The following is a 41,266-nucleotide window of genomic DNA, read 5'->3' on the forward strand; positions in this document are numbered from 1 at the left end:
GTGCAGCAGATCACCGCCGATCGGATGATCTCTGCCGTCGGCGTTCAGGGCAATATCGAAAATCTTGGCCTCGAAGCGCTCGGAATCAAGACCGACCGCGGCTGCGTCGTCGCCGACGGTTACGGCAAGACCAATGTCGCCGGCATCTATGCGATCGGCGACGTTGCCGGCCCGCCGATGCTGGCGCACAAGGCCGAGCATGAGGGCGTCGTCTGCGTCGAGAAGATCGCTGGCCTGCCGAACGTTCATCCCACAGACAAGGGCAAGGTCCCGGGCTGCACCTATTGCAACCCGCAGGTCGCCTCCGTCGGTCTCACCGAAGCCAAGGCCAAGGAACTCGGCCGCGACATCCGCGTCGGCCGCTTCTCCTTCGCGGCCAACGGCAAGGCGATCGCGCTCGGTGAAGACCAGGGCATGGTCAAGGTGATCTTCGACAAGAAGACCGGCGAGCTGCTCGGCGCCCATATGGTCGGCGCCGAAGTCACCGAGCTCATCCAGGGTTTTGTCGTCGCGATGAACCTCGAGACGACCGAGGAAGAGCTGATGCACACGATCTTCCCGCATCCCACAGTTTCCGAAACGATGAAGGAAGCGGTGCTCGATGCCTATGGCCGCGTGCTGAACGCCTGAGGCGCGACACCAAACGCAGCAGGACCATGCGTTAAACACACAGCAAGGCGCTTTTCAGCGACAGGAGGGATTCACAAATGGCACGCATTACGCTCAGGCAGTTGCTGGATCATGCAGCGGAGGAGGGTTACGGCGTCCCCGCCTTCAATATCAATAATATGGAACAGGCGCTCGCCATCATGGAAGCTGCGGATGCGGCTCATGCTCCTGTCATCATGCAGGCATCGCGCGGCGCGCGCGCCTACGCCAACGACATCATGCTTAAGCATATGATGGACGCCGTCGTGGAAATCTACCCTCACATTCCCATCTGCGTGCATCTCGACCATGGCAACGATCCAGCCAGCTGCATGACGGCGATACAGGCAGGCTTCACCTCGGTCATGATGGACGGCTCGCTGAAAGCCGATGCGAAGACACCCGCCGACTGGGATTACAATGTCGACGTGACCAAGAAAGTAACCGAAATGGCCCATCTCGGTGGCATTTCCGTCGAAGGCGAACTCGGTGTGCTCGGCTCTCTCGAAACCGGCATGGGAGAGGCCGAGGATGGGCATGGCGCTGAAGGCAAGCTATCGCATGACCAGCTGCTGACCAATCCGGACGAGGCGGTGAAATTCGTGCGGGAAACTCGAGTCGATGCACTGGCGATCGCCATGGGGACCTCGCACGGCGCCTATAAGTTCACGCGCAAGCCTGATGGTTCGGTGCTGGCGATGAGCGTCATCGAAGAGATCCACCGCAAGCTGCCGAACATGCATCTGGTCATGCATGGGTCGTCGTCGGTTCCGGTCGAGCTGCAGGAGATCATCAACAAGTACGGCGGCCAGATGAAGCCCACCTGGGGTGTGCCGATCGAAGAGATCCAGCGCGGCATCAAGCATGGAGTGCGCAAGATCAACATCGACACCGATGGCCGGATGGCGATGACCGGGCAGATCCGCCGGATCCTGCAGGAAGATCCGAGCGAATTCGATCCGCGCAAATATCTGAAGCCGGCAATGACCGCGCTCACCAAGCTTTGCAAAGAGCGCTTCGAACAGTTCGGCACCGCCGGTATGGCGCAACGGATTACGGCTCTTCCGGTTTCGGCGATGGCGAAGCGCTATGCGTCCGGTACGCTCGATCCGTTTTTCTCTTGATTGTCATTACGGGACAAGGGGAATCCGCGGAACTTATGTTCTCACACAATAAAAATTGTCTGAAATTATAATATATCCTCACATCTTGTCCCGGCCGAATGAACATTTCCATGCCGATGGCGCGATTTGTAACACCGAAAGGTAAATTTAAGCTGTTCGTGCGATTGTGCATTAGTTCGGAGCAGCGAGTGCTTTTGGGAGGGGCGAAATGGACAGGATTCTTGCGCGGTTCAGGATTCAGACCAAAGTTATAATACTGGTTCTGCCGCTGTTGATGACGATCGTCGCGGTTGGCGCCACGGGATTTTACGCGACAGGGGTCTTGGAAGCGCGACTCAACACGTCGAATGACGTGGTCCGGCTGCTCTCAGGATTTAAGGCCGTTTATGCCGGCATTACGACGTTTCTTCGTCAGCCCGATGATGCGACATTCAAGCAAGCCTCCAATACAACTGCAGCACAGATCGACGAACTCGACCATATGGTCGAAAAGATTCCGGACGCCCAGGCTGCTGGCGAATTGCGGAAAGCGCAGCAAGCTACGCGCACGATCCTGCAGCACATCAACGAGATATGGACACTTCGACAGGACCGTTCGCGGCTGACGAACAACATTGCCACGCAACTCAACGCGCTGAATTCCCTCCAAATGGAACTTGGCAAGCACGCCTTCAAAATCGTCGCCCAAGCTGCTCAGCTTGATAATAAAAGAAAATCACGGCTTTCCGAGACGCTGGCGCTTCAATCGATTCTTAACAGCTGCGAAAATCTCAAGGCTCGACTGCGGTCGGCGGATGGCTGGTCTTTGCGTCCGGAAGGAAAAGCCGTGCGAGCATCGTTGGAAGACCTCGCACACAAACTCTCGAAATCCGACCATCTTCTCAATTCATTAGGTGTGCGAGACGGATCATTGACAGCCGAGCGGATTTTGGCGTTCCTCAACCAAATTGGGAACCAGGGAGCAGGGGGACAGCCTGAGGAGCTGGCCATCGCAAATGACTTGGCTGGTTTATCGGAAAGATTGCAGACGCAAAGTGTGGCAGCCGTCGATCAGGCCGCTGCGGATCTGAATGGTTCGAGCAGTGGCTCACTTGACGCCGACAAGGTCACGAAAAAGCTCCGTTCGATTGTGAGCAACAGCAGCGACGTAAAAATCGCCTTCGCCAGCATCCTGGGTGAACCGACTGAGGATAACGTCAAGGCGGTGGAGCGAACCCTTTTTGTCTATACGGGCGAGGTAAGCTTGCTGACCGAGTTGGTGGCAATCGATCCCTACTTCGGCGAGATCCCGGGAAAGGTGGAGGAAATCGCCGATGAGTTGCGCGACAGCGCCGCCGGACTGGAAGCCAATCGGGCAAGTGGCGAGGAGCAGTACCGCCACGCGACTGATAAAATCAACGAGATCTGGGGGCTGATGGACGCATTTGCGGACGCTCAGCGGCACATGGCATCGACCGAGCGGTCGTTGACGAATTCGGTCTCCTTGACATCGATGGCGATTGGATTTCTCGTCGCGATAGCATCAGGCGCTGCATTGGTGATCACGCTCAAGCGGCCGATCGGCTCAATCACAGACATCATGCGGCGTTTGGCCGGCGGTTCGTTGGACATTGCGATCGACGGAGACCGGCGAAAAGACGAAATCGGCGAGATGGCGCGTGCACTTGCAGTGTTCAAGGAAAACGCCGTTCAGAAGATTGCCATACAGGCGCATACGGAAGAACTCCATCGACTGGCCGAGTCTGAGCGGGACACAAACGAACGCGAACGATCCTCCACCCAGAAAAACATTGAATTGGCAGTAACGTCACTTGCGGACGGTCTCAGGAATCTGGCGGGCAGAGATCTGCGGAAAACCCTCGAGGTCCCATTTGCCGGGGATCTGGATACTCTCAGACGGGACTTCAACAGCACCGTCAGCGACCTCAGCTCGACCATGCTGGACGTCCGTGCGACGTCAGCCGAAATTCACACCAATGGCCGGCTCCTGGCGGATGTCTCAGAAGAACTCTCTCGTAGAAATGAACAGCAAGCCGGTTCGATCGAACAGACCGCGGCGGCGATCGAAGAGATCACCATAACTGTCGCGGAGGCCTCAAAGCGTGCAGCGAGTGCCGCCGACATCACACAGCGCGTCAAGCTCGAGGCCGATGGCTCGCTGGTTATCGTGGGAAATGCCATCGGTGCGATGTCCCGGATCAAGGAGGCATCCGATCGCATAACGAGCATCGTCACCGTGATCGACGGAATAGCATTCCAAACAAATCTTCTTGCGTTAAACGCTGGAGTTGAGGCCGCCCGAGCTGGAGAAGCAGGAAAGGGATTTGCTGTCGTCGCGCATGAGGTCAGAGAACTTGCCCAACGCGCCGCTGTGGCAGCGAAAGAAATCGGAACTCTTATCCATCATTCGACGACCGAGGTTGACGCGGGCGTGGACTTTGTCCATCAAGCCGGCCATGCCTTGGACGATATCGCGCTTAAGATCGGCGAGGTTTCCCGGGATGTCGGTCAGTTGGCACTCTCGAGCCAAAGCCAGGCAAAGAGCCTCAACGAGATAAACGACGCCGTTAGCACCCTGGAAAGAGTGACCCAGCTCAACGCCGCAATGGCCGAGGAGGCGGGCGCGGCCACTCGCCGGCTTGCGGAACAGGTCGACGACCTCGTCCAGTTGGTCGGGTCCTTTGCACTGAATGAACCTCCGTTAGATGATACCGAAAAGGCAGCCTAGCCGGGGTTGGCCGCCTCTCCATGGCGGCTCACCTCACAGCTCGGCGCCCTCAGACAAGGATACTTCCTCTGTTGAAACTCGATCCAAATAAGCAATTCTCGGCCTTCCTTTTCGATATGGACGGGACAATTCTGACTTCCATAGCAGCTGCCGAGCGAGTTTGGGGTGCTTGGGCGCAACGGCAAGGCCTGGATCCAGTAACGTTCTTGCCGACAATGCATGGACAAAGAGCGATCGACACCATTCATCGACTGAATCTTCCAGGCGTGGATCCGGAAATTGAAGCTTCAAAGATCACTCAAGCAGAGATCGAGGATGTTCAAGGCGTCTTCGCAATCGCCGGAGCGGCAGACTTCTTGGCTGCTCTACCTGTCGACCGCTGGGCGATTGTTACGTCTGCGTCAAAGAAGCTCGCTCAGAGGCGCCTTGAGGCCGCAGGGCTGCCCATCCCACGCGTTATCGTCACTGGCGAAGATGTCGCGCTCGGAAAACCGGATCCTCAGTGCTTTATACTGGGGGCAAAACGGCTTGGGGTCTCGGCTGCAACTTGCCTTGTTTTTGAGGATGTTGAGGCAGGAATCAAAGCCGGACGCACGGCGGGAGCGCATGTAGTGGTTGTCACCGCCGCCGGGCATGATTTCGAGTGTACCAGCAACCCAACAATAAATGACTATACAAATATCGTACCGGTGGTGTCTGCAGACGGGCTGCTATCAATCAAACCCGCCTATCCATAGTGGCAGGTCGGCATGGCTGAACTGCCGAAATAGTTCCATAATTCCCATTAGCCGCAAAGTTAGAATGTCCTGTTTCTGCAAAGTTAGAATGTCACACTCTCCCCGCTTTTTGATGACGGCGGAGATTGCGGATGGGATTGATTGCGATGAGCGAGCGTGACCTGCAGCGGATCGAGGTTTTGTCGAAGGTTGCCGACGGGCGGATGACGATGGTGTTGGCGTCGCATGTGCTTGCTCTCAGCGAGCGCCAGGTGCGGCGGCTGTTGGATCGCATCAGAACGACCGGTGCGGCATCGATCCGCCACAAGGCGATCGGCCGACCATCGAACAATCGGATCAGCACTATGCGGATTTCGGTCCGACGGTGGCCGCCGAGAGGCTTGCCGAACGCGATGGATTGTGTGTGTCGCGCGAGACATTGCGCAGCTGGATGTCGGATGCCGGCCTTTGGCTGTCGCGCAAGCAGCGGCGGACGTTTCATCAGCCGCGGTTGCGGCGCGAAGCCTATGGCGAGCTGGTGCAGATCGGGCGTGGTGCGCCGACGCCGCATCTCCTCGACAAGGCGGCCCGCGAAGTGTTCGGGTTGTCCGTCAAGGAATTGACGCTGGAGCGGCGGTTGCTGGAAGCCAAGCGCCTTTTGATGTTCACCGTCCGTTCGGTGGAAGACATCGGGCGAGAGATCGGCTTCGAGGATCCGGCCTATTTTTCCCGCTTCTTCCGTAAACGCACCGGCGAGGCGCCCGCCACCTGGCGCCGGCGCCATCTGAGGCCTGAGATAAGCCCGGCCGCCGAGTGAGCATGCGCCCTCTGGACGCAAAGCTGCTTCGATCCCGCCGACGCCGCAATCTCGGCCCCAGCCTTAAGTCCCTTCCGCGCACGCCAGTTCGTTGCACAGCGCAGAAACCGTTGGCCCGGATGGCAGTGATGATCTCCTAAATCTCGCTACCGGATCGCGCCGAACGTCAGCACCGTCCGGAAAACCGGAAGGACCGAACATGAGGCTGGCCACCCGATGCCCACTTGAAGTGATCCCGATCAGCGGAATGGCGTTTTCTCCACGATCAACAAGCTGGACAAATCGGTGATTGACTGCGATCGCGAAACACCAGAGCGCCCCGGCGTAGATGTGATTGTCTGTGCAAGCCCCTCTCTGACCGTTCGAGATCGCAAAGCTCCTTTTGAGGCATGTCAATGCGCGCCTCCCGGCAGGCTTCAAAATGCCAGCATCAGGTCCCGATCCTCATTCGGAGTAAATCATGAAACGGCATATCTTTCTTCCGCTCCTCACCTATCCGGATGCGACTTCGGAATTCATCATCTCCAATGCCGTTGCACTCGCGCACCACATGCAGGCAACACTGACCGTCTGTGCCGTGGAGATCACTATTCCCAATGTCTCCACGCGCTGTCGTCGCTGATCATCGATGCGGCGAAGATGGCGCGTGATGCGCAGGCGCTGAGCCGCAAGCGCGCCTCGGCACTGACCCGGCTGGCAGTCGACGAGGCAAAGGCGGCTTCTGTCGATGCGCGCACGCGGCAGATCAAGATTGAAGAGCCTTTCGTCGTCGAAGCGCTCGCGCAAGCGGCGCGCGCCTACGATCTCGTGCTTTTGGAATCGACCGGGATCTCGCGTCCGGTCGTCGAAGCGGTTCTGTTCGGGTCCGGGCGGCCGCTCATCCTTTATCCCTCGGCGCCTTTCGGCGGCCGGATAGATCATGTTGCCATCGCTTGGGATGGCAGCCGCGCAGCCGCTCGGGCAGCCCATGACGCCTCCATTTTCCTGGAGAAGGCTTCCAAGGTCTTCGTACTTTCCGTCATCGACGAAAAGCCGTTGGCAGATGAAACGGCCGACGATCTCGTCGAGAACCTGCTGAAGAGCGGGGTGCCGGCAGAGACGACACGAGTGCGCGCGCGTGGTGAACCGGTCGGCGAGGTGCTACAAAGCAAAGCCTTCGAAGTGCGGGCCGATCTTTTGGTGATGGGCGGCTTCGGCCATTCTCGCCTGCGCGAATTCGTGCTCGGCGGCGCCACCCTATCAATACTGACGAGCATCACCCTGCCTGTCCTGTTGTCACATTGAGAGCGTGCGGGCGATGTTCAAATCGGCTTCGGAGCAACAAGCTCCGGGATTATATCGTCGATGCCGCCTCGGCCCGCGGTAGCCGCCGCAAGTCTTCAAGCCTTCATGGCGCCAGTGGCAGTCGTCGCGTCATCAATGGACGCCCCGCTTCGCGCTTCTGGAACAGCACACGCATCGCGGATCATGGCATATTTGACCTGCGTAACCCTCAGATCGCGGTACCAATCGATAAGTTCTCCCCACGGATCTCTGATCTTGGAGAGCCCGGAAATGAAGGCGACGACGGTTCCGATCTCCGTCTTGCCGGTGACGACATAATAGCTGCCGAGCGCGAAGATGCCGGCGTAACCCAGCTGCGTCATCAGGTTCATCATGAAATTCATCGTGAACTTGATCTTGTAGATGCTCATGTTCAGGGAAAAGAGCCTCTCCACCCGGGCGCCCTGGGCATCGAGCGCATCATTCGTTGCCACATGCCGAACCATGCTTTGGCTGACATGACGCATGACGGTGATCTTGGTTTCGACCCGGCGGTTGATCGCCGTTTGCATCAGTGGCACGAAACCGACCTGCGGAAGAAAGACGACGGCGACGGCAAGCGCCATCAGGGGCTGCAGGAAGATCATGTAGCCGCCGACCGCTATAAGGATGCCGGCCTGCAGCAGCGGCTCCGAGATGCTGGTGCCGACGAAACCGCCGACCGGTTCGGCCTCGGCAATGATGATCGAGAGCTGCACGCCTTCGGCAACGGCATCGATGGGAGCCCCGCTCGAGGGTTCCGAGGCGGCAAGCGCCGACTTGCGCAGCCAGCGGACCGCGACCTCGCCAACCCAGCCACGGTAGATGTTCAACAGCAATTTGGTCAGACCTTCCAGAAGGACAAGGCCGAGATAAGCAAGGACGAGGATCAGGATGGTCTGGTAGGGGGTCGCATCTGTGGCGGCGTTGATGATGCGCCTCTGGACTTCCAGCGGCGCGGTGGCGGCGAGAAAGAGAACAACAGAAAGAGCCGCGATCGCGATCTGGTGATGGCGGCCCATCAGGAACACGAAACCGAACAGACTTTTCGGCATTTCAGCGTCCCGGCCTCGTGTTTGCGCTTCGAAGATATTCGGCAGCGCCTCGGCTCTGCCGCCACGGCGACCTCACCGAACCGGAACGGCCGGCACCATTGCGAATGACGGGCGAGGGATGTCCCATGGTTTGTCTCCCTGAAGTTTCAAGCCTGTCTGGCCTCTGCGTCCGGTGGCGGAAGCGCTATGCCGTAGTAGGGATCGACCCAGACGAGGAGATCCCTGACCGACGTGACGCCCGGCACATTCTCGGCCGCGATTTTTGCGGCAAGACGCTCGCGTTCATCGAAAATCGTGCCAGTCAGTTCGGCAACGCCGTTGGCGACATGGCAGTGGATGAAGCCATTGCGGCTCCAGCTCTGCTTTGCCAGTTCGGCCTCGATCGCCGCCTGGACCTCTGCATCGCTGGTGGAAGCCGAGGTGGGCGGCAGGGCCTGCGAGAGTGCCCGCAGCACGTCGGAGCGGGCGAGTATGCCGATGAGCCTGCCATCGGCCACGACGGGAAGGCGCTTGATATCCTGGCGCTCCATCAATCTGACCGCATCGGAAATGGCGGCTGTCGGCGCAATTGCGCTGACCGGCGAGGTCATCACTTCCTCGACCCGTCGCCCATGGGTACGAACATATTCGTCGGCAATCTTTCCGGGGCTGGCCAGCCACTCGAGGAGCCATGGGCGTTTACGCTCGGTGTTCAATTCGCTGCGGCGCAGGAAATCGCCTTCGCTGACGATGCCGACGAGCGTTCCGTTGGCGTCGACGACCGGCAGGCCGCTGATCCTGTTGTCGAGCATCAGTTTGGCGGCTTCCGCAATGGAAGAGGACGTCGCTACGGTGATCGCCGGCGCAGTCATGATGGTTTGAACGAGCATTTTCGACTCCATGACGAAGTGGACACCGCATCACGTCTATGAGCGCGGTGTACCGAAATCTTTGAACGGGCCGGCCGTTACCCGAGCCGACGGAACCAAGGTAGCGCGCTGCAGGCGGACCGCTTTGATCGGCGTCAAATATGGCCTTGCAATCGGTGCAGGTTTTGGAATGAACTCTCCGCGGAAATACAGGTGCTGCTGACTGATGCCGCACGCCGAATGTGCTCCCCGGGGCTCACTTTCCGGCCTCTTCTTGATTTGGCTCAAACATTCTCCTCCGCAGGAGGAGCATTCTCAAGGCTCAACGGGTCTGCGACGCCTGCATGGCGCCGGCGTGGCCTTTTTAGCGCACGCCGAAGATGGCTTGCCGGCGCGTTCTGCACATCGGTCTCGGGCAGGAGAAATACCGCATGCTGATACGGGGTTGGCGTGGCGCAAAAACATGGATGCTGCCCCTGGTCACATTGGCGCTGGTCGCCGGTGGGCTCGCCAGATTGGCTGGGCAACCGCATGTTGCCACGCAATTGTGGACGACGGGAACGGCGGTTGTCCTTGCTGCCCTCCTGATCGATGTAGGGATCAGCCTTCACAAGAAAGAATTCGGCCTCGATCTCATCGCGGCGCTGGCGATGGGCGGAGCCATTATTTTCGGCGAGTATTTTGCCGGAATTATTGTTGCGCTCATGTTTACCAGCGGGCAGTTCCTGGAGAACTTTGCCCAAAACCGGGCGGGCCGGGAGATGACGGCGCTGCTCGGCAGGGTGCCGAACACCGCAGCCCGTTATGAATGCGGCCGCATCCAGGACGTCGCCTTGTCGGCCATCGTGCCCGGCGATCGCATTCTTGTCCGCCGCGGTGAAGTTGTTCCCGTCGATGGCATCGTTGCCGGGAATGCCGCTGTGCTCGATGAATCCGCCCTGACGGGCGAGGCGCTGCCGGTGCGGCGAAAATCCGGGCAGGCGGTGATGAGCGGCTCAACGAATGCCGGCGATGCTTTCGACCTGCAGGCGACGCGTGCCGCGGCGGGCAGCACCTACGCGGGAGTCATCCGGCTGGTCAAGGCGGCACAGGAGAACAAAGCGCCGATGGTGCGGCTGGCCGCCCGGTTCGGCATGCTATTCCTGGCTCTGACCTTGGCGATCGCGATATCCGCCTGGGCATTCACCGGAGATGCGACGCGGGCCCTGGCCGTCATTGTCGTGGCGACACCTTGTCCGCTGATACTGGCCGTGCCGGTCGCCATCGTGTCCGGCATCTCCCGCTGTGCGAAGAAAGGCATCCTGGTGAAGGATGGCGGCGCTCTTGAAGCGCTTGCGGCCGCAAGGACCGCTCTCCTCGATAAGACGGGAACGTTGACCGACGGCCGTGCGCGGCTGATTGAGATAAAGGCGCGCGGCGATCTCGACGCACTCGAGGTCCTCAGACTGGCGGCGTCGCTGGATCAGAGCTCTCCCCATGTGGTGGCGCAGGCTCTCGTGACCGCGGCCCGCGGGCGAGGGCTCGTGCTCGACACGCCCTCGGATGTGCGCGAGGCTCCCGGCTCCGGGTTGACGGGCCGCGTCGGCGGGCATGACGTTCTGGCCGGCGGATGGAACTTCGCGAGTGCGAAGCTTCAAAATTCGGACTTTCGTGAAGAAATCAAAAACTGGATACGGCGCGACGGAACGGTCGCGGTCATCGTCGCAATCGACGGCGCGCTGGCCGGAGCCATTCTGCTGGCTGACCAAATTCGTCCGGAAGCCGGTTATGTGCTGCGGCATCTGCGGGACGCCGGCATCGCGCGCATTGTCCTTGCGACCGGCGACCGCGCCGACCTCGCTGAAGATGTCGCCGCCTTTGTCGGGGTCGATGAGGTCATCAGCGAAATGAAGCCCGAAGATAAGACGATCGCCGTGCAGAAGGAGCAAGCAAGAAGCCGCCCAGTCCTGATGATCGGTGACGGCGTCAACGATGCGCCGGCGCTTGCGGCCGCCGACGTCGGCATTGCCATGGGTGCGCGGGGGGCCGCTGCCTCATCCGAAGCAGCGGATGTCGTGATCCTGGTCGACCGGCTGGACCGGCTGGTCGACGCCATCCACGTCGCGCGACGGTCGCGCAGGATTGCGCTGCAGAGCGTCTATGCCGGCATGGCCCTCTCGATGGCAGGTATGGTCGCGGCCGCACTTGGTCATCTGACACCGGTGGAAGGAGCGCTTTTTCAGGAAGCGATCGACGTCGTCACCATCATGAATGCGCTACGCGCCCTTGGCCCGCCTTTGTCGTTTGGTACCGCATCCGCTCGACTGAGCAACGAAGACCTGCTGCAATTGGAGGCGGAACATGCGGCTCTGGCTGATGTCATCGACGACATCCGCATCACAGCGGATCGCATACATCGCCTCCCCAGCGAGCAGACAAAAAACGAACTCGAAAAGCTAGATCGCGAACTCCGTGAGCGCCTGCTTCCACACGAGAAACAGGATGAGAAGGTTTATGCGCGACTGCGCCAGCACAGGGCAGCACCCGACGTTCTGGCCGGCATGAGCCGGACTCACATGGAGATCCAACGGCAGATCCATAACCTCAGCGATGTGTGCAAGGCGTTTGCCGCCGAGGTGCCGACAGATGCGCAGCTCTATGAGGTCCAGCGACTGCTGCACGGCCTGGAGGCTATCACGCGCCTTCATTTTGCGCAGGAAGAAGAAATCTACCGCTCGCTGGAAGCCGGTTGAACAATCTTGCCACAGTCGATACGGAGCGGCGAAAGTTCGGCTCATTCCGCCATGCCGCTTGCGAAAGTTCGTTTCCCCGAATCGTCAGAGACCGTGTCTGCCAATAACGGCAAGCGCTTCGTCGGCTATCACCTGCTCCTCGTCGGTCGGAATGACGAAGGCAGTTATCGCGCTGTCCCGAGCACTGATGACCGTCGCGTTCGCCTTGTTGGCAGGCTCGCTGAGGTCGAGGCCCATCCACGCGAGATGACGTGCCACGCCCTTCCGGACTTCCGGCTGATGCTCTCCGATACCGGCGGTGAAGACGATGGCGTCGACGCCGCCGAGCGACACCGTCAGCCTGCCTATCTCGCCGGCGATCTTGAAACAGAAGAGGTCCAACGCTTCCCGCGCCGCCGGGTGGAAATCGTCGACGAGCACCCGCACGTCTCCACTCACGCCGGAGACGCCGAGCAGGCCGCATCTGTGGTAGAGGAAATCTTCGAGCCGGTCGGCGTCATGGAATTCGTTGCGGAGAAGATGGATCAGGGCGCCCGCATCGATCGATCCCGGGCGGGTGGCCATGGGTACCCCGTCGAGCGTGGAAAAGCCCATGCTGGTATCGATGCTGACGCCGTCCACCATCCCGCAAAGGCTCGCACCGCTTCCCAGATGCGCGCATACGACCCTGCCGCTGCCGACATCGGGAGCGATTTTTTTGAGCTTTTCAGAAACGGACTTGTAGGAAAGTCCATGGAACCCATACCTGCGGATTCCCGCTTCATGCATTTCGCGCGGAATCGCGAAACGTGCGGCAAGACGATATAGAGATGTGTGAAACGCGGTGTCGAACGACGCGGTCTGTGGCACATCAGCATATGTCGCCCGAACAGCGCGGATCACCTTCAGAGCCGGGGGCAGGTGCAGAGGCGCCAGTGGCACCAGATCCTCGATCCGTGCCTGAATATTCAAATCCAAGAAAACAGGCCCGGTGAAGGTCAAACCCCCATGAACAATGCGATGCCCGACCACCGTCGGCGCTGAACCTTGCGGCAGGAGCCGGGAGAGGACCTCGGCAATCAAAGCCGGACCGACTTCCTGGATATCTGGCAAGTCGGCGTCATGAGGCTCACCGGCGATCTCGCAGTCGAGGCGGCTCTTTTTATCAACAGTCGCCGCACCTCTGGCCAGCGGCCGGGCAGCGCCACCGGCACCAATCTCGAAGACGCCGATCTTCAAGCTTGAGGATCCGATATTGAAGGTAACTGCAATTCTGCTCATGGGACCTCCCGCAGATCTTTGCTAACCCGCCTGCCTCTCGTTTTCCGCCTCTTGCAAGGCCGCCTTCAACAATTGAAGCGCGAATTCCTTCGCGGATCTTTCGTCATCCGCACATAGCTTCAAAGGGGCGCATTTTACCTTCAGGTTTCGAAGGAGCTTCTGGCGAAGTCTAGAGACAAGATGCGAGTCCCGCTTGGCGAGAAGCTCCTGCAAGCAGGTGACGGCAACCACTTCGAACATCAGAAGCCTGCCTTCGACTTCGCCTTGTGAAGGGATAGGGAACCGTTCGCCGCCTCGTCTGAAGTCTCGTTCCGTCGACAGCATCTAGCACCTCCCATCTTCGTTCTCATCGGTTCCAGCATCCCGCACCCCGCTCAAGCCTGCGCAGAATGACGGCGCGGCTCTTGCTGTCGGCTACATCCTTTAGACAGGCTATACCGCCAAAATCGACATCGCTTTGACGAAGGTCAAGGAACGGGCCGCCAGGCTGGTTATCCTTCTGACACCAATCAGAGAGGTATATCGACATGACAATCAGGACGGTATTAAGCATCCTCGGCGTCAACCAGTTCGAGGAAGATCTGAAAACCGCAATCGACTTTTGCGGCGCTCAGGGCGCGCATCTGAATGCGCTCGTAATCGCACTGGGAGCGTCTCCGATTATCGGGGACTATAATGCCATCTCGCCCGTCTGGATCGAGGAGCGGCAGCGCGAGATCGATGCGCTTTCCCACAAGACTGAAGAGATCAAGGAAATTCTCGGCCGAAGCGATATCTCCTACGAGGTTCAGGACGTCTATACCGAATTCGCTTTGGCAGACGAGGATATCGCCGAAAGGGCTCTCTATGCCGATGTGGTCCTGATCGGACGGCAGGCGGCCCGCGACGAAGAGCTTCGCAAACGCATCATCGACGGTGCTCTGTTCCGAACGCCCACTCCGATCCTCATCAACCGCGGAACGCGAGCAATGAATTCATCATCGAGATCGGTTCTTCTCGCATGGGATTCGAGCGATGAAGCTTCCCGGGCCGCTCGCCAGTCGCTTGACCTGCTCAAGCAGGCCGACACCGTCTACGTAACCATGGTGGATCCGGTGGCAAGGGCAGGCGTGAACGGGGAAGAGCCAGGCGCAGACATTGCCGCCTATCTCGCGCGTCACGGCGTCAAGGTCCAGGTGGACCGCGTCGCCAGCGGCGGACAGCCGGCAGATGAGGTCCTGCGGCAGCACGCGGTCGACGTATCCGCCGATCTCATCGTCATGGGCGCCTACAATCATCCCCGCTGGCAGCAAACGATCTTTGGCGGGGTGACCCGCAGCATGATCGAGGAAAGCAAGATGCCGATATTCATGGCCCATTGAAATTGCCGGGCCTTACGTTTCGACACGTTCGGCTGCGAGACCGCCCTATAGGGATCGGCCTTCTCCGGAGCGGCGTGTCCGGGTCCTGTCCTTGTGCATGTCGTCCAAAAGCCTGTGCAATTGGATGACATGCATCATCAATCCTCTTCTGGCGGGATCAGACGATCCACTTGGCATCTGACCTCGTGACGAAGGCATCAGGGCTCCTGCCGCTGCTGAGCCCCGGCCGCTGGAAAAATTGATCTCGAGCGTGGCGCCAAACATCGCGCGCTGCATCATGTGCAGTTTTACGCTCTCGGCATCTCCCGGCTCCAGCCTTTAGTCACTTCTGAAAACAACGCGGCCCGATAAAGCGTGGACAAAAATTCCGAAGAATACGTGCGGCGACTCGGCCAGGACCGGAAGCTCTTTCGGCTTGAGCGAACCAACTTCCCACCAATCCGAGTGCTTCTGCAACAGCTCCCATGCGTGCAGACGTTGGCTCCTCCCGACATCGGCATCGGGAAACTCCTCGAACTTTCCCTCGACAATGACGCTCGCCCAGCCGCCGCCCACCCGCTGATCCACTTGCAGGCAAACCTTATCGTTTTCTCGCATCCATTCCAGCTTGCGGCCAGGCATCGAGAAACAATAGGCCACGCCATTTTCGTATGAAAAATAGATCGGCACGACATATGGCTGGCTGTCTTTGCAGCAGGCCAGATGCCCAAAACGCGCCTCTTCCAGGGCCGAATAGCACTCGGCCTGCGTGTATTCGCGTAATCCCAATGACATGACGCGCTCCTTTCGCTCATGTTTGCGATGTCATGATAGGCCGATGCCCGTTTCACGCATTGATGAATCGCAAACGCCCCGGCAAGTGCCGTTGCCCCGCACGCCTCTTCATCGAGCGTGCCACAATCCCGTCGCTTTCGGTCGCGGACGACAAGCTTGTCAGCGAATGGGCGTGCCCCGCCATCGGGGCACACTACCCGACAGCGTCATTCACGCGATCTCTGCAGGCAGTCTGCGATGTCACTCGCTAGACCGCCAGGTGAGCACATGCCACGCAAAAGGGTGTGTAGGGGAGAGCATTCAGCCGTTTCGTCTCGATTGGGCGGAGACATCTGACACAACGACCGAACGTTTCGCGCTTAAGGCGCTCGAGAGCAGCGTCGATCGATGCGATCTGTTCACGCGCTTCCCGTCTCATTTCCGTCAGCACCTGATCGTTCTCGACCTGCGTGATACGATCCTCGCTATCTGGATCCAGCGCAGCACCGAGATCGGCGTCAATCGCCGATAGCCGGCGTTGCAAGTCCGTCTTCAAGACTTTCAGTTTGTTTTCCATCTCTTCGTTCGTCATTGACATCCTCCTGGCCGCCGTTTGCTGGCCGTTGCCCGACCGACAGCCGGTCGTCGAGTGCGCGACACGCTTGGTGCGGTCCGTCAGAGGCACGACGCCGCTGTCGCCGGCCAGATATGGGCGGCATCGGCGCTCGGCTTGAATCGGAGCGCGTCGAGATGTGCCTTCGAAGCTCAATATCGCTCACGACGAACCTCTTTCAGGTGAGACGTCATGATGGTGCCGTCTTGAGCGACTATCGTTGATTTCCGTCAAGCATCGCTGAAATCTCCTTGGGTCAAAGGGGCACCGCCTGTCGAGAGCCCTAAATAACCCTGTGGACATGACGTTAATCAGGAGACGCCGCCTTCCGGCAGTCCTCCAATGCCGTGATAAACCGGGAGTGACAGACGTAATCCCGAATAGGATCCGTTCTCTCTGAGAAACTCTGCCTGACCAGTTCCTCGTCACGGAGGAAATGGCTGGTCTGGGTATGGCGGTTTTGAAACGTCAGTCGAGCCTGGCGGTGAAGACGTAGCCGACGCCGCGCACGGCCTTGATGAATTGCGGCTTCTTCGGATCGGTTTCGATCTTGCGGCGCAGGCGGACGATCTGAGCGTCGATCGTCCGGTCGAAGGCTTCGAGATTTCGTCCCCGAGTGAGATCCATCAGCACATCGCGCGTGAGGACCCGGCCGGCATGCCGCACGAAGGTCGCCAGCATGTCGAATTCGCCGGTCGTCAACTCGACCTCCGCGCCATCGGGGTCGAGAAGCTGACGACGGCTGAGATTGAGCTTCCAATCCTCGAAGCCGACGATCTCCTCGCTCGCGGCTTCGGCATTGCGCGGCGAAGATTGCCGGCGGCGCAGGATCGACTTGAGGCGGGCATGGACTTCCCGGAGATGGAAAGGCTTGGCGATGTAGTCGTCGGCGCCGACCTCCAGGCCGACGATTCGGTCGACGACATCGTCCCGGCCGGTCAGCATCATGATCGGGACATCCGAGGTGGCCCTAATTTCACGGGCAAGATCGAGACCATCAGTGCCGCCGGGAAGGACGAGATCGAGGAGGATGGCATCGAAAGTCTGCTGGCGCAGGCGTACCCGCATCTCGGTCCCGTCGGAGGCGGCGGAGACTGAGTAGCCCTCGCCCTCGAAATAGCGCGTCAACATCTGGCGAATGCGCGGGTCGTCGTCAACGACGAGAAGATGCGCGCCATTCTGAGCTGTTGCCATCGTCCATCCGTCAAGCCGTTGCTCGTTACAGATCGTGTCCAATGGCATCGTCTTTAACACGCTCGCTGTCCCGATGTCATCAGCAGCCGGTCGGTTGTCCTCATCGGGATCGGGAGGGAATGATGCCGAAAAGCGAGCGGCGTTTCATGGTCTACTGCTTCGATTCAGATCCGGATTCCGGCCTCAAATCAGCAGAAGGCGGGGTGCTGCCGGCGCTTCGGCCGCCAAGCCGGATGTTTCCCAGGCGTGGCACCACCTGCGGACGTCGTTTGCGGTGATCAGAATCGTATCCCCGTCCATCCCCTCCGATGCGAGGCAGCTTGCCGCAATTTCACAGAACGTGTCGATGTGCTGAAGAAGGCGCACTTCGGTGGCACGAGGTGGCGAGGCTATAGACAGCAATGCGCGTCGCGAGACGACAACGGTCTTTTTGTCGGCGCCGAAACGCACCTCGATGCGCCCGGACTTATCCCTCGCGTTCAGGCTCGCTGCAATGACATCGTACGGCATTCTATTGCTCCGCTCATAGGCTGGTCGCGGTTGCTTCCAGATTTTCTTCAACGTTACGACGCCAGCGCAAAGACACTTTGACCTGGATCAATGCGATGCCGGTATATCCGCGTGGCCACGGCGGCGCGTGCCGGTCATTGTCTCGCGACGGGGCGGCAGCGCGTTGGGTCAGGCAAAGATGGCGACGGGATCGGCACCGAACATCGCGCTGTGACCTCCTGCGAATAGGAGCCACGCTGTCAGGCTTGCAGTCACGAGGACCGCGAGCAACATCGGCATGTCGATCATCGGCTGCTCTCCTTTGAAACAGGCGGCAAGCGGCCAGATCGAAGTATATTCCGCCAGATCAGTCCACGTGCTGCCAAGGCGCCGTTTCGCTCTTTTTTCGATCATCGGAATCGCGGCCAATGCAAACCCGGCAAACCCTCCGAAACAGCAATAGGGAGCGCAGATCGCCGTTTGCGGCGATATGGCCGCCTGCCCAGACGGCAAATCCCCAAAGGACGGGATGTCTGGTGATTTTGGTGATGGAGCCGAGTGTGGGCGATGGGTTCAGCGTGATAGAAAGAGGGTTGGCGCTCAAAAGTCCCGCGATGACGAGGAAGATGCCCAGGGGTGCGAGTACAAAAGTGACCGCGGCATGCCATGGCTGCAACTCCCACAGGGGCATGTAATCCATTGCGAGCGCCGAGGAGAAAACCCAGATCAGCGCCCGAATGGAAACTGTAGAATAGCCGACGAAATAGATCGGCCGACCGACGCGGTGAATGATCCCGGAGCGAATGACCGGTACGGCCGGGACGGAGTGAAGCGCTACGAAAAGCGCAAAGGCGGCAAGGAACTCTATCAAGCTCATTCTCCCGGTTTTGCAGGCAATTCCCGATCGGTATCAATCCCGTATGCCATCGGCGAGATTGAGGAGCTTTTGCGGATCGGTCACCGTCAGCTTCTGGCGGCCGCCCTCCACCATTCCCTTCGCCTCCCATGCACTGAGAATTCTCGAGACCGTGTGCAGCGTCGTTCCGGTCATTTCGGCGATATCCTGGCGCGATATCGGGAAATCGATGCGGATGCCCGTTTCAACCGGCCGGCCAGCCTGTTTGGAAAGCCTGAGGACGGCGTGGGCCACCCGCTTTTCCACTTCCTCTGTCGACATTTCCCGGATGCGCGTGTGCGCTTCCTCCAATCTTTGGCCTATCGTCTGCATCGCGGTCACGGCAAGGCGCGGGTTCTGTTCGACGAACCGCGGCCACATGTCCGTCGGCCAGGCAATGACGAGGCTCTCGGCCGCCGCAACGGCTGTTCCCGGGTAATCCTCCCGGCGGAGCGCCATTGCAAAGCCGAACAGGTCGCCGGGATGAACCATCCGAACGATGATCTGCTGTCCGTCCTGCGTCACTTGCGTCACCTTGAGACGGCCGTGCAGGAGAAGGAAGAACGACTTTGCCCGAGCGCCTTGCTCGAAAACCGCGTCTCCCGGGACGATACGGCGCGGCGACGCGTGCTGCAGCATCGAATCGAGATCCGCATCGGTCATGCGCTCGAAGAGCGGCAATGATTTCAAAATCGTCCGGTCAATTTTCATCGTCATCCTGCTCTGCCCTGGGCATTCGTCGCCGGTGCGAACATTTCCGCCATTGCTCTTTGCGCAAAGTCTTTCACGCTTTCCAGAAAACCCGGCCTGCGAATGAGGCGGAAACCGAGATTGTCGGGCGGACTTCCGACCGAGCATCCGCCGCCCTTGGGATTTCGCACGAAACTGCTCATCGGGGCGCGGTGTTTGCCTGCTGCTATCATGATGCCGCAATTCCTGGGGTCCGGCTCCGCCGCAGGATCGTTTCTATCGAGATCGATCCGTTTGTTGCAGGTCGAAGTCCACTCCCAGACGTTGCCGGCGAAATCGACCAGTCCGGTTTGGCTGATTCCGAACGTGCCCTGCGGCTGCGGCCGTGGGTCGATCGCTGCAGCCCTGCGGGCTTCGCGTTCGTAGTCCGCAAGCCAGCGGTTTGCCGGGTTCTTGTCGTTGGGATCGATTCCGAGAGCATCGTCGGGAAAACGATCGGCCGCGGCATAGGCCAGCTCGAAATCGCTCGGCAGCCGCCATTCGGCGCCGGTGCGTTCCGACAGCCAGGCCGCGTAGCGGACCGCATCGTCATAGCTCACGCCGGTCGCGGGAAGTTTCTCCTGCGACAGCGTGTCATATCGCTGTTCGGCCGGCTCGCAACGGGCATCGGCCACGCAGCGGTTATAGTCGCGAAGCGTGGTCTGATATTTCATGATTTCGAGCGTCGTGGTCACTTCCCTATCCAGCTTGGGCGCATCGACGGCCAGGCCGTTGCGGAAATATTCGGTGGCGTCGCGGTAGGCGAAGCCATGCGGCGCGATCACGACGGTCTGCGGGGCGGCAACGGCCCCGTCGGGGCTTGCCGTCACGAGCAATCCCGATTGCACTGCGACAGCCACAGAAAGTGCCACGAGCAGCGCAAGAGGAATTGCGATCGATATGCCTGAAACTGGTTCGATGGCTGCAATGCGGGCCATGGTTTTACGCAGATAGCGCCCCCAAAATGAGATTGGTGCGCGGGCCACCCCTGACCCGCGCACCGCCCCCTCCGCCAGGTCAGCTTGCCGACGGTGCCCGGACCGAGGTCATGAGATCGTCGTCCCATTCGCCGGTCACCTTAAAGTGGGCCGCTGCCCCCAGCTCGAAGGCCTCGATAAGGTTATGGTTCACGTAGGCATAAATGCCTGGCTGAGCGAAGGTATAGAGGGCGGCACCTGCCGTGCCGCCGGGGATGAACCAGGTTTCCTGGTCCGTGTCGGGCGGGTTGAGGAATTTGCCGGTTGCCCAGACATATTCGCCATGTCCGCCGATCAGATGCGGCCGGGTATCCCGGTTGGCCTGCGAATGAACGATCAGGACGGTTTCTCCGACCTTGGCCGTCATCGCATTGTCACCGGTCAGGGCTCCGACCGCGCCGTTGAAGACGATGTGGGTAGGCGTCAGCGTTTTCATCACGGCTACCGTATCTTCATAGGCCTCTCCGGGGCTGTCGTAGGTCTTGAACTTGCCGGTTTCGTCGCGCGGCACGTAGAAGTCCTGTTCGCCGACGTAGTAGACCTTGTCGTAGACGAGCGGCTTGCCCTTGCCGTCCTTGAGACCTTCGCGCGGCAGCACCATGATCGCGCCGTTCATGCCCGATGTGACGTGCCACGGAACCATGCCGGGAGGGGCGCAGTGATAGACGAAGACGCCGGCCTTGGTCGCCTTGAAGCGAAGAACGGTGCTCTCGCCGGGATTGACGACCGTCAGCGCCCCGCCGCCCAGCCCGCCGGTGGCGGCATGGAAGTCGATGTTGTGCTGCATCGCATTGGTGTCGGGATTTACCAGCGTGAGCTCGACATAGTCGTCCTGATGGACCACCATCAAGGGACCGGGAACCGATCCATCGAAGGTCATGGCGTTGATCTCGGTGCCCTCCTTGTCCAGGATCATCTTCTTTTCCTGGATGGTAAGCGTGAACTCCTTGATCTTCGGCCCGTCCGCGGTCTTCTGCTCGTGAGCATGAACGAAAGGCGGCTTGACGAGCTCGACCTTCTCGCGGGGAAGCTTCGATATGTCGACCTTGCTCGGCTTGACGGTCTTCAGCGCTTCCGCTGCGGCGACCTCTTCATCGGCATGGGCCACCGTGCTGGATACGATGATTGGCGTCAGCGCTCCGGCAACAGCAGCACCCGTCAGCATCGTGCGCCGGGTCATTTGCAGAGTATTCGTCATTGCTAATCTCCTGTAGTCGAAGACCGGGCGGACGCCGCCCTGTCGAGGGGGAGAGTAGAACAAAGCCGAAGGAAATCTTTGACGTGGCGCAAACTGGTTGTTTGTGCCGGCGCAAAGTTCAAAAGATCTTCTTTGCGTAATCTCAACGACTGCCGTCTTCCATCCGGGCATTTCTGCATGATCAAAATGGAGATCTTGATCATGCAGACTATAAAGGACGTGGAGACCAGGGCGCCGCGGGGAATGAGCCGCTCCGGAATGGTCTTGTTCTCCTACGGCTTTCGGCTTTTCTTTCTGGCGGCAGCATTATGGGCGATCGTCAGTATCGGCCTCTGGGTGGCGTTCCTGAACGACGGCGTCGCCGTGGCGAGCGATTACGGTACGCTCTACTGGCATGCTCACGAGATGCTCTTCGGTTTCGCCCCGGCTGTCCTGGCAGGCTTCCTCCTGACCGCAATCCCGAACTGGACCGACCGCTTTCCCATTTCTGGGCACCCGCTGGCCGCACTCTTTGCGGTGTGGTGCATCGGCCGGATCGTCATGCTGTTCAGTGGCAGTATCGGTTTGATGGCCGCCGTCGCGATCGACAGCCTCTTTCTCCCGCTCATGCTGGCCTTATCGGCGCGAGAGGTAATTGCGGGAAGGAAATGGAAGGACCTGAAGATCATCGCGGGGCTGGCGGTTCTGTCGGCGGCCAATGTCTTCTTTCATCTCGAGGTGATCGGAGACGCCAATCCGGCGCTTGCCATCCGTCTCGGCCTCGGCGCCTATGTCCTGCTCGTCACGGTCGTCGGAGGGCGCATCCTGCCGAGCTTTACCAGAAACTGGATCAATCAGCGCGGCCGCACGGATTTTCCCGTCGCCTACAACCGCTTCGACGCGGCGACGATCGTCGTTGGCGCCATTTCTCTCGCTGCCTGGGCGATTGCGCCTGAATCCGTCGCGACCGGCTTTTCCGCCGCCGTTGCTGCAATCATGAACGGAACACGGCTCTTCCGCTGGCGGGGATGGACGACCTGGCCGGAGCCCATCCTCTTCGTGCTTCACATCGCTTATGGTTTCGTACCTCTCGGATTTGCTGCTGTCGTCTTCGGGCCGATGGGGCTGCCCCAGGTCGCCGTTCTTCATCTCTTTGCGATCGGCGCCATGTCCACGATGATGCTGGCGGTCATGACGCGAGCAAGCCGAGGTCATACGGGGCGGAAATTGAAGTCGAGCCAGGTGACGAATGCATCCTACATCCTGCTTGCCGCCGCTGCGCTGCTTCGGCCGATAGCGGAGCTGATGCCTGCTTTCACGACCCAGATACTGATGGCGTCCGCGGCCGGCTGGACGGTTGCCTTCGGGCTGTTCGCGCTCGAACATGCGCCGTTCCTGTGCCGGGACCGCAAACCTCTGGCCGCGCGCAAGCCATGAGGGAGAGCGCCGCCCCGTTTTCCGGTGGCGGCGCTCCTATTCACACGCTCGGCAATCGTCCGATCATTTCCGGCGACCAGGCCGGCTCATAGACCATGTCGACGACGGCGGCCGAAACGCCTTCGATCTCTTCCGCCCTGGCCTTCACCGCCTCGGCGATGAAGGCGGAGGCTGGACAGAAGCGGGTCGTCGTCGTCATTTCTATTCTGAGCGCGCCATCATCCGAAATCTCGATGCCGTATATAAGCCCGAGCGTCACGATATCCGTCCCGAGTTCTGGGTCTTCGATCCCGCGCAATGCCGCCAGGATCGTTGGTTTGGAGACCTTAAGCGCGGACATCGGAAACATTCGCCGGCGTTGTCCTGACCATGATCCTGTAGATCTTGCCGCTGGCATCGAAATCTCCGATCCACTCATGGCCTCGCGCCTTGAGCTCGTTGAACAGGAAGACGGGCTCACGGTTCAGGAGTGCGAACAACACCTCACCGCTCTCCATCGATTCCAGGCGTGAAAGGATGCGTTCCATCGGTTCAGGCGGGGCGAGGTCGGTCAGATCGAGGTTCCACGTCGGTTCCGGCCAGATCGCCTCCGCGGTTGCAGCTGCCGGCATGGGACCGCTGCCCGGTTTCTCCTGCGGAACGAAATCGATCTCCCAGTCGTCGTCGGCCAGACGTTTGGTGAGATGCGAATAGCCGTGCCGCTCCAGCTGGCGGATCAAGGGGATGGGTTCGAATATGGCGTGAAGCCGCACGCCCTCGCCAGGGTCGAGGTTTGCGAAAGTATCCATAATGAGCTGGAACGGCATCCCGCCGTCGCGCAGGATCTGTCTGACGTCGAGTTCACGAAGCTGAACCATGGGCGTTACCTCTGTGGTTTGGCGGCGGTAAAGAGCGCCGGCGGTTGAAAGGGTGCGCTCTTGGCGGCCGGATCGACATTCGCCAGAGTGCGGGCAAGCGCGAGCTCGATCGCGAGAGCTGCGGTGGAAAAAGTCTGGGCTATCGCGGCAAGATGAAAAGCTGCATCCGATCCGAGCGCGATCGCGGCGGCCGCCGCAATGACGGCGAGGTAAAAGATGCAGAGCCAGGCCGTCGCCCGGCGTCCGTTTATCAGCTCGGCCAGGCGCGGCGTCGGCCGGCGTCCGAGCAGCGGTCCGAAGGCTTCGATCCAGGTGAGGAAAGGAACAATCTTCAGGAGCTGCGACAGACCGAACCCGGTCAACCAGCCGAAGACGAACAGGTAGCCTATGGCGGTGAAAACCTCGGGCGCGGCATCCGATGCCAGGGCGATGGCCAACATCGGCACCGAAAGTCCCAGCAGAACGAATGCCGGCAAGGATCCAGCCATGTTGAGCTCGAGGCTCTTCCGGCGCCGCGCGCGGTAGGTGGAAAACAGGTCGGCAAGGTAGGCCGCGACCGGCAGCTGGAAGAGCAGCGATCCGAACAGGAAGAGGCGGCGCCCCAGGACGGGTGCAAATATCGTCGAGACCATCGCCACGGCAAGTGTGCCCGTCGCAAGCAATCCCGTGGCGCGAATGAATGGCGACCTCTTCATGTCGTCGGAAAGCAAAAACATCGGCAGCAGCTTATAGCTGGCGCCGATCGCGGCGAAGCTCATCCAGCCGGCGAGGCCGAAGCTCGCATGGAACGGCACGGCATTCGTGACGAAGGCGATAATGCCTGTGGCCTCCGTCAGCCCGGAAACCGTGACGGCGAACAGTGCTCCCAATGCCAAGGTCACGGCAAGGCATGCCATGCCGATCATGACGAGCGGTGAGGCGGCGTGAGCCGCCCTGCCGCGCCACAGACCGGAAAGCAGCACGAATCCGATCGACAACAGCGATGCCGGCAGCACCGATGATGCTGCGACCATGACCGGGCCTGCCGCCTCGGACCCGGTATCGATCAGATGGAAGCCGAAGAGGAGAAGTCCGAGCCCGGCGACGGAACCCGCAAGGCAGGGCAGGTCGAGCCGCCCGGTCGGCAGGCTGAGGCCTGTCAGAACCGGGGTAAACTGCAGAAGCGCCCCGATCATGAGGAGGCCGAGCCAACCGATCGTGATGCAATGGACGATAATCAGCGCATGGGGTTCGGCGACATTCGACGACGGCGCCCAGGCTCCGGCCGCAAGCAGGCCTTCGGCCAGAAGCAGGAAGAAGAGCGCCGCGCCGAAATATGACATCGTCCAACGCGACAGTGTTGCTCCCACCGGCATCATCGCGCTGCCCCGAACTCAGTGGCTGCCGCAGCAGCAGTCGCAACCGGAATCCTGGCGGGTGATCTGTACGCGCCAGACGTCAGGCCCCTGTTCCAGATATTCCCAGAGGAATTTTCCCGGAAATGCGGTTTCAAGCTGGTAATGCAGGGGCCGGGGCTCATGATCGCTGGTGATCAGCATGGCGTCGCCGGGGGTCAGTGCGCTGAGCGTGCCAAAAATCCGGGGATGCCGCTCGATAGGATGTATCGTCCTGACATCGATGTGGGGAGCTTCGGCGTGGATGGTTTGCGCATCGGTCATCTGGCTGTTTCCTTTTGCCGCGTCTTGCAGACTGGCGGGATCGCGTCTCGTCCCGCGCCAGAACGAGACGGTAAAGGGCTTTGCGGAAAGCCACTTTGACGGCGGACAAATATCCGGATGATTCCCGGTCAAGCATCCTCATTGATTTGGGACAAGGAAGACTGCGCGGCCGAAGGTCATAAAGCATCCTGATTTTGATAGAGGATGCGACAATGTCCGACAATTTGGTCGCCAAATATGGCGATGCGCGACTCCCGCGTTACACGAGCTACCCGACGGCCCCGGCCTTTTCAGCCGCCGTGGGGCCGGATGAATATGTCAAAGGCCTCGCGAATATCGGAAAAGCCGGCCCGGTTTCCGTCTATCTTCACGTGCCCTTCTGTCGTTCGATGTGCTGGTATTGCGGCTGCCACACGACCATCACCCGGCAGGACGCCCCCGTTGTCGAATATCTCGACGTGATGAGCCAGGAGATCGAGCTCGTCTCCTTTGCAGCCGGAAACGACGTGCCCGTCAAGAACGTTCATTTCGGCGGCGGCACGCCGACGATCATGAAGCCGCAGGAATTTACGGCACTGATGGCGAAGCTCAGGAGCGCCTTCGCCTTCGAGGCGGATGCCAGCGTTGCGGTCGAAATCGATCCGCGCACCTTGGCCGCGTCCATGATCGAAGTGCTGGGCGAAAACGGCGTCGACCGCGCGAGCCTCGGCGTCCAGAGCTTCGACCCGATCGTGCAGGCCGCCATCAATCGGATGCAATCCTTCGAACAGACGGAGGCTGCGGTCGCCGGGCTGCGGTCTGCAGGGGTTACCAGCATCAATTTCGACCTGATATACGGCCTCCCCAAGCAGACCGTGCAATCCTGCGTCGAAACTGTCCGGCTCGCCGCGCAGTTGCGTCCGGAACGTTTCGCCGTTTTCGGCTATGCCCATATACCTGCCTTCAAGAAGCATCAGCGCCTCATCGACGAAGCATCGCTTCCGGATGCCAGGCAGCGCAACGAACAGGCCGAAGCCATCGCCCAGGAGCTTGAAAAAGCCGGATATGAGCGCATCGGGCTCGATCACTTCGCGCTGCCGGAGGATCAGTTGGCGGTCGCCGCGCGCGAGGGGGAAATGAGGCGGAATTTCCAGGGCTACACCACCGACGATTGCGATAGCCTCATCGGCCTCGGCGCTTCGGCGATCGGGCGATTGCCGACCGGGTATATGCAGAACCACGTGCCGCTGGGTCTCTATGCGGAGCGTGTCGCGTCCGGCGTGCTGCCGACGGCCAAGGGATATCTTCTGACCGAAGAGGACAAGCTTCGGGGCAGAATCATCGAGCGACTGATGTGCGATTTCGAAGTCGATTTGGGAAGCCTGAGCAGAGAGTTGGGTTTCGACACCGGCTTCCTCGTCGAGCGTAACGAACGTCTCGGCGAACTCGTGGCCGATGGCGTCGTGACGATCCGCGACAACAGGATCGTCGTCTCCCAGGACGCACGCTTCATGGTCCGTGCCGTTGCGGCGGCATTCGACGCCTATTTCGGCTCGCTCGGACGCACGCACAGCAAGGCCGCCTGATCGGCAGAGCTGGCGGTATCGCGCCATCTCTTTGATCGATCGCAAAGAGCGTGCCGGTCATCCAGCCTAGGGTTCTGCCGAGAGGAGATCCTGATGACCGACGCGCAGATGGGGCTATCGATAGCCACTCCCGTGATCACAGTGTTCGCAATCGCCCTTTATCAGATGGGCGTTCTGCAGCGAACGGGCGCCGTCGCCGCGATTCTCGCGACAATAGCGATCGCCGTCGGTCAATTCTTGCAGAGGTAATATGATGAAAAACCCGATCCCGACCGATTTCGCAGAACTCGAAAGCTGCTACGGCCAGCTCATGGCATGGTGCGACGTGCTCCAGGCAATCGCCGACTTCCTGCCTTGCCATATCGACGAAAGCCTCTGCGGCCGTATCTCAAGCGGACTGATCCCGCTCCTGCTGACGACGCATGAACTCGAAGAGCGCCTTATTTCGTCGGGACTGGGCTTGATCATGGAAGCGAGTGACAAGGCCGATGCGGCCGAACGCCGGCGGGCAGGACGTATGTTTGATCGCGGCGCCGCTCAAGACGTCGCCGTTACGCTGGAAACCCTAGGCGAGGGGCGCTGCCGGCTCTCCTGGGAGGCCGTGGGATACCAGCTGCGTTCGTTTTTCTGCTCGATGCGTGGGCATATCAGATCGGAACGCGAGATCATCAGATTGATGCAGCGGGCGGTGGAGGCTGAACGGGCGCGGGACTTGACGGATGCGATCGAGCAAACCGAAGCGGCTTGAACAATGCCGTCGTCTGCAGGCTCTGGTCTCTGCCTGCCGCACATGAATGATCTCGCCGACAGCAAACAGACAGCTTCCGGTCTCTATCCAGTCGCTTGCCGCCTTATGGAAGGCACAAGCAAAGGATCGAACCATGAAAATGAAACTGACCGTCGCCCTTGTCATCCTGGCCACAACTCCAGCCTTGGCACTCGCCAGCCCAAGCTGCACCAAGGAGCCGAAGTCCAAATGGATGCCGGAGAAAGCCATGAAGGAAAAGATCGATGCGCTGGGCTACAAGGTGAAAACCTTCGAGATCACCGGAAGCTGCTATGAAATCTACGGCAAGGACAAGGACGGCAATCGCGCCGAGGTCTATTTCAATCCGGTATCGGGCGAAATCGTCCAGAAAGGCGACTGATCATGACGCCCGTTCAGTTGCAGGAGCAGGAGGGCCTTCGGCCCTCCGAGACCGTAAACGATACCGTCAAGGTCTGGGACCCGATGGTCAGGCTGTTTCACTGGACTGTCGTTGCCGCCTGCATCCTCAACCTTTTTGTTTTGGGGGAAGGAAAATATTGGCATCGTTTGACCGGATATGTCGTCGCCGCTGCCATCGCCATGCGGATCATCTGGGGCTTCGTCGGAACCAGACATGCGCGGTTCGGTGATTTCTTCCCAACGCCCGGCAAAGTCAGGGAGCAGATCCTCGGCATGATCAACGGCAGGGAGCAGCGCTACATCGGCCACAATCCCGTGGCATCGATCATGATGCTGAGCCTTATGACGCTTCTTGCGATGACCGCGGCAACCGGCTGGATGACGACACTCGATGCCTTCTGGGGCGACAAGTGGCTTGAGGAGGTGCACGGTGCTCTCGCCAACAGCATTATGATCCTGGCCTTCATCCATGCTGGGGCGGCATTGGTTGAGAGCTGGAGACATAGGGAGAATCTTGTCTGGTCCATGGTGACGGGTCGAAAGAGAGCATGAGGATACTTCTCATTGAGGACAGTGCCCGGCTTCGCGAACTTCTTTGCGAAGCCATCCGCGAGGCCGGTTGGCGCATCGACGCCTTTGCGACGGCGAATGAAGGCCGCCTTGCGCTTGAGGGCGCTGGCTATGATCTCCTTCTTCTCGATCTCGGCCTGCCCGACGAGGACGGTCTCTCCGTGCTGAAGTCCCTGCGCGCCGCCAAGCAGCAGATCCCGGTGCTTGTGCTGACGGCGCGGGGAGCCGTCGACGAGCGCATCGCCGGGCTGGATGCCGGGGCGGACGACTATCTGATCAAACCCTTCAACAATGGCGAACTTATCGCGCGAATTCGCGCCCTGATGCGGCGCTCGCCGGTGACAACAATGCCGACATTGGAATTTGCTGACGTCAGGTTCGAAATGGCGTCCCGCCAGGTTACCTGCAACGGCACCGAGATGGCGCTCGCCCCCTCGGAAAAGTCGCTGCTCGAACTGCTGATGCGCAATGGCGGGAAGGTGGTTTCCAAGCGCAAGATGGAACACGCTTTCTCCGAGTTCGGCGACGAGCGCAGCAGCAATGCCGTCGAGCTGGCGGTCTCCCGACTTCGCCGGAAATTGGAGGGACATCCCGCCGATGCCGTCATCGAAACCGTGAGAGGTGTCGGTTACATGCTGCGCGAGGAACGTGATTGATTCGGTCGAATCCCACGCTGACGGCCATTCTGACGCGAAGGATCGCGTTTTTCGCCATGGTCGCGATGTTGGTCCAACTGGGCGTCATCTTTTCCGACTACTATTGGAATGTAGGCGAGCTTTCCCGCCTGTATGTCGAGCAGGAGACCGAGCGGCTTGCCTCGGGCGTGGGGGATAGGGACGGCGCAGTTACCTACCAGCTGCCCGAAACCATCAGCCGGCGCTACGCACATTCGCAAACAGGTTATGTCGCCCGCATTCGGAACGACCGGGGCGATCTGATTTTCGAATCCTGCGACGATGCCTGCGAAAGCCGATTTCTGCCCGCGGAGGTCAACCCGCCGGATTTCTGGCTTCGGACCGTCAAGCCTGGAAAACCTCTCACGCTGGTCGGAGGGCGAGCCTTCAAGATCGGCGAGCACCGGATTCTCGTTGATGTCGCCACGGTGGGCGATCCTGAGAATCTCGCCTCCGGCGTCTTCTGGAACGAGATTCTCGAGCATATGATCGTGCCGATGAGCATCCTGCTCGGGCTTGTTCTCGGGGCGACTTTGTGGTCGGTGCGCCGCGCTCTGACGCCCGTGAAGGCCGCGGCCGATGCTGCCGAACTCATCGATCCGATGGATTCCAGATCTCATCTGCCGTTCGAGGGAATGCCGCGAGAAATCGCTCACCTCGCTGTGGCCGTAAATCGGGCGTTTCAGCGTGTCGGTGACCTCATGAATTCACAGAGGATATTGACATCCGGCATTGCACATGAGGTCCGCACACCGCTTGCGGCCATCAAACTCGAGCTCGGCCGTATCGACCATCCGAGGGCGCGGAGAGCCGAAGGAGATCTCGACGACCTCATGCATTTCGTCGCTCAGCTGACTGCGCTGGCGCGGCTGGACACGTTCGATCACAGCGCGTTCGAAGAGGTCGATCTCGTCGCCCTCACGACAGGTGTTGCAGAGCAGCTTGCGCCTTGGGTTTACGAAAACAAACATTCGCTCGAGGTGTTCGCCGATGCCGAGACGGCAAGTGTCAGCGCCGCGCCGGCCCTCCTCAAAGATGCCCTTCGCAACCTGATCGAGAACGCGGTTCGCCATACGCCGGATTCGACGCAGATCATCGTCAGGGTGGGAGAATACGGCATTCACGTCGAGGATAAGCGGGACGTTCGACAAGAGGATCCCCCTCACCAAACCCGGAATACGGACAGTCTTGGAATAGGGCTGAAGATCGTGGAGCGTATCGCGGAACTACACAATGGATCGTTGCGGCGCTCCACTTCGTCTTATGGTCACGTCTTCGACCTCCTGCTACCGGGCGGGCAAGCCAAGACAGGGCTGTGATAGGTCGGCCGTCAGTCCGACAGTCCACCTTCGAGATGCACTGCATGGAAATCATCCACGAGCACTTCGAGATCGGCGAGCCAGCCCTTCGGATCCCGTACCGGGCACCCCTCCACCTCCCACCCGCCTTCCGGAGCTTTGGTGAGTTCGAACTTGATAGGCTCGATCGCCGACCCCGGATTTCTCAGGCTAAGAACGACCTGCCTGGGATCGAGGGCATCGAAATCGGGACCCATGATTGCGACGTGAACCTTCCTCGTGCCACTCGCCTCGGCTCCAAGCTCCAGTTGAGCCATCGCTTTTTCGGAATGCAGATGGATCGATAGAACCTGCGAAACCTCGGCGGCCTCTACCTGTCCCGGACCGGCAAAGCGCCAGAGGCCCGCCGTGCCGATGATCGCGACGGCAAGGAAGATTTCGAAGAGGATGCTTCGGCGTAGCCTTTCCCTCGCAACCGGATTTCCGGCCAATGTCGGCGCTGTGAGCCAGAAGCGATTGTAGACGGCCACCATGCAAAGACAGGCCACGAGCACGACCTTGACCGTAAGGATCCGGCCGTAGAGCGACGACAGGATCTGGATGAGCGCCGGAAGCTCTAGTATGGCAAGCACGACCCCGGCAAGGATCATGACGAGGAACGGGATCGGGATCATCCGCGAGAAGCTGCTCAGCGGGCGCAGGTTCGGCGATGTCCGGCCAAGCTTCCAGAGCGGCGGGAGGCTTCCCGCCCAGAACAGCAGCGTCGCGCTGTGGAGAAATATGGCGGTTCTCGCTAGCCAGCGCGGGTCCGCCGCGCTGCAGTGTCCGCTGAAGGTAAAAGCGCTCGCCGCCAATATCAGGGCGACGACGGCAAGAACGCGCCCGGTGGTTTTGCGGCGGGCGAGGGGGAGCGCGATCGTCAGCAGCGACAGGAAGAACAGGCTGGCGCAAATTGCGGCATTGCCCTGCACGGCGATCTCGAGCGGTGCCGCGCCGGCAAAGACCAGACCGCTTCCCGCTTCGTCCAGCCCCTGCAGGTAAAGCCCCGCCGCCAGCAACGCGGCTCCCGGCAGCATGACGGTCGCGGCCCTCGCTGTTGGGTTGTTACGGGCGCCCAACCAACGATCGAACAGCGCGCCGCCAACCACGAAGGCCAGGAATAGAACCGTGGCGGTGTGCACGAGCCACATGGCGATCGGCAAAGAGAGACCGGAGCCCTCGCCAACCGTAACCGGCGGCTTTGCAGAAGGCGTGCCGATTTCGAACACCAGAGTGCCGCCGACAGGGTGGCCGTCTTCGGACTCGACGCGGTAGCTCACCATCACTGTGCCGCGGATGTTCGGATCGGAGAAGCGCAATCGGACATCCGCACCCGATGTGTCGGCGTCCAAGGCCTGGTTCGTGCCGTTGCCGTCGATTGCCGTAGCCCGGATGAGCCTGACCGGCTCGTTGAAATGCAGTTCGATTTCGTCCGGCACGCGGTCCAGCGTCTCGCCGGCCGCCGGAGTCGAGCTTTTCAAAGCGGCGTGGGCAAGCGCGCCTGTCGGCACCAGCATGCCCATCGCGATGATGGCTGCAACAAGAGCCGCCTGAAGACGACGCGTCACCCGTTTTCCTGTTTTCGAGGGCCACATGGTCGACGGCTCCCGCCGGTTCACGAACGCGGTTGTTCGACCACGTCGAAGTAGGGAGCCGGGGTTTCGTAATCGTCGGGCGACTTGCCGGAGGCCGGAACTTCAATCCAGCGCTCGACGGCGCCTTCCGTGCATTCCTGCACGACAGGAACGTAAATGCGGGTGCCGGGTGGAATCTCCTTCGCGACCGTCGCGCGGAAAACGAACTCGTCATATTCGTCGTCGGCGAGGGTGCCGCCGGACCATCTGATTTCGCTGACGCCTTCCCTCACGGGCTTGCCGTAGAGATCGTAGCTTTTCTCGTAGGCGGCGTTGATCTTCTCGACCGACCAGCCCGATTTCGGCATCGGTTTGGCCGACAGCAAACCCTCCGCGATCTTCACGCGGATTTCGATCGTCGCCTTGCCCTCACAGCCATGGCCGACGCGAAGAACTGCCTTGTATGCCGTGCCTGACGGCGCCCGGCCCTGCTCGAGGGTGATGTGGGCACTGGCCGCGCCTGCTGCGCAAACCGCTGCGGCGAAAGCAATTGCCATGGACTTCAACATGATGGCTCTCCACCGTGCGGGATGGCGCGCAAGCGCGGCCATCCGCACCGGTCGGTTGACTACTGGGTGATCTGGGCGAGGTCGGCATCCAACCGCTTGCGCACCATATTCGGCACCTTGGCGGTCTTGATGGCGTCGAGATTGGCCGGGCTGTCACCCACCTCAATCAGCGTAACCATGCCCATGCCGACATGCGGCGTGCACTTCAGGACATAAGCGCCCGGAACATCGAACTTTGCCTGATACTGTTCGCTCGGCTTGGATTTGAACTCGGGAGCGCCGTCGGGAATGAGCCCCTTGAAGGTCTCGACGTTGTGGCTCTTGTCGGTGGGAATGAAGGTTACGGTGTCGCCGGGAGCGATCTTCAGAAAGCTGGGCTCGAACACCATCGCGCCGTCCGTACCCTTATTGAGCATCTGAACCTGATGATCGGCAGCCATCGACGGCATGGCCGAAGCGATCAGGGCTGCCGTTGCAGCGATCAGAGCGAATTTCAAGCGCATGTGCATATCTCCTGTTTTGCGAGGCGATTTGACCTCGTGAACATGCTTTAAGATATGCGGCGCCGGGGTTCTTTGACGCTCGTCAAATATAGGAAAAAGCTTGCGATTGGGCCTGAGATTATCGGGTTCCGGGGAGCGTCGACATCAGGCGACGATCGTCAATTTACAACGAAACGACCGGCCTCTCGCCGGAGCATTATCGGCTCGGCGAAGGTCGGTTCGATATGATAAGCCGGATGGCGGCCGCAGATGTCACTGCGCGTCGAGAAGCTCGCGGATCTTCAGCGCAAGGTCCTTTGCAGTGTAGGGTTTGCGCAGCCATTGCGCGCCGGGAACAATGCCTTTGGCCGCAAGGCCCGGCTCGGAATATCCCGATGTGAAGAGCACGGCGATGTCGGGCCGCAAGAGGCGCGCTTCCCGCGCCAGTTCGTCGCCCGTCATCCCTCCCGGCATCACAATGTCGGTAAAGAGGAGCGCGATCTCGCTATTGTCGCGCAGCAGATCGAGGGCGCGGTGGCCGCTTTCGGCTTCGAGCACCGTGTACCCCATCGAGGCGAGCCTGGCGACGGCGACGCGGCGGACGCGGGCGTCATCTTCGACGACCAGCACCGTTTCGTCCCCTCCCGGCAGCCTGTTTTCGCCTGAGCCTTGGTCCGGCACGGCTTGCTGATGTTTCGACCCGTTGACGGCGGGCAGATATATCCGAACCGTCGTGCCGCGTTCGACCTCACTGTAAAGCTGGAGATGCCCGCCCGATTGCTTCACGAAGCCATAAACCATGCTGAGCCCGAGACCTGTACCCGAGCCCACTTCCTTCGTCGTGAAAAACGGTTCTATCGCACGCTTCCTGACCTCCTCGCTCATGCCGGAACCGGTATCGGTCATGGCGATGAGCACGAAGTTGCCGCTACGCACCTCCGGGTACATCTTCGCATAATCGGCATCGAGATGGACGCGCGAGATCGTCGTCGTGAGACTGCCGCCTTTCGGCATGGCGTCCCTTGCGTTCAAGGCGATGTTCAGGATGGCATTCTGAAGCTGGGAACTGTCGACAAGCACGTCCAGGCCGGCCCCTTCGATGACGGTCGACAGCTTGATATCCTCGCTGAGCGTTCGCCGGAGCAGATCGGAGAAGCCGCTGACGAGCTGACCGAGGTCCGCATGCTTCGGATTCAATGGCTGGCGCCGGCCGAAGGCGAGCAACTGACCCGTGAGGATCGCTCCGTCCTGCGCGGCCGATTGGGCCTCGTTGAGGATTTCGCGGAGGGTGCCGGGCGGCAGCTTGTCCTCGATCATTTCGAGATTGCCGCTGATGACGGTGAGGAGGTTGTTGAAGTCGTGGGCAATACCTCCCGTCAATTGCCCGATCGCTTCCATCTTCTGGGCCTGACGAAGGTCTTCTTCGATCTTGAACCGGCTGGTAAGATCGCGGACGAAACCGGTGAAGATCTGCTCACCGTTCACCGTCGTCTCGCCGACATGGAGTTCCATGGGAAATTGCGACCCGTCGGCCCGCTGCCCGGTGACGACACGGCCGTAGCCGATGATGCGTTTCTCGCCGGTTTCGATATAATGATCGATATAGCCGTCGTGAGCGTCGCGGTAGGGGTTCGGCATCAGGTTGCTGACGTTGCGGCCGCAAATCTGATCGGAAGACAGCCCAAACAGCTTTTCGGCAGCCTTGCTGAACGATAGCACTATTCCCTTGCGATCGATCACCACCATGGCGTCGGGCACGGTGTCCAGGATCGAACTCAGATGCGCTTCGCGGGATTTAACCGCGTCCTGGGCGCGTCTCAACGCGCTCACGTCGCTGTTCGTTTGAATGACGGCAAAGTCCCCATCCGGCAGATTGACCAGCACGCATCGGGATGCGACGTGAATGTCGTGTCCGCCCTTGTGGCGATGAATGATCTCGCCTTGCCAGAAACCACGCGACTTCAGCTGGTCGCGGATGTTGTCGGCCGGTTCGGGAAAGGTCGTCGCCAAAAGTTCGTGAACTTTCTCACCGACGGCTTCCTCTCTCGCCCAGCCATACATGTTCTCGCAGCCGATGGACCAGTGCGTGACGGTTCCGTCGAAACGATGGATCAGAATGTCCGCTCCATCGAGCACGTGCACCATTGCATCCAGTTCCTGGTACGATGCAGTTCTCGGAGAAACGAGGCGATGGGGCATGAACGTCGATCCTGCGGTTCGTTGCATCAGTGCAGCTTGACCCTATGACAGGAATTCTCCGAAAAATCATCGGCATCACCGGACAACTGTGCAAGGCGGGCGAGATTGACGATCCTGAGGTCGTGCCTGCCTTCGGGCACAACGATGTTTCGCGACGCAAGTTTTGTAATTGTGCGCGATACGGTTTCGATGGTCAGACCGAGATGGTCCGCAATGTCTTGGCGGTTCATCGGAACACGCACCAGGCCCTGCCGCGGCTGAGGACTGCGGCGGGAGGCGAGCTTGACGATGAAGCTGCATAGCCGCTCCTCGGCGTTCTTCTTCGACAGGAGCACCATCTGTTCGTGCGCCGCCGCCGCCTCCTGGCAGAGGAGCGAGACGTATGCGGGGCCGAGTGCGTTCGATCGGGCGACTTCCTCATGGAAGCTCTTCCGGGCTATGCGGCGGATCCTGCATTCGGTAACAGCCTCCGCCGTGAACAGGAAATCGTTTTGCAGCGACGCGCCGATCAGATCGCCGGCAAAGTGAAACCCGATAATCACTCGGCGGCCTTCGCCGATAATGCGATGGAGGCGCACGACCCCTTCTTCCACCTGGAAGAGGTGGGTCGCTTCGTCGCCCTCCCAGCAGATAGCCTTCCCGGCGGGGACGGTTTCTGCCGCCGATGTTAGAAAAAGCGATGAAAGAGAGTGACCGGCGTGGATCGCGTCGCCCGTCATCTTCGCATTTTCGAACGCCTGGTTGTTCTGCATCAGCATCGTCTTGTCCCTCGTGATCGATAGGCTGACTAGAACTCCGCTGCGTCACACAGGAATGAGCGGACGGTGCCAAAGGGTGAAAGAGTGTAACAGTTTGTAACGGCCGCGGCCCGATCCCGCCTTACCATTTTCTGGTTGATGTAGATCAAGGAGCAATTGCCGGCTTCGTGACAGTCCTGCCTCCAACGACGAGAAAGCCGGCCGCGAGGCGGTCGTCTTTGCATTGGGGACGACATCATGAGTTACACGACGGAAACGATGGTGGTCGCGGTCGCGGCGTTTCTAGCGCTGCTGGGAGCCGCATTCGCGCACGATCATCTCTTTGCGGTCCATATGGGCATACTCTGCTTCTGCCTCGCGGTGGGAACGGTGCTGCTGGTCAGGAACGTCGACTTCGCACCAGCGGACCAGCGGCGAAAGGTCGATGTGTCAGGCTATTTCGACGAGGTGATCCGCTACGGCCTGATCGCCACGGTGTTCTGGGGCGTGGTCGGCTTCCTCGTCGGGGTGGTCATCGCGCTGCAACTGGCCTTTCCCGACCTTAACATCGCGCCCTATCTGAATTTCGGAAGGCTGCGGCCCGTTCACACCTCGGCGGTCATCTTCGCCTTCGGCGGCAACGCCCTGATCATGACGTCGTTCTATGTGGTGCAGCGCACCTGTCGAGCCCGTCTCTTCGGCGGCAGCCTCGCCTGGTTCGTGTTCTGGGGCTATCAGCTCTTCATCGTGATGGCTGCGACCGGATATGTTCTCGGCATCACCCAGGCCCGCGAATATGCCGAACCCGAATGGTATGTCGACCTCTGGCTGACCGTCGTCTGGGTCGCTTATCTCGCTGTCTATCTCGGCACGATCCTGAAGCGCAAAGAGCCGCATATCTATGTGGCGAACTGGTTCTATCTCGGCTTCATCGTCACCATCGCGCTGCTGCACGTGGTCAACAATCTGGCGGTTCCGGCGTCGTTCCTCGGCTCCAAGAGCTACTCGCTCTTCTCGGGCGTCCAGGATGCGCTGACCCAATGGTGGTACGGCCACAACGCCGTCGGCTTCTTCCTCACCGCCGGCTTTCTCGGCATGATGTATTACTTCGTGCCGAAGCAGGCCAATCGGCCCGTCTATTCATACCGGCTGTCGATCATCCACTTCTGGGCACTGATCTTCATGTATATCTGGGCCGGCCCGCATCACCTGCATTACACGGCGCTGCCCGACTGGGCCCAGACGCTCGGCATGGTCTTCTCTGTGATGCTGTGGATGCCCTCCTGGGGCGGCATGATCAACGGTCTCATGACGCTCTCGGGCGCATGGGACAAGATCCGCACCGATCCGATCATCCGCATGATGATCGTCGCCATCGCCTTTTACGGCATGTCGACCTTCGAAGGCCCGATGATGTCGGTGAAGACGGTCAATTCGCTCAGCCACTATACCGAATGGACGATCGGCCATGTGCATTCCGGCGCCCTCGGCTGGGTCGGGATGATCACCTTCGGGGCGATCTACTATCTGACGCCGAAACTTTGGGGACGCGAGCGCCTCTACAGTCTGAGGATGGTCAACTGGCACTTCTGGCTCGCAACGCTCGGGATCGTGATTTACGCCGCGGTGCTCTGGGTTGCCGGCATCCAGCAGGGGCTGATGTGGCGCGAATACAATTCCCAGGGCTTCCTGGTCTATTCCTTCGCGGAAACTGTCGCGGCGATGATCCCCTACTACGTGCTGCGCGCGGTCGGCGGAGCGCTTTACCTGGCGGGCGGCCTCGTCATGGCCTGGAACGTGTTCATGACGATCCGCGGCCACCTGCGCGACGAAGCTGCAATCCCGACCACTTTCGTGCCCCAAGCACAGCCTGCCGAATGAGGTGAGACATGGCATCGATACTTGATAAACATCAGATCCTCGAGAAGAACGCCACCCTTCTTCTCGTCGGCTCACTGCTGGTCGTGAGCATCGGCGGCATCGTCGAAATCGCTCCGCTCTTCTACCTGCAGAACACGATCGAAAAGGTCGAGGGCATGCGGCCCTATACGCCGCTGGAGCTCGCCGGGCGGAATATCTACATCCGCGAAGGCTGCTATCTCTGCCACAGCCAGATGATCCGGCCGTTCCGCGACGAGGTGGAGCGTTACGGCCATTATTCGCTCGCAGCCGAGTCCATGTACGACCACCCCTTCCAGTGGGGGTCCAAGCGGACCGGGCCGGATCTCGCCCGCGTCGGCGGCCGCTACTCGAACGAATGGCACGTCCAGCATCTCTCCGATCCGCGCGCAGTGGTGCCGGAATCGATCATGCCGAGCTACGCCTTCCTCAAGGAGCAGGAGGTGACGGTTAAGGATATCGGCATGGACCTCAAGGCCAATGAGGATGTGGGCGTGCCCTACAACGACGACATGCTGGCGAATGCCGAGGCCGACATGAAGGCCCAGGCCGATCCGAACGCGGATACGACGGCGCTGCTTGCGCGCTACCCCAAGGCGAAAGTCGGTGACCTCGACGGCGATCCCGCCAGGCTGACCGAAATGGACGCCCTGGTGTCCTACCTGCAGATGCTCGGCACGCTGGTCGATTTCTCGACCTATGACGACGCCACCGGCTACCGCTGAGGTGATCCATGGAAACCTACACTGCAATGAGACACTTCGCCGACAGCTGGGGCCTTCTGGCGATGGCGGCCTTCTTCGTGGGCGCGGTTGCGTTCACCCTTCGCCCCGGCAGCAAGCAGACTGCGAAAGAGGCCGCCGATATTCCCTTGAAGGACGATTGAGATGTCGGAAAAACATATTGACGAATTCAGTGGCGTCGAAACGACCGGCCATGAATGGGACGGCATTCGCGAACTCAACAACCCAATGCCGCGCTGGTGGGTCTGGACGTTCTACGTCACGATCCTGTGGGCGATCGGCTATGCCATCGCCTATCCGGCCATTCCGATGATCACCTCCGCCACGAAAGGTTATTTCGGCTACTCGACGCGCGCCGAACTGCAGCAGGATCTCGATCTCGCCAAGGCATCCCAGACGAAGTTCCATGATCTGATTGCCGCCAAGACGGTTGAGGAGATCGACACCGATCCTGTTCTTCGGGAATTCGCCATTGCCGGCGGTGCATCCGCTTTCAAGGTAAACTGCGCGCAGTGCCATGGCTCGGGCGCCAGCGGCGGCCCGGGATTTCCGAACCTCAACGACGACGACTGGCTGTGGGGCGGGGATCTCGACGCTATCCAGACGACGATCGCGCACGGGATACGCTTCGATTCGGACGCCGAAACTCACGCTTCCGAGATGCCGGCCTTTACCGATGTCCTGGAGCCTATCCAGATGAAACAGGTCGCCGCTTATGTCTGGGGGCTGACCAATACGCCCTCCGATCCCGCTCTCGCGGCTGCGGGAAAACAGGTCTTCCTCGACAACTGCGCTGCATGCCACGGCGAGGACGCTAAGGGGAAGGTGGAAATGGGCGCGCCGGATCTCGCCGACGCGATCTGGTTGAAGGCGCGCGGCGAAGACGCCATCGCTCGCCAGGTGGCCAATCCCAAGCATGGCGTCATGCCAGCCTGGGCAGGGCGCCTCGGCGATACGACGGTCAAGGAACTCACCGTCTTCGTCCATTCGCTTGGCGGCGGCACGTGAGGGACAAGCCATGACAGCTCATGACCACAATCCGATCCTCGGCCTCTACGGCACGCCGCGCGCCGTCATCCGGTCACGCGTGTCGGCGCGCGCCAAGGCGCTGCCATCATCTTCCGAGCAGGACGATCCGGCAAAGATCGGCAATTCGATCGTCAGTTTGACCTGCCTCAAAGATCACGACAGGACGACCCGCTAGTTCTGGATTTGTCGAGGACGTCCCAGCGGTGCTCTCCCCCGCAGTTCCTCCAGGCCACGCCCTTACCCCCAGGGGAATCGCATATAAGTATTGCGTCTTTGGATGTGCTGGATTCAGTAGGGGCTTTCTCTGATTTGGGGAGAGCCGATGACTTTGTTGATCTCGATATTGCGAGAAGTTCGCGACCCGCGTGACGTGAATGCCCGGCACGATCTGGGGGAGCTGTTGTTTCTGGCGCTTTTGGCGACGTTGTGCGGTGCCAAGACTTGTGTGGAGATGGCGGAATTCTCCGAAGCGCGGCAGGAAGAACTTCGCGAGATCGTCGCGCTGCGGCATGGCGCGCCGAGCCACGACACGTTCAGCCGGGTGTTTCGGCTGCTCGACCCAGCGGAACTGGAGCGCGCGTTCGGCGCCTTCATGACGGCGTTGCGGGGCGCGCTCGGCTTGCCGGCGCCCCGGGGCGTGGTGGCGATCGACGGCAAGTCGCTGCGGCGGGGATACGACAAGGGCCGCGCCTTCATGCCGCCCTTGATGGTGAGCGTTTGGGATGTCGAAACGCGGCTTTCGATCACCGCGATGCGTGCGCCGGGCGGCGACGAGATCAAGGCGACACTCAGCGTGCTCAAGGCGTTGACGCTGAAGGGCTGCACGGTGACGGCAGATGCGCTGCACTGCCATCCCGCGATGGCCCAGGCGCTGCTTGCGGCCAAGGCGCAATACGCGCTCGGGCTGAAGGCCAATCATGGACCGCTGTTCAGGGCCGCCGAAGCCGGCTTTGCGGCGGCGACCGATCTCGCCGTCTTCGAGACCCACGACCGCGGCCATGGGCGAGAGGAGCAGCGCCGTGCCTCGGTGCTGCCGGTCGACCGGCTGGCCAAACGGCCCAGCCTGCCCGGCCTCAAGGCGATCGGCCGTATCGAGGCGGTGCGCACTGGCGCCAATGGCAAGCCAGAGCAGGCCGTCCGGTATGTCGCCCTCTCCAAAGTCCTCACGCCGAAAAAGCTCGCCGAAGTCGTGCGCGCCCACTGGACAATCGAAAACCAGCTCCACTGGATCCTCGACGTCGTCTTCAACGAGGACGATGCTCGAACCCGCAAGGACAATGGACCGCAAAATCTTGCTGTCATCCGCAGGCTGGCCCAGAATATCTTGCGAGCCCACCCTCTCGACAAGCC

At 60.3% G+C, this 41,266-nt stretch carries 42 protein-coding genes and 3 pseudogenes; 24 read left to right on the top strand and 21 right to left on the bottom strand.

What is annotated here, in order from left to right; translation table 11 throughout:
• The 8 genes and pseudogenes from BBJ66_RS21555 to BBJ66_RS21585 form a co-directional block, all read left to right on the top strand.
• A partial coding sequence (locus BBJ66_RS21555) for an FAD-dependent oxidoreductase (RefSeq protein ID WP_161492682.1) occupies positions 1-630 on the top strand: 630 nt, incomplete at its 5' end.
• Positions 631-707: 77 nt separating this feature from the next.
• Positions 708-1,772, top strand: a complete 1,065-nt coding sequence (gene fba / locus BBJ66_RS21560) for a class II fructose-bisphosphate aldolase (RefSeq protein ID WP_049735285.1) — start codon at positions 708-710, stop codon at positions 1,770-1,772.
• A 208-nt stretch (positions 1,773-1,980) separates the two neighbouring features.
• Positions 1,981-4,500, top strand: coding sequence for a methyl-accepting chemotaxis protein (locus BBJ66_RS21565; RefSeq protein WP_071089675.1), 2,520 nt, complete (start codon positions 1,981-1,983; stop codon positions 4,498-4,500).
• A 71-nt stretch (positions 4,501-4,571) separates the two neighbouring features.
• Complete coding sequence (locus BBJ66_RS21570) at positions 4,572-5,237, top strand: HAD-IA family hydrolase (protein WP_274534088.1); 666 nt, start codon at positions 4,572-4,574, stop codon at positions 5,235-5,237.
• 131 nt (positions 5,238-5,368) lie between these two features.
• Positions 5,369-5,763, top strand: a pseudogene (locus tag BBJ66_RS33465) (helix-turn-helix domain-containing protein); the annotation flags it as partial.
• 9 nt (positions 5,764-5,772) lie between these two features.
• A pseudogene (locus BBJ66_RS35030) lies at positions 5,773-6,033 on the top strand (helix-turn-helix transcriptional regulator); the annotation flags it as partial.
• A gap of 460 nt (positions 6,034-6,493) precedes the next feature.
• Positions 6,494-6,655, top strand: coding sequence for a hypothetical protein (locus BBJ66_RS35900; protein WP_443217138.1), 162 nt, complete (start codon positions 6,494-6,496; stop codon positions 6,653-6,655).
• Between the two features lie 17 nt (positions 6,656-6,672).
• Positions 6,673-7,317 carry a universal stress protein gene (locus BBJ66_RS21585; protein WP_443217139.1) on the top strand — a complete coding sequence of 215 codons (645 nt, stop codon included), beginning with the start codon at positions 6,673-6,675 and terminating at the stop codon, positions 7,315-7,317.
• A gap of 95 nt (positions 7,318-7,412) precedes the next feature.
• On the opposite strand, the gene BBJ66_RS21590 is transcribed toward BBJ66_RS21585, so the two are convergent.
• Positions 7,413-8,390 carry an ABC transporter ATP-binding protein gene (locus BBJ66_RS21590; protein WP_071089683.1) on the bottom strand — a complete coding sequence of 326 codons (978 nt, stop codon included), beginning with the start codon at positions 8,388-8,390 and terminating at the stop codon, positions 7,413-7,415.
• Positions 8,391-8,536: 146 nt separating this feature from the next.
• Positions 8,537-9,259, bottom strand: a complete 723-nt coding sequence (locus tag BBJ66_RS21595) for a CBS domain-containing protein (protein ID WP_071089686.1) — start codon at positions 9,257-9,259, stop codon at positions 8,537-8,539.
• 410 nt (positions 9,260-9,669) lie between these two features.
• Here BBJ66_RS21595 and BBJ66_RS21600 point away from each other — a divergent pair, with 410 nt between their 5' ends.
• Positions 9,670-11,970, top strand: a complete 2,301-nt coding sequence (locus BBJ66_RS21600) for a heavy metal translocating P-type ATPase (protein WP_190238039.1) — start codon at positions 9,670-9,672, stop codon at positions 11,968-11,970.
• 84 nt (positions 11,971-12,054) lie between these two features.
• Here BBJ66_RS21600 and BBJ66_RS21605 read toward each other — a convergent pair whose 3' ends face one another.
• Positions 12,055-13,230, bottom strand: a complete 1,176-nt coding sequence (locus tag BBJ66_RS21605; RefSeq protein ID WP_071089690.1) for an acetate/propionate family kinase — start codon at positions 13,228-13,230, stop codon at positions 12,055-12,057.
• A gap of 21 nt (positions 13,231-13,251) precedes the next feature.
• Complete coding sequence (locus BBJ66_RS21610; protein WP_049732198.1) at positions 13,252-13,554, bottom strand: hypothetical protein; 303 nt, start codon at positions 13,552-13,554, stop codon at positions 13,252-13,254.
• Between the two features lie 203 nt (positions 13,555-13,757).
• Between BBJ66_RS21610 and BBJ66_RS21615 the strand changes: the two genes are divergently transcribed.
• Entirely contained in the window at positions 13,758-14,591 is an 834-nt protein-coding gene (locus BBJ66_RS21615; RefSeq protein WP_071089693.1) for a universal stress protein, read from the top strand.
• A gap of 318 nt (positions 14,592-14,909) precedes the next feature.
• Here BBJ66_RS21615 and BBJ66_RS21620 read toward each other — a convergent pair whose 3' ends face one another.
• The 8 genes and pseudogenes from BBJ66_RS21620 to nirK form a co-directional block, all read right to left on the bottom strand.
• Positions 14,910-15,365, bottom strand: coding sequence for a pyridoxamine 5'-phosphate oxidase family protein (locus tag BBJ66_RS21620; RefSeq protein WP_049732196.1), 456 nt, complete (start codon positions 15,363-15,365; stop codon positions 14,910-14,912).
• A 247-nt stretch (positions 15,366-15,612) separates the two neighbouring features.
• Positions 15,613-15,936: a TraR/DksA family transcriptional regulator gene (locus BBJ66_RS21625; RefSeq protein WP_071089696.1), complete on the bottom strand. Its 324-nt coding sequence runs from the start codon at positions 15,934-15,936 to the stop codon at positions 15,613-15,615.
• Between the two features lie 489 nt (positions 15,937-16,425).
• On the bottom strand, positions 16,426-17,151 hold the full coding sequence (locus BBJ66_RS21630) for a response regulator (protein WP_071089699.1): 726 nt from the start codon (positions 17,149-17,151) through the stop codon (positions 16,426-16,428).
• Positions 17,152-17,334: 183 nt separating this feature from the next.
• Positions 17,335-17,661 carry a hypothetical protein gene (locus BBJ66_RS21635; protein ID WP_071089701.1) on the bottom strand — a complete coding sequence of 109 codons (327 nt, stop codon included), beginning with the start codon at positions 17,659-17,661 and terminating at the stop codon, positions 17,335-17,337.
• Between the two features lie 168 nt (positions 17,662-17,829).
• Positions 17,830-18,511, bottom strand: a pseudogene (locus BBJ66_RS21640) (NnrU family protein).
• Between the two features lie 39 nt (positions 18,512-18,550).
• Positions 18,551-19,246, bottom strand: a complete 696-nt coding sequence (locus BBJ66_RS21645; RefSeq protein ID WP_071089705.1) for a Crp/Fnr family transcriptional regulator — start codon at positions 19,244-19,246, stop codon at positions 18,551-18,553.
• Between the two features lie 2 nt (positions 19,247-19,248).
• Positions 19,249-20,202, bottom strand: a complete 954-nt coding sequence (locus tag BBJ66_RS21650) for an SUMF1/EgtB/PvdO family nonheme iron enzyme (protein ID WP_071089708.1) — start codon at positions 20,200-20,202, stop codon at positions 19,249-19,251.
• 79 nt (positions 20,203-20,281) lie between these two features.
• Complete coding sequence (gene nirK, locus BBJ66_RS21655; protein ID WP_071089711.1) at positions 20,282-21,439, bottom strand: copper-containing nitrite reductase; 1,158 nt, start codon at positions 21,437-21,439, stop codon at positions 20,282-20,284.
• Between the two features lie 201 nt (positions 21,440-21,640).
• Here nirK and BBJ66_RS21660 point away from each other — a divergent pair, with 201 nt between their 5' ends.
• Entirely contained in the window at positions 21,641-22,855 is a 1,215-nt protein-coding gene (locus tag BBJ66_RS21660; protein WP_083335600.1) for an NnrS family protein, read from the top strand.
• A gap of 40 nt (positions 22,856-22,895) precedes the next feature.
• Here BBJ66_RS21660 and BBJ66_RS21665 read toward each other — a convergent pair whose 3' ends face one another.
• The 4 genes from BBJ66_RS21665 to BBJ66_RS21680 are packed head-to-tail and all read right to left on the bottom strand — an operon-like array spanning position 22,896 to position 25,370.
• Positions 22,896-23,195: a metal-sulfur cluster assembly factor gene (locus BBJ66_RS21665; RefSeq protein WP_116429661.1), complete on the bottom strand. Its 300-nt coding sequence runs from the start codon at positions 23,193-23,195 to the stop codon at positions 22,896-22,898.
• Positions 23,182-23,712 carry a DUF2249 domain-containing protein gene (locus tag BBJ66_RS21670; protein ID WP_071089721.1) on the bottom strand — a complete coding sequence of 177 codons (531 nt, stop codon included), beginning with the start codon at positions 23,710-23,712 and terminating at the stop codon, positions 23,182-23,184. The genes BBJ66_RS21665 and BBJ66_RS21670 overlap by 14 nt, the downstream gene beginning before the upstream one ends.
• Before the next feature lie 5 nt (positions 23,713-23,717).
• Entirely contained in the window at positions 23,718-25,034 is a 1,317-nt protein-coding gene (locus BBJ66_RS21675) for a hypothetical protein (protein WP_244511729.1), read from the bottom strand.
• A gap of 51 nt (positions 25,035-25,085) precedes the next feature.
• Entirely contained in the window at positions 25,086-25,370 is a 285-nt protein-coding gene (locus BBJ66_RS21680) for a DUF2249 domain-containing protein (protein ID WP_049732185.1), read from the bottom strand.
• A gap of 212 nt (positions 25,371-25,582) precedes the next feature.
• On the opposite strand from BBJ66_RS21680, the gene hemN reads away from it, so the two are divergent.
• The 7 genes from hemN (at position 25,583) to BBJ66_RS21710 (ending at position 30,666) form a co-directional block, all read left to right on the top strand.
• Positions 25,583-26,935, top strand: a complete 1,353-nt coding sequence (gene hemN, locus BBJ66_RS21685; protein WP_071089726.1) for an oxygen-independent coproporphyrinogen III oxidase — start codon at positions 25,583-25,585, stop codon at positions 26,933-26,935.
• A 93-nt stretch (positions 26,936-27,028) separates the two neighbouring features.
• Positions 27,029-27,184: a hypothetical protein gene (locus BBJ66_RS35035; protein WP_167347738.1), complete on the top strand. Its 156-nt coding sequence runs from the start codon at positions 27,029-27,031 to the stop codon at positions 27,182-27,184.
• A 4-nt stretch (positions 27,185-27,188) separates the two neighbouring features.
• Positions 27,189-27,683, top strand: a complete 495-nt coding sequence (locus BBJ66_RS21690; RefSeq protein ID WP_049732207.1) for a hypothetical protein — start codon at positions 27,189-27,191, stop codon at positions 27,681-27,683.
• A gap of 133 nt (positions 27,684-27,816) precedes the next feature.
• Positions 27,817-28,083 (top strand): PepSY domain-containing protein, encoded by a 267-nt coding sequence (locus BBJ66_RS21695; protein WP_049732183.1) that lies wholly within the window; start codon positions 27,817-27,819, stop codon positions 28,081-28,083.
• Between the two features lie 2 nt (positions 28,084-28,085).
• Positions 28,086-28,655 (top strand): cytochrome b/b6 domain-containing protein, encoded by a 570-nt coding sequence (locus tag BBJ66_RS21700; protein ID WP_071089728.1) that lies wholly within the window; start codon positions 28,086-28,088, stop codon positions 28,653-28,655.
• Positions 28,652-29,329 carry a response regulator gene (locus tag BBJ66_RS21705; RefSeq protein ID WP_071089731.1) on the top strand — a complete coding sequence of 226 codons (678 nt, stop codon included), beginning with the start codon at positions 28,652-28,654 and terminating at the stop codon, positions 29,327-29,329. The genes BBJ66_RS21700 and BBJ66_RS21705 overlap by 4 nt, the downstream gene beginning before the upstream one ends.
• The gene (locus BBJ66_RS21710; protein ID WP_049732180.1) at positions 29,326-30,666 is read left to right on the top strand and encodes a sensor histidine kinase; all 1,341 of its coding nucleotides are present in this window, start codon (positions 29,326-29,328) and stop codon (positions 30,664-30,666) included. Before BBJ66_RS21705 ends, BBJ66_RS21710 begins: the two co-directional genes overlap by 4 nt.
• An 11-nt stretch (positions 30,667-30,677) precedes the next feature.
• Here the strand turns inward: BBJ66_RS21710 and BBJ66_RS21715 are convergent, their stop codons facing one another.
• The 5 genes from BBJ66_RS21715 to BBJ66_RS21735 all read right to left on the bottom strand — a co-directional run bounded on the left by BBJ66_RS21715 (position 30,678) and on the right by BBJ66_RS21735 (position 36,266).
• A complete protein-coding gene (locus BBJ66_RS21715) occupies positions 30,678-32,252 on the bottom strand; it encodes a copper resistance CopC/CopD family protein (RefSeq protein ID WP_244511731.1) in 1,575 nt (524 codons plus the stop codon).
• 47 nt (positions 32,253-32,299) lie between these two features.
• Positions 32,300-32,827 (bottom strand): YcnI family protein, encoded by a 528-nt coding sequence (locus tag BBJ66_RS21720; protein ID WP_049732178.1) that lies wholly within the window; start codon positions 32,825-32,827, stop codon positions 32,300-32,302.
• A gap of 59 nt (positions 32,828-32,886) precedes the next feature.
• Complete coding sequence (locus tag BBJ66_RS21725) at positions 32,887-33,330, bottom strand: pseudoazurin (RefSeq protein WP_071089735.1); 444 nt, start codon at positions 33,328-33,330, stop codon at positions 32,887-32,889.
• 252 nt (positions 33,331-33,582) lie between these two features.
• Entirely contained in the window at positions 33,583-35,508 is a 1,926-nt protein-coding gene (locus BBJ66_RS21730; protein ID WP_071089738.1) for a PAS domain S-box protein, read from the bottom strand.
• A gap of 26 nt (positions 35,509-35,534) precedes the next feature.
• A complete protein-coding gene (locus BBJ66_RS21735; protein WP_049732176.1) occupies positions 35,535-36,266 on the bottom strand; it encodes a Crp/Fnr family transcriptional regulator in 732 nt (243 codons plus the stop codon).
• Positions 36,267-36,503: 237 nt separating this feature from the next.
• On the opposite strand from BBJ66_RS21735, the gene ccoN reads away from it, so the two are divergent.
• The 6 genes from ccoN to BBJ66_RS21765 form a co-directional block, all read left to right on the top strand.
• Positions 36,504-38,126: a cytochrome-c oxidase, cbb3-type subunit I gene (gene ccoN, locus BBJ66_RS21740; RefSeq protein ID WP_049732175.1), complete on the top strand. Its 1,623-nt coding sequence runs from the start codon at positions 36,504-36,506 to the stop codon at positions 38,124-38,126.
• Positions 38,127-38,134: 8 nt separating this feature from the next.
• The gene (gene ccoO, locus BBJ66_RS21745; protein WP_071089741.1) at positions 38,135-38,869 is read left to right on the top strand and encodes a cytochrome-c oxidase, cbb3-type subunit II; all 735 of its coding nucleotides are present in this window, start codon (positions 38,135-38,137) and stop codon (positions 38,867-38,869) included.
• Positions 38,870-38,877: 8 nt separating this feature from the next.
• Positions 38,878-39,030, top strand: coding sequence for a CcoQ/FixQ family Cbb3-type cytochrome c oxidase assembly chaperone (locus BBJ66_RS21750; RefSeq protein ID WP_049732173.1), 153 nt, complete (start codon positions 38,878-38,880; stop codon positions 39,028-39,030).
• A 1-nt stretch (position 39,031) separates the two neighbouring features.
• Positions 39,032-39,895, top strand: a complete 864-nt coding sequence (gene ccoP / locus BBJ66_RS21755) for a cytochrome-c oxidase, cbb3-type subunit III (protein ID WP_049732172.1) — start codon at positions 39,032-39,034, stop codon at positions 39,893-39,895.
• Between the two features lie 10 nt (positions 39,896-39,905).
• A complete protein-coding gene (locus tag BBJ66_RS21760) occupies positions 39,906-40,091 on the top strand; it encodes a hypothetical protein (protein ID WP_049732171.1) in 186 nt (61 codons plus the stop codon).
• Between the two features lie 147 nt (positions 40,092-40,238).
• On the top strand, positions 40,239-41,266 hold a 1,028-nt coding region (locus tag BBJ66_RS21765; protein ID WP_083335601.1), incomplete at its 3' end, for an ISAs1 family transposase.

The organism is Rhizobium sp. RSm-3, from assembly GCF_001854685.1.
In the GTDB taxonomy this organism is placed as follows: domain Bacteria; phylum Pseudomonadota; class Alphaproteobacteria; order Rhizobiales; family Rhizobiaceae; genus Rhizobium; species Rhizobium ecuadorense.

What these genes read in the sequence shown, in the direction of transcription:
- BBJ66_RS21635 (WP_071089701.1), bottom strand. Translation starts at nt 17,661, where the DNA reads ATGCCGTACGATGTCATTGCAGCGAGCCTGAACGCGAGGGATAAGTCC.
- BBJ66_RS21695 (WP_049732183.1), top strand. Translation starts at nt 27,817, where the DNA reads ATGAAAATGAAACTGACCGTCGCCCTTGTCATCCTGGCCACAACTCCA.
- BBJ66_RS21650 (WP_071089708.1), bottom strand. Translation starts at nt 20,202, where the DNA reads ATGGCCCGCATTGCAGCCATCGAACCAGTTTCAGGCATATCGATCGCA.
- BBJ66_RS21595 (WP_071089686.1), bottom strand. Translation starts at nt 9,259, where the DNA reads ATGCTCGTTCAAACCATCATGACTGCGCCGGCGATCACCGTAGCGACG.
- fba (WP_049735285.1), top strand. Translation starts at nt 708, where the DNA reads ATGGCACGCATTACGCTCAGGCAGTTGCTGGATCATGCAGCGGAGGAG.
- BBJ66_RS21735 (WP_049732176.1), bottom strand. Translation starts at nt 36,266, where the DNA reads ATGCTGATGCAGAACAACCAGGCGTTCGAAAATGCGAAGATGACGGGC.
- ccoN (WP_049732175.1), top strand. Translation starts at nt 36,504, where the DNA reads ATGAGTTACACGACGGAAACGATGGTGGTCGCGGTCGCGGCGTTTCTA.
- BBJ66_RS21750 (WP_049732173.1), top strand. Translation starts at nt 38,878, where the DNA reads ATGGAAACCTACACTGCAATGAGACACTTCGCCGACAGCTGGGGCCTT.
- BBJ66_RS21720 (WP_049732178.1), bottom strand. Translation starts at nt 32,827, where the DNA reads ATGTTGAAGTCCATGGCAATTGCTTTCGCCGCAGCGGTTTGCGCAGCA.
- BBJ66_RS21680 (WP_049732185.1), bottom strand. Translation starts at nt 25,370, where the DNA reads ATGACCGATGCGCAAACCATCCACGCCGAAGCTCCCCACATCGATGTC.
- BBJ66_RS21625 (WP_071089696.1), bottom strand. Translation starts at nt 15,936, where the DNA reads ATGACGAACGAAGAGATGGAAAACAAACTGAAAGTCTTGAAGACGGAC.
- BBJ66_RS21600 (WP_190238039.1), top strand. Translation starts at nt 9,670, where the DNA reads ATGCTGATACGGGGTTGGCGTGGCGCAAAAACATGGATGCTGCCCCTG.
- BBJ66_RS21705 (WP_071089731.1), top strand. Translation starts at nt 28,652, where the DNA reads ATGAGGATACTTCTCATTGAGGACAGTGCCCGGCTTCGCGAACTTCTT.
- hemN (WP_071089726.1), top strand. Translation starts at nt 25,583, where the DNA reads ATGTCCGACAATTTGGTCGCCAAATATGGCGATGCGCGACTCCCGCGT.
- nirK (WP_071089711.1), bottom strand. Translation starts at nt 21,439, where the DNA reads ATGACGAATACTCTGCAAATGACCCGGCGCACGATGCTGACGGGTGCT.
- BBJ66_RS21585 (WP_443217139.1), top strand. Translation starts at nt 6,673, where the DNA reads ATGGCGCGTGATGCGCAGGCGCTGAGCCGCAAGCGCGCCTCGGCACTG.
- ccoP (WP_049732172.1), top strand. Translation starts at nt 39,032, where the DNA reads ATGTCGGAAAAACATATTGACGAATTCAGTGGCGTCGAAACGACCGGC.
- BBJ66_RS21615 (WP_071089693.1), top strand. Translation starts at nt 13,758, where the DNA reads ATGACAATCAGGACGGTATTAAGCATCCTCGGCGTCAACCAGTTCGAG.
- BBJ66_RS21665 (WP_116429661.1), bottom strand. Translation starts at nt 23,195, where the DNA reads ATGTCCGCGCTTAAGGTCTCCAAACCAACGATCCTGGCGGCATTGCGC.
- BBJ66_RS35035 (WP_167347738.1), top strand. Translation starts at nt 27,029, where the DNA reads ATGACCGACGCGCAGATGGGGCTATCGATAGCCACTCCCGTGATCACA.
- BBJ66_RS21675 (WP_244511729.1), bottom strand. Translation starts at nt 25,034, where the DNA reads ATGTCATATTTCGGCGCGGCGCTCTTCTTCCTGCTTCTGGCCGAAGGC.
- BBJ66_RS35900 (WP_443217138.1), top strand. Translation starts at nt 6,494, where the DNA reads ATGAAACGGCATATCTTTCTTCCGCTCCTCACCTATCCGGATGCGACT.
- BBJ66_RS21610 (WP_049732198.1), bottom strand. Translation starts at nt 13,554, where the DNA reads ATGCTGTCGACGGAACGAGACTTCAGACGAGGCGGCGAACGGTTCCCT.
- BBJ66_RS21590 (WP_071089683.1), bottom strand. Translation starts at nt 8,390, where the DNA reads ATGCCGAAAAGTCTGTTCGGTTTCGTGTTCCTGATGGGCCGCCATCAC.
- BBJ66_RS21630 (WP_071089699.1), bottom strand. Translation starts at nt 17,151, where the DNA reads ATGGCAACAGCTCAGAATGGCGCGCATCTTCTCGTCGTTGACGACGAC.
- BBJ66_RS21700 (WP_071089728.1), top strand. Translation starts at nt 28,086, where the DNA reads ATGACGCCCGTTCAGTTGCAGGAGCAGGAGGGCCTTCGGCCCTCCGAG.
- BBJ66_RS21730 (WP_071089738.1), bottom strand. Translation starts at nt 35,508, where the DNA reads ATGCCCCATCGCCTCGTTTCTCCGAGAACTGCATCGTACCAGGAACTG.
- BBJ66_RS21725 (WP_071089735.1), bottom strand. Translation starts at nt 33,330, where the DNA reads ATGCGCTTGAAATTCGCTCTGATCGCTGCAACGGCAGCCCTGATCGCT.
- BBJ66_RS21760 (WP_049732171.1), top strand. Translation starts at nt 39,906, where the DNA reads ATGACAGCTCATGACCACAATCCGATCCTCGGCCTCTACGGCACGCCG.
- ccoO (WP_071089741.1), top strand. Translation starts at nt 38,135, where the DNA reads ATGGCATCGATACTTGATAAACATCAGATCCTCGAGAAGAACGCCACC.
- BBJ66_RS21605 (WP_071089690.1), bottom strand. Translation starts at nt 13,230, where the DNA reads ATGAGCAGAATTGCAGTTACCTTCAATATCGGATCCTCAAGCTTGAAG.
- BBJ66_RS21670 (WP_071089721.1), bottom strand. Translation starts at nt 23,712, where the DNA reads ATGGTTCAGCTTCGTGAACTCGACGTCAGACAGATCCTGCGCGACGGC.
- BBJ66_RS21645 (WP_071089705.1), bottom strand. Translation starts at nt 19,246, where the DNA reads ATGAAAATTGACCGGACGATTTTGAAATCATTGCCGCTCTTCGAGCGC.
- BBJ66_RS21620 (WP_049732196.1), bottom strand. Translation starts at nt 15,365, where the DNA reads ATGTCATTGGGATTACGCGAATACACGCAGGCCGAGTGCTATTCGGCC.
- BBJ66_RS21690 (WP_049732207.1), top strand. Translation starts at nt 27,189, where the DNA reads ATGAAAAACCCGATCCCGACCGATTTCGCAGAACTCGAAAGCTGCTAC.
- BBJ66_RS21660 (WP_083335600.1), top strand. Translation starts at nt 21,641, where the DNA reads ATGCAGACTATAAAGGACGTGGAGACCAGGGCGCCGCGGGGAATGAGC.
- BBJ66_RS21565 (WP_071089675.1), top strand. Translation starts at nt 1,981, where the DNA reads ATGGACAGGATTCTTGCGCGGTTCAGGATTCAGACCAAAGTTATAATA.